The 56,190-nt window shown below is 64.0% G+C and carries 53 protein-coding genes and 1 pseudogene (1 of these 54 cut by a window edge); 35 read left to right on the top strand and 19 right to left on the bottom strand.

Annotated features, from left to right (window positions below; translation table 11 throughout):
• The first annotated feature begins 176 nt into the window (after positions 1-176).
• Complete coding sequence (locus tag NKI25_RS17210; protein WP_352458053.1) at positions 177-857, top strand: hypothetical protein; 681 nt, start codon at positions 177-179, stop codon at positions 855-857.
• Between the two features lie 85 nt (positions 858-942).
• Here the strand turns inward: NKI25_RS17210 and NKI25_RS17205 are convergent, their stop codons facing one another.
• Positions 943-1,395 carry a nucleoside deaminase gene (locus NKI25_RS17205; RefSeq protein ID WP_352636561.1) on the bottom strand — a complete coding sequence of 151 codons (453 nt, stop codon included), beginning with the start codon at positions 1,393-1,395 and terminating at the stop codon, positions 943-945.
• Between the two features lie 76 nt (positions 1,396-1,471).
• On the opposite strand from NKI25_RS17205, the gene NKI25_RS17200 reads away from it, so the two are divergent.
• The 5 genes from NKI25_RS17200 to NKI25_RS17180 all read left to right on the top strand — a co-directional run bounded on the left by NKI25_RS17200 (position 1,472) and on the right by NKI25_RS17180 (position 7,788).
• Entirely contained in the window at positions 1,472-3,376 is a 1,905-nt protein-coding gene (locus NKI25_RS17200; RefSeq protein WP_352636562.1) for a pseudouridine synthase, read from the top strand.
• The gene (gene rsmD, locus NKI25_RS17195) at positions 3,357-3,911 is read left to right on the top strand and encodes a 16S rRNA (guanine(966)-N(2))-methyltransferase RsmD (protein WP_352636563.1); all 555 of its coding nucleotides are present in this window, start codon (positions 3,357-3,359) and stop codon (positions 3,909-3,911) included. The genes NKI25_RS17200 and rsmD overlap by 20 nt, the downstream gene beginning before the upstream one ends.
• A gap of 97 nt (positions 3,912-4,008) precedes the next feature.
• Complete coding sequence (locus tag NKI25_RS17190) at positions 4,009-5,373, top strand: M16 family metallopeptidase (RefSeq protein ID WP_352998825.1); 1,365 nt, start codon at positions 4,009-4,011, stop codon at positions 5,371-5,373.
• 190 nt (positions 5,374-5,563) lie between these two features.
• The gene (locus tag NKI25_RS17185) at positions 5,564-6,922 is read left to right on the top strand and encodes a M16 family metallopeptidase (RefSeq protein WP_352998847.1); all 1,359 of its coding nucleotides are present in this window, start codon (positions 5,564-5,566) and stop codon (positions 6,920-6,922) included.
• A complete protein-coding gene (locus tag NKI25_RS17180) occupies positions 6,919-7,788 on the top strand; it encodes a patatin-like phospholipase family protein (protein ID WP_352998823.1) in 870 nt (289 codons plus the stop codon). The genes NKI25_RS17185 and NKI25_RS17180 overlap by 4 nt, the downstream gene beginning before the upstream one ends.
• 89 nt (positions 7,789-7,877) lie before the next feature.
• Here NKI25_RS17180 and NKI25_RS17175 read toward each other — a convergent pair whose 3' ends face one another.
• Positions 7,878-8,774, bottom strand: coding sequence for an MBL fold metallo-hydrolase (locus NKI25_RS17175; protein WP_352593039.1), 897 nt, complete (start codon positions 8,772-8,774; stop codon positions 7,878-7,880).
• A 139-nt stretch (positions 8,775-8,913) separates the two neighbouring features.
• Here NKI25_RS17175 and NKI25_RS17170 point away from each other — a divergent pair, with 139 nt between their 5' ends.
• Positions 8,914-9,825, top strand: a complete 912-nt coding sequence (locus NKI25_RS17170) for a LysR family transcriptional regulator (RefSeq protein ID WP_352998821.1) — start codon at positions 8,914-8,916, stop codon at positions 9,823-9,825.
• A gap of 94 nt (positions 9,826-9,919) precedes the next feature.
• On the opposite strand, the gene NKI25_RS17165 is transcribed toward NKI25_RS17170, so the two are convergent.
• The 3 genes from NKI25_RS17165 to NKI25_RS17155 form a co-directional block, all read right to left on the bottom strand.
• The gene (locus tag NKI25_RS17165; RefSeq protein WP_352956936.1) at positions 9,920-10,462 is read right to left on the bottom strand and encodes a dihydrofolate reductase family protein; all 543 of its coding nucleotides are present in this window, start codon (positions 10,460-10,462) and stop codon (positions 9,920-9,922) included.
• A 228-nt stretch (positions 10,463-10,690) separates the two neighbouring features.
• Positions 10,691-12,421, bottom strand: coding sequence for an adenylate/guanylate cyclase domain-containing protein (locus NKI25_RS17160; RefSeq protein ID WP_352956935.1), 1,731 nt, complete (start codon positions 12,419-12,421; stop codon positions 10,691-10,693).
• 107 nt (positions 12,422-12,528) lie between these two features.
• Positions 12,529-12,849: a dihydrofolate reductase family protein gene (locus tag NKI25_RS17155; protein WP_352828499.1), complete on the bottom strand. Its 321-nt coding sequence runs from the start codon at positions 12,847-12,849 to the stop codon at positions 12,529-12,531.
• Between the two features lie 405 nt (positions 12,850-13,254).
• On the opposite strand from NKI25_RS17155, the pseudogene NKI25_RS17150 reads away from it, so the two are divergent.
• The 7 genes and pseudogenes from NKI25_RS17150 to NKI25_RS17120 form a co-directional block, all read left to right on the top strand.
• A pseudogene (locus NKI25_RS17150) lies at positions 13,255-13,480 on the top strand (LacI family DNA-binding transcriptional regulator); the annotation flags it as partial.
• Positions 13,481-13,651: 171 nt separating this feature from the next.
• Positions 13,652-15,094 (top strand): DUF6600 domain-containing protein, encoded by a 1,443-nt coding sequence (locus NKI25_RS17145; RefSeq protein ID WP_352998818.1) that lies wholly within the window; start codon positions 13,652-13,654, stop codon positions 15,092-15,094.
• A 249-nt stretch (positions 15,095-15,343) separates the two neighbouring features.
• Positions 15,344-16,399 (top strand): LacI family DNA-binding transcriptional regulator, encoded by a 1,056-nt coding sequence (locus NKI25_RS17140; protein WP_352828494.1) that lies wholly within the window; start codon positions 15,344-15,346, stop codon positions 16,397-16,399.
• Positions 16,400-16,482: 83 nt separating this feature from the next.
• The gene (locus NKI25_RS17135; RefSeq protein ID WP_352685507.1) at positions 16,483-17,736 is read left to right on the top strand and encodes an ABC transporter substrate-binding protein; all 1,254 of its coding nucleotides are present in this window, start codon (positions 16,483-16,485) and stop codon (positions 17,734-17,736) included.
• 292 nt (positions 17,737-18,028) lie between these two features.
• Positions 18,029-18,958, top strand: a complete 930-nt coding sequence (locus tag NKI25_RS17130; RefSeq protein ID WP_352828490.1) for a carbohydrate ABC transporter permease — start codon at positions 18,029-18,031, stop codon at positions 18,956-18,958.
• A complete protein-coding gene (locus NKI25_RS17125) occupies positions 18,958-19,815 on the top strand; it encodes a carbohydrate ABC transporter permease (protein WP_352828488.1) in 858 nt (285 codons plus the stop codon). The genes NKI25_RS17130 and NKI25_RS17125 overlap by 1 nt, the downstream gene beginning before the upstream one ends.
• Positions 19,816-19,842: 27 nt before the next feature.
• A complete protein-coding gene (locus tag NKI25_RS17120; RefSeq protein WP_352998815.1) occupies positions 19,843-21,825 on the top strand; it encodes a glycoside hydrolase family 127 protein in 1,983 nt (660 codons plus the stop codon).
• Here NKI25_RS17120 and NKI25_RS17115 read toward each other — a convergent pair.
• Entirely contained in the window at positions 21,812-22,552 is a 741-nt protein-coding gene (locus NKI25_RS17115) for a gamma-glutamylcyclotransferase (RefSeq protein WP_352998813.1), read from the bottom strand. The two genes, NKI25_RS17120 and NKI25_RS17115, sit on opposite strands and share 14 nt — an antisense overlap.
• A gap of 309 nt (positions 22,553-22,861) precedes the next feature.
• Here NKI25_RS17115 and NKI25_RS17110 point away from each other — a divergent pair, with 309 nt between their 5' ends.
• Positions 22,862-24,019, top strand: coding sequence for a putative hexosyltransferase (locus tag NKI25_RS17110; RefSeq protein ID WP_352998811.1), 1,158 nt, complete (start codon positions 22,862-22,864; stop codon positions 24,017-24,019).
• Positions 24,006-24,638 (top strand): hypothetical protein, encoded by a 633-nt coding sequence (locus NKI25_RS17105; RefSeq protein ID WP_352998809.1) that lies wholly within the window; start codon positions 24,006-24,008, stop codon positions 24,636-24,638. Before NKI25_RS17110 ends, NKI25_RS17105 begins: the two co-directional genes overlap by 14 nt.
• On the opposite strand, the gene NKI25_RS17100 is transcribed toward NKI25_RS17105, so the two are convergent.
• From NKI25_RS17100 to NKI25_RS17085, 4 genes are all read right to left on the bottom strand, one after another.
• Complete coding sequence (locus NKI25_RS17100; protein ID WP_352707211.1) at positions 24,635-25,075, bottom strand: GtrA family protein; 441 nt, start codon at positions 25,073-25,075, stop codon at positions 24,635-24,637. The two genes, NKI25_RS17105 and NKI25_RS17100, sit on opposite strands and share 4 nt — an antisense overlap.
• On the bottom strand, positions 25,068-25,760 hold the full coding sequence (locus NKI25_RS17095) for a class I SAM-dependent methyltransferase (RefSeq protein WP_352458709.1): 693 nt from the start codon (positions 25,758-25,760) through the stop codon (positions 25,068-25,070). The genes NKI25_RS17100 and NKI25_RS17095 overlap by 8 nt, the downstream gene beginning before the upstream one ends.
• A complete protein-coding gene (locus NKI25_RS17090; RefSeq protein WP_352458710.1) occupies positions 25,735-26,775 on the bottom strand; it encodes a glycosyltransferase family 2 protein in 1,041 nt (346 codons plus the stop codon). Before NKI25_RS17090 ends, NKI25_RS17095 begins: the two co-directional genes overlap by 26 nt.
• A 474-nt stretch (positions 26,776-27,249) precedes the next feature.
• Positions 27,250-28,632: an FAD-binding oxidoreductase gene (locus NKI25_RS17085; RefSeq protein ID WP_352998807.1), complete on the bottom strand. Its 1,383-nt coding sequence runs from the start codon at positions 28,630-28,632 to the stop codon at positions 27,250-27,252.
• A 226-nt stretch (positions 28,633-28,858) separates the two neighbouring features.
• Here NKI25_RS17085 and NKI25_RS17080 point away from each other — a divergent pair, with 226 nt between their 5' ends.
• The gene (locus tag NKI25_RS17080; RefSeq protein ID WP_023674373.1) at positions 28,859-29,866 is read left to right on the top strand and encodes an AraC family transcriptional regulator; all 1,008 of its coding nucleotides are present in this window, start codon (positions 28,859-28,861) and stop codon (positions 29,864-29,866) included.
• Between the two features lie 131 nt (positions 29,867-29,997).
• Here the strand turns inward: NKI25_RS17080 and efp are convergent, their stop codons facing one another.
• Positions 29,998-30,564 carry an elongation factor P gene (efp, locus tag NKI25_RS17075; protein ID WP_023674374.1) on the bottom strand — a complete coding sequence of 189 codons (567 nt, stop codon included), beginning with the start codon at positions 30,562-30,564 and terminating at the stop codon, positions 29,998-30,000.
• A 114-nt stretch (positions 30,565-30,678) separates the two neighbouring features.
• On the opposite strand from efp, the gene epmA reads away from it, so the two are divergent.
• The 7 genes from epmA (at position 30,679) to lpxK (ending at position 37,477) form a co-directional block, all read left to right on the top strand.
• Positions 30,679-31,725: an EF-P lysine aminoacylase EpmA gene (epmA, locus tag NKI25_RS17070; RefSeq protein ID WP_352998805.1), complete on the top strand. Its 1,047-nt coding sequence runs from the start codon at positions 30,679-30,681 to the stop codon at positions 31,723-31,725.
• A 167-nt stretch (positions 31,726-31,892) separates the two neighbouring features.
• On the top strand, positions 31,893-33,236 hold the full coding sequence (locus tag NKI25_RS17065) for a TldD/PmbA family protein (protein WP_352998803.1): 1,344 nt from the start codon (positions 31,893-31,895) through the stop codon (positions 33,234-33,236).
• Positions 33,223-34,029 (top strand): 3'(2'),5'-bisphosphate nucleotidase CysQ, encoded by an 807-nt coding sequence (locus tag NKI25_RS17060; protein WP_352998801.1) that lies wholly within the window; start codon positions 33,223-33,225, stop codon positions 34,027-34,029. Before NKI25_RS17065 ends, NKI25_RS17060 begins: the two co-directional genes overlap by 14 nt.
• A gap of 74 nt (positions 34,030-34,103) precedes the next feature.
• A complete protein-coding gene (locus NKI25_RS17055) occupies positions 34,104-34,349 on the top strand; it encodes a DUF4170 domain-containing protein (RefSeq protein ID WP_023674378.1) in 246 nt (81 codons plus the stop codon).
• A gap of 5 nt (positions 34,350-34,354) precedes the next feature.
• Positions 34,355-35,134: a lysophospholipid acyltransferase family protein gene (locus NKI25_RS17050; protein WP_352998799.1), complete on the top strand. Its 780-nt coding sequence runs from the start codon at positions 34,355-34,357 to the stop codon at positions 35,132-35,134.
• On the top strand, positions 35,131-36,447 hold the full coding sequence (waaA, locus tag NKI25_RS17045) for a lipid IV(A) 3-deoxy-D-manno-octulosonic acid transferase (protein WP_352998798.1): 1,317 nt from the start codon (positions 35,131-35,133) through the stop codon (positions 36,445-36,447). The genes NKI25_RS17050 and waaA overlap by 4 nt, the downstream gene beginning before the upstream one ends.
• A 1-nt stretch (position 36,448) precedes the next feature.
• A complete protein-coding gene (lpxK, locus tag NKI25_RS17040) occupies positions 36,449-37,477 on the top strand; it encodes a tetraacyldisaccharide 4'-kinase (protein WP_352593091.1) in 1,029 nt (342 codons plus the stop codon).
• A 244-nt stretch (positions 37,478-37,721) separates the two neighbouring features.
• Here lpxK and NKI25_RS17035 read toward each other — a convergent pair whose 3' ends face one another.
• Positions 37,722-37,955 (bottom strand): DUF2093 domain-containing protein, encoded by a 234-nt coding sequence (locus NKI25_RS17035; RefSeq protein ID WP_031211156.1) that lies wholly within the window; start codon positions 37,953-37,955, stop codon positions 37,722-37,724.
• A gap of 230 nt (positions 37,956-38,185) precedes the next feature.
• Positions 38,186-39,112 carry a LysR family transcriptional regulator gene (locus tag NKI25_RS17030; RefSeq protein ID WP_352593094.1) on the bottom strand — a complete coding sequence of 309 codons (927 nt, stop codon included), beginning with the start codon at positions 39,110-39,112 and terminating at the stop codon, positions 38,186-38,188.
• 90 nt (positions 39,113-39,202) lie between these two features.
• Between NKI25_RS17030 and NKI25_RS17025 the strand changes: the two genes are divergently transcribed.
• A complete protein-coding gene (locus NKI25_RS17025; protein WP_352593097.1) occupies positions 39,203-40,096 on the top strand; it encodes a DMT family transporter in 894 nt (297 codons plus the stop codon).
• Positions 40,097-40,300: 204 nt separating this feature from the next.
• On the opposite strand, the gene mutL is transcribed toward NKI25_RS17025, so the two are convergent.
• Both mutL and NKI25_RS17015 read right to left on the bottom strand, forming a co-directional pair.
• Entirely contained in the window at positions 40,301-42,151 is a 1,851-nt protein-coding gene (mutL, locus tag NKI25_RS17020) for a DNA mismatch repair endonuclease MutL (RefSeq protein ID WP_352593100.1), read from the bottom strand.
• An 80-nt stretch (positions 42,152-42,231) separates the two neighbouring features.
• Complete coding sequence (locus tag NKI25_RS17015; RefSeq protein WP_352593103.1) at positions 42,232-43,134, bottom strand: LysR family transcriptional regulator; 903 nt, start codon at positions 43,132-43,134, stop codon at positions 42,232-42,234.
• Between the two features lie 103 nt (positions 43,135-43,237).
• Here NKI25_RS17015 and NKI25_RS17010 point away from each other — a divergent pair, with 103 nt between their 5' ends.
• The gene (locus NKI25_RS17010; RefSeq protein ID WP_352569796.1) at positions 43,238-44,227 is read left to right on the top strand and encodes a zinc-dependent alcohol dehydrogenase family protein; all 990 of its coding nucleotides are present in this window, start codon (positions 43,238-43,240) and stop codon (positions 44,225-44,227) included.
• A 17-nt stretch (positions 44,228-44,244) separates the two neighbouring features.
• On the opposite strand, the gene NKI25_RS17005 is transcribed toward NKI25_RS17010, so the two are convergent.
• The gene (locus NKI25_RS17005) at positions 44,245-45,147 is read right to left on the bottom strand and encodes a LysR substrate-binding domain-containing protein (protein ID WP_352593106.1); all 903 of its coding nucleotides are present in this window, start codon (positions 45,145-45,147) and stop codon (positions 44,245-44,247) included.
• A gap of 92 nt (positions 45,148-45,239) precedes the next feature.
• Here NKI25_RS17005 and NKI25_RS17000 point away from each other — a divergent pair, with 92 nt between their 5' ends.
• The 6 genes from NKI25_RS17000 (at position 45,240) to NKI25_RS16975 (ending at position 51,720) form a co-directional block, all read left to right on the top strand.
• Positions 45,240-46,790: a trimethylamine methyltransferase family protein gene (locus NKI25_RS17000; protein WP_352452281.1), complete on the top strand. Its 1,551-nt coding sequence runs from the start codon at positions 45,240-45,242 to the stop codon at positions 46,788-46,790.
• A 41-nt stretch (positions 46,791-46,831) separates the two neighbouring features.
• On the top strand, positions 46,832-48,481 hold the full coding sequence (locus NKI25_RS16995) for an ABC transporter substrate-binding protein (RefSeq protein ID WP_352569800.1): 1,650 nt from the start codon (positions 46,832-46,834) through the stop codon (positions 48,479-48,481).
• 105 nt (positions 48,482-48,586) lie between these two features.
• Positions 48,587-49,066, top strand: a complete 480-nt coding sequence (locus NKI25_RS16990; protein WP_352593110.1) for a DUF3828 domain-containing protein — start codon at positions 48,587-48,589, stop codon at positions 49,064-49,066.
• A 4-nt stretch (positions 49,067-49,070) separates the two neighbouring features.
• Positions 49,071-49,628 (top strand): hypothetical protein, encoded by a 558-nt coding sequence (locus NKI25_RS16985; protein WP_051406072.1) that lies wholly within the window; start codon positions 49,071-49,073, stop codon positions 49,626-49,628.
• 11 nt (positions 49,629-49,639) lie between these two features.
• The gene (locus tag NKI25_RS16980) at positions 49,640-50,824 is read left to right on the top strand and encodes a mandelate racemase/muconate lactonizing enzyme family protein (protein WP_023674392.1); all 1,185 of its coding nucleotides are present in this window, start codon (positions 49,640-49,642) and stop codon (positions 50,822-50,824) included.
• On the top strand, positions 50,824-51,720 hold the full coding sequence (locus tag NKI25_RS16975; protein ID WP_352645899.1) for an alpha/beta hydrolase: 897 nt from the start codon (positions 50,824-50,826) through the stop codon (positions 51,718-51,720). The genes NKI25_RS16980 and NKI25_RS16975 overlap by 1 nt, the downstream gene beginning before the upstream one ends.
• A 14-nt stretch (positions 51,721-51,734) precedes the next feature.
• On the opposite strand, the gene queF is transcribed toward NKI25_RS16975, so the two are convergent.
• A complete protein-coding gene (queF, locus tag NKI25_RS16970) occupies positions 51,735-52,196 on the bottom strand; it encodes a preQ(1) synthase (protein ID WP_023674394.1) in 462 nt (153 codons plus the stop codon).
• 113 nt (positions 52,197-52,309) lie between these two features.
• On the opposite strand from queF, the gene NKI25_RS16965 reads away from it, so the two are divergent.
• Positions 52,310-54,355: an oxidoreductase gene (locus NKI25_RS16965; protein WP_352645897.1), complete on the top strand. Its 2,046-nt coding sequence runs from the start codon at positions 52,310-52,312 to the stop codon at positions 54,353-54,355.
• Positions 54,356-54,487: 132 nt separating this feature from the next.
• Here NKI25_RS16965 and NKI25_RS16960 read toward each other — a convergent pair whose 3' ends face one another.
• Complete coding sequence (locus NKI25_RS16960; RefSeq protein ID WP_245274614.1) at positions 54,488-54,856, bottom strand: hypothetical protein; 369 nt, start codon at positions 54,854-54,856, stop codon at positions 54,488-54,490.
• Positions 54,857-55,012: 156 nt separating this feature from the next.
• On the opposite strand from NKI25_RS16960, the gene NKI25_RS16955 reads away from it, so the two are divergent.
• Entirely contained in the window at positions 55,013-55,441 is a 429-nt protein-coding gene (locus NKI25_RS16955) for a MarR family winged helix-turn-helix transcriptional regulator (protein WP_023674397.1), read from the top strand.
• 20 nt (positions 55,442-55,461) lie between these two features.
• Positions 55,462-55,704: a type II toxin-antitoxin system Phd/YefM family antitoxin gene (locus tag NKI25_RS16950; RefSeq protein WP_352593119.1), complete on the top strand. Its 243-nt coding sequence runs from the start codon at positions 55,462-55,464 to the stop codon at positions 55,702-55,704.
• 5 nt (positions 55,705-55,709) lie between these two features.
• On the opposite strand, the gene NKI25_RS16945 is transcribed toward NKI25_RS16950, so the two are convergent.
• A protein-coding gene (locus NKI25_RS16945) for a putative bifunctional diguanylate cyclase/phosphodiesterase (protein ID WP_352593121.1) crosses the window boundary here: on the bottom strand, positions 55,710-56,190 show its final stretch. 1,592 nt of this gene lie beyond the right edge of the window; 481 of the gene's 2,073 nt are visible here — the last part of the coding sequence; its start codon lies off the right edge, out of view — the gene reads right to left on this strand; its stop codon occupies positions 55,710-55,712.

Here is a 56,190-nt window from a genome sequence, read left to right as displayed (position 1 = left end):
GGCGGGCGGCCGATCGGCCCCCGCGCGTTGCCCTTAACGAGTGGTTGAGGTAAACACGCGAAACTCCGGACGACAAATTGTCGCCGGAATTCCGTCGGAAGAGCATAGGCGATGGGGACCGGACCTTTCTTTGGCCGGCGGCAATCGAGAGGCTGTCTACAGTGGGACTTTTTGGCATGACCGAGAGAACTTACGCGCGCGTTGCGCTGCTGGCGCCGCTTGTCGTATCGGGCCTCGCTTTGTCCGGCTGCATGGGCTCGCCCACTTACGGGACCGACAAGACCGCGGGCGCGCAGCTTGCCGGCGACCTCACCGGGGCTTTTTCCTTCGCACCCAAGCGCAAGGATAGTATCGACTACAAGCCGCGTCCCACGCTGGTGAAGCCAGGTCCGGGGCAGAAGGAAGTCTTGCCGCCGCCGCAGGAAAGCATCGAGACGGCAAGCGCCGAATGGCCCGAATCGCCGGAGCAGCGCCGTGCCCGCCTGCGCGCCGATGCCACCCTGCATCAGGACGACCCGGCCTACCAGGCGCAGGTCATCGATGACGTGCAGACGGATCCGGCGTCGGTCAAGGCCGCGCTGAAGCAGTCGGGCTCGAGCCACCCGCCAGCCTGGACTCCGGCCGATTCGGACAAGAGCCGCGCCGCGGAAATCATGCGCCGCCGGGCTGAAGGCAAACAGGGCGACCCGACCACCCGCAGATATCTGAGCGAGCCGCCGGTGCAATACCGCGCTGCCGCCGCCACCGCGCCGCAGGGTGACCTCGGCGAGGACGAGTACAAGAAGGAACGCCGCCTCAAGAGGGAGGCGGCCGCCAAGAGTAAGAGCGGCGGCATGTTCGACTGGCTGCCCTGGTAGGCTGACGGCGCCAGAGACGTTCTTGCCCTGGATTGGCTGGCTGGATTGGCTGACTTGGATTTGGACCGTCTGCCGGACCAGAAAATCAGGGTCCGCGTCGCTCTCGAAAAAAGTCCTTCAGCAATGCTGCTGCTGCGTTCTCGGCCATGCCCGGATAGATGTCGGGCACATGGTGGCAGGTCGGTGACGTGAAGAAGCGAACGCCGTTGACCACTGCGCCGCCCTTCTCGTCGGCAGCGCCGAAATAAAGCCGGCGCAGCCTGGCGAAGGAGATGGCGCCGGCACACATGGCGCACGGCTCCAGCGTCACATAGAGATCGTGGCCGCTGAGCCGCTCGCTGCAAAGCTTGCGGCAGGCCTCGCGGATCGCCAGCATCTCGGCATGGGCGGTGGGATCGGCAAACTCGCGGGTGCGGTTGCCGGCACTCGCAACGACCGTATCGCCGCCGACGACGACCGCGCCAACCGGCACCTCGCCACGCTGGGCGGCGGCTTCGGCTTCTTTCAGCGCCAGGGCCATGAAATCCTGCCGCTTCACGCGGTTTCCATTCCGATTATCTCCTCGCCACTAGAGCGCGATCCTGTTACTACCCGCGCAAACGAGCAAAGGCCACATGGACGACAAAAACAAGAAATTCCCGCGCAAGGCCGGCCCGAAGCCGGCGGGGCCGCGTGGTCGCGATGGCGCTCCCGGCAAGGGCGGCAAGCCACCCTTCGGCGCCAAAAAACCTTACGCTCCGCGCGGCGACCGGCCGGCGGCGGCCGAAGGCGAACGGCCGAAGCGCGACTTCAAAGGCGGCGACAGGCCGTTCAGCAAAGGGCCGCGTCCGGAAGGCAAGCCTTATGAACAGCGCGAGGGTCCACGCAAGCCTTATGCGCCGCGCGGCGACCGGCCGGCAGCTGCCGAAGGCGAGCGGCCGAAGCGCGACTTCAAAGGCGGCGACAGGCCGTTCAGCAAAGGGCCGCGTCCGGAGGGCACGCCTTATGAAAAGCGCGAAGGTCCGCGCAAGCCTTACGCACCGCGCGGCGACCGGCCGGCAGCTGCCGAAGGCGAGCGCGGCGAGAGGCGCTTCGACCGTCCCAAGCGTGATTTTGGCGGCGATCGACCGCAAGGGGCACAAAGGGCACAGGCGGCATCGGAAGGCGGCTTCAAGCCGCGCCCGCGTCGCGTCGAGGCAACGGAAGAAGCCGGCGAACGCATTGCCAAGCGGCTGGCGCGTGCCGGCCTGGCCTCGCGCCGCGACGCCGAGGAACTGATTGCGGCCGGCCGCGTCAAGGTCAATGGCAAGGTGTTGTCCTCGCCGGCCTTCAACGTCATGCCCGGCGACATCATCCATCTCGACGGCATGGAGATCCCGCCGATCGAGCGCACCAGGCTGTTCCTGTTCCACAAGCCGGCCGGCGTGGTCACGACAAACCGCGATCCCGAAGGCCGCAAGACCGTCTTCGACGTGCTGCCGCCCGGGCTGCCGCGGCTGATGACCATCGGCCGGCTCGACATCAACACCGAAGGCCTGCTGCTGCTCACCAATGATGGCGGCCTGTCGCGCGTGCTCGAACTGCCGGCGACCGGCTGGTTGCGACGCTACCGCGTGCGCGTCCACGGCAAGGTCGAGGAAAGCGCGCTTGCCGGCCTGCGCGAAGGCATTGCCGTCGACGGCGTCTTTTACGGCGCCATCGAAGCGACGCTCGACCGCGAGCAGGGCTCGAACGCCTGGCTGACACTCGGCCTGCGCGAAGGCAAGAACCGCGAGGTCAGGAACATCCTGGGCGCGCTCGGTCTCGACGTGACGCGGCTGATCCGTATTTCCTACGGGCCGTTCCAGCTCGACGATTTACCGGAAGGCCATGTGCTGGAGATCAAGGGCCGCGTGCTGCGCGACCAGCTCGGCGAGCGCCTGGTCGAAGAGTCCGGCGCCAATTTCGATGCCGATATCGCCAAGCCGTTTTCCAACAAGCCGGTCAGGCGTGAGCGCGAGGAGGAGCCCGAGCGGCCGAAATTCACCCGCGACGGCGAACGCCGGCCGATCGGCGAGGGCGGCCTGATCAAGAACCGCAAGCGGCGCGAGGGCAGCCGCGACGAAGCGCTCGGCAAGCTGTCGACAAGCCCTGACAGGAGCTTTGGGCCAAAAAAGAGCTTTGGCGAGCGTGGCCCCAGACCTGAACGCAGCGACTTCGGGGACAAACCCCGTGGCGACAAGCCTCGTGGCGGCTTCGGTGGGAAAAAATCCGAACGCGAGCAGCGGCCGATCGAGCCGCCGGGCCAGCGCAAGGCCAATGTCTGGATGGCGCCGGGCGCACGGCCGATCGGCAAGGGCAGAGCGGAGGCAGACGCCGCCAAGGCGGCAGAAAACAAGGCGCGCAAGGCATCGTTCAAGCCGTCTTACGGCAAGCCCGGCGGCAAGCCGCAAGGCGGCGGTGCAAAGCCGTTCGGCAAACCGCGCGGCGAGCGCCCGGATGGCGGTGGCGACCGGCCGCGCGGCGGCCCGAAAGGAAGCAATGCGGATCGTAGGCGGTGAGTTTCGCGGGCGTCCGCTGGCGACGCCCCGCACCTTTGCCATCCGCCCGACCACCGACCGCACGCGTGAGGCGGTCTTCAACGTGCTGGCGCATCGCTTTCCCGAAAGACTGGACGGCGCGCGCGTGCTCGACCTGTTCGCCGGCACCGGCGCGCTCGGCCTCGAAGCGCTGTCGCGCGGCGCCTCCTACGCTGTCTTCATCGAGGAATCCGCCGAAGGGCGCGGCCTGATCCGCACCAATGTCGAGGCCTTCGGCCTCACCGGCCGCACCAAGATTTTCCGCCGCGACGCGACGGGCTTGGGCGAGGCGGGCACCATCGCCGCATTCGGCCTGGTCTTTGCCGATCCGCCCTATGGCAAAGGCCTTGGCGAACGCGCCTTGCGCTCGGCCAAAGCAGGCGGCTGGCTCGCCCCCGGCGCGCTATGCGTCGTCGAGGAAGCGGCGGCGGCGCCGTTCGAGGCAGGGCCGGGCTTTTCGGTTGTCGACGAGCGCAACTATGGCGAGACGGTCATCCGGTTCATCGAGGCCGCCTGAGTTCGGCTTCCACGATGGCGCCTTCAAAATGACGAACAATTCGCTTTGCCTCGACCAGCAACCCCGCCTATCGTCCCACTACAAACCGGAGCCATCTATGACATTTCAGGCTGAATGGCTGCGCGGAACGCTCTTGGGACTGGCTCTGGTGATGGCCGCGCCGGCTCTGGCGGATAACAATCCTGACGATGGCGTCGTCACCGATTTCCTGCTCGACAACGGCATGGAGGTCGTCGTCATCCCCGATCACCGCGCCCCCATCGTCACCCATATGGTCTGGTACAAGATCGGCAGCGCCGACGAGCCGCCGGGCAAGTCCGGCATTGCCCATTTCTTCGAGCATCTGATGTTCAAGGCGACCAGCAACCATGCGGCGGGCGAGCTCGACCGTGCCGTCGCCGCCATCGGCGGCTCGGACAACGCCTTCACCTCCTACGACTACACCGCCTTTCACGAGACGGTGGTGCCTCAGGCGCTCGGTGAGATGATGGGCTTCGAGGCCGACCGCATGCGCAATCTCATCCTCAACGACGACGTCATCAAAACCGAGCGCGACGTCATCCTCGAGGAGCGCCGCTCGCGCATCGATAGCAATCCGCAGGCGGTGCTCGACGAGGAGATCGACGCCACGCTGTGGCAGAACCAGCCGTACCGCATTCCGGTCATCGGCTGGATGCAGGAGATGGAGAAGCTGAACCGCACCGACGCGATGGCCTTCTACAACAAATATTATACACCCAATAACGCCGTGCTGGTGGTGGCCGGCGATGTCGAGCCGGAAACGGTCAAGGCGCTGGCCGAAAAGACCTATAGCAAGGTCGCGCGCGGCCCGGATCTGCCTCCGCGCATCCGCCCGGTCGAGCCGGAGCAGAACACCAGGCGCACGGTGACGCTGACCGACGGGCGCGTCAGCGTGCCGAGCTTTACCACGCAATGGGTGGTTCCGTCCTATCACACGGCAAAGCCCGGCGAAGCCGAAGCGCTCGACGTGCTGTCCGAAATCCTCGGCGGCGGCAACCGCAGCCGGCTCTACCAGGAGCTTGTCGTCAGGCAAGGCATCGCCGCCGAGGCCGGCGCCTTCTTCCAGGGCACCATGCTCGACGACACCAATTTCACCGTCTACGGCGCGCCGCGCGGCGATGCCAAGCTTGCCGACATCGAGGCCGCGGTCGACGCCGAGATCGCCCGCATCGCGAAAGACGGCGTCACCAGCGACGAGCTGGAAAAATCCAAGGACCGTTTCGTACGCTCGATGATCTTTGCCCGCGACAAGCAGGAGGACATGGCCAACATCTACGGCTCGACGCTCGCCACAGGCGGTAACGTCCAGAACGTCCAGCAATGGCCGGACCGCATCCGCAAGGTCACCGCCGACCAGGTCAAGGAAGTCGCTGCCCGCTATCTCAATCTCGACCACGCAACCACCGGCTATCTTCTGCCGCAAACCCAGGCTGGGAATTGATGTGATGATGAGCTTGAGAGTTGGCGCTGCCCCTCATCTGCCTGCCGGCATCCTCTCCCCGTATAGTGACGGGGAGAGGGGCGCCTTCGTCGAAGATTTCGCCAATCTCCAGCGTTTGCAGAACGAGCGCCGGGACAGCGGCCAGCCCCTTCTCCCCGTCACTATACGGGGAGAAGTGCCCGGCAGGGCGATGAGGGGCGGCGCCGACCTCGGGAGTTGGCACGCCGGCCCTGTTCTAGCAACCCTCATCCTCTCTCTCGTCTTCCTCCTCCTGCCGGCGCTTTCCGCTCGCGCCGCCATGAACATCCAGGAGGTGACCTCGTCGAAGGGCATCACCGCCTGGCTGGTGGAGGATTATTCGGTGCCGATCATCGCCATCCGCTTCGTCTTCGATGGCGGCGCGACGCAGGATCCGCCCGGCAAGGAAGGGCTTGCCAATCTGATGAGCGGCCTGTTCGACGAAGGTGCTGGCAACCTCGACAGCGAGGCCTTCCAGATCAAGCTTGATGACGTCGGCGCCGAGATGAGCTTCGATGCGCAACGCGACGGCATCTACGGCTCGATGCGCATGCTGGCCGAGCAGCGCGACGGCGCCTTCGACCTGCTGCGGGTGGCGGTCAACCAGCCGCGCTTCGACCAGGTGCCGATCGACCGCATCCGCGCGCAAATCCTGTCCGGCATCATCGCCAACGAGCGCGATCCCGATACGCTCGCCCAGCGCAAATGGCTGGACGCGATCTACGGCAGGCATCCCTACGCGCGGCCCGACCAGGGCACCAGGCAAAGCATCGCGATGATCACGCCGGCCGATCTCAGCGCCTTCCACAAGGCGAATTTCGCCCGCGACGGCCTGCATGTCGCGGTGGTCGGCGCCATCGACGCCGAGACGCTGAAGCAGAAGCTCGACCTGGTGTTCGGCAGCCTGCCGGAAAAGCAGGCGCTTACGCCCGTTCCCGACATCGACCTGAAGCTCGGCCAGCGGCTCGAGGTCGTCTACGACCAGCCGCAGGCCTCGCTGCAACTCGCCTATCCCGGCGTCAAGCGGAATGCGCCGGACTTTTTCGCCGCGGTGCTGATGAACGATATCCTCGGCGGCGGCGCCTTCACCTCGCGGCTGTTCGACGAGGTGCGTGAAAAGCGCGGCCTGGCCTACAGCGTCAGCTCCGACCTCGTCGACCACCAGCATTCGGAGGCGCTGTCCATCACCACTTCGACCCGCGCCGACAGGGCGGCCGAGACGCTGGCCGTGGTGCGCGACGTGGTCAAGCGCATGGCCGAGGAGGGGCCGACCGAAGCCGAGCTGGCGGCGACCAAGAAATACATCATCGGCGCCTATGCCATCAATAATCTGAATTCTTCCAGCGCGATCGCCTCAACGCTGCTCGAGATCCAGCTCGGCAAGCTCGGCATCGACTACATGCAGCGCCGCGCCGCGCTGATAAACGCGGTGACGCTGGAACAGGTCAAGGCGGTGGCGAAAAAGCTGCTCTCCGCCGAGCCGGCCGTCATGGTGGTCGGGCCGAAGCTCGGCGCGGCCAACAAGGGATGAGCCCTAGCTTCGGCATTGCCTTTGGCGGCGGCGGGGCGCGTGGGCTGGCGCATATCCATGTCATCGAGGCGCTGGACGAGCTGGGCATAAGGCCGGCAGCAATCGCCGGCTCGTCGATCGGCGCCATCATGGGCGCCGGCATGGCCTCGGGCATGACCGGCAAGGACATCCACGACTATACGCGCTCGATCCTCGGCCGCCGCGCCGAAGTGGCGACGCGCATGTGGCGGGCGCGGCCCGGCACTTTTGCCGAGGCGATGCAGGGCGGCCTGCGGGTCAGCCAGTTCAATGTCGAGCGCATCCTCAAGGCGTTCCTGCCCGACGCCATTCCCGAAACCTTCGCCGAATTGAAGATACCGCTGAAGGTGACGGCCACGGACTTTTATGGCCACCAGCTCGCGGTGTTCGAGGAAGGCGAGCTGCATTCGGCGCTGGCTGCCTCGGCGGCGATCCCGGCGGTGTTCCGCCCGGTGATGCGCGACGGCAGGCTGCTGATCGACGGCGGCATCTACAATCCCGTGCCGTTCGACCTGATCGAGCTCGACGCCGACATCATCATCGCCGTCGACGTGGTCGGCGCGCCGACCGAGGCCGGCCGCAAATTCCCGACCTCCGTCGACCTGATGTTCGGCGCCACGCAGCTGATGATGCAGTCGATCATCGCCAGCAAGCTGAACCAGAGCCGGCCCGACATATTGATCCGGCCGGCCGTCTCGAAATACCGGGTGCTCGATTTCATGAAAGTCGAGGCGCTGATGGCAGAGACGGTGGCGATCAAGGACGAGCTGAAGCGCGAGATCGAAAAGGCGGTCGAGGCCCGGGCCAAAGCCGAAGCCAGCAAGCGCACCAACCGTCTCGGCGGATGACCGTAATCAAGCGTCCGGCGTCAGCGCCCGCTGGACCATGAGCGTATCCTTCGTAAGTGGCGCGGATCAGCTCGCGATTGGCGGCCATCTCAGCCCCACTTCATCTCCCCGGTGGCAACCTTGGAGCCGATGTCGAGCGCGACGCCCATGCCGAGGCCGGGGAAGCGGGCTTCCATGGCGCTCTTCAGTGCGGCCGCGTCCTTGGCCTTGGCCAGTTCTTCCTCGAAGGCGATGAGATAGGTCTTGGTGTGCTCGACGCCTGAAAGGTCCGTAGCGGCCTCAGGCGTCATGTGCCCGGGCACGACAATCGCCGGCTTGCGCGCCGCGATCTTTTCGAGATTGGCGAGCCAGGCGGCGCGCAGTTCCCTGGTCGGCGTGTCGGCGGTCCAGACATGCACGCCGGCAAAGATCATCACCCCGCCGAACACCGCATTCAGCGACGGCACGAAGAGATAGCGCCGGTTGGCGAGGCCTTCCGCGGCGACGATCTCGATGGTCTCGCCATCGACGTTGAGCGTCTTGCCGTCGAATGCTTCGGGGATGACGACGTCGGCCAGCGCCTGCGGGCCATTCTCCTTGAGCTGCGGCCCCCAGACGGCGAGCTTCTTTTCGACATTGCCGTTGATGGCGGCCACCGTCTCGGCTGCGGCGATCACTCGTGCCTGCGGGAACGCCTGCTTGATCGGCTTGAGGCCGAAATAATAGTCTGGGTCGGACTGGCTGACATAGATGGTGGTGAGCGTCTTGCCGGTCGCCTTGATCGCCTCGGCCACGGCCCGGCCGTCGGGGTAAGTGAAACCGCCATCGATCAGCACGGCTTCGGCGGCGCCGGAGACCAGCACCGGGGCGCGGAAGAAGCCGTTTTGCCCGGCGGGGAAATGTTTCCAGGAAAGCCCGCCGGCCGCATGGCCAAGCCCGGCGGGAGCAAAGACCGCGGCAGCGCCGGCGGCGAGGGTGGTTTTCATGATGCTTCTCCGTGTGAACATGGATGTCTCCTAGGATCCGGAATTCGGCGGCCTCGATGCCCGCAAGATGGCAAAAGCGGAATGCGTATTGAAGGCCGACAAAATAGACGTAATGTATGCCATTGCCTGACAATGAGACTGCCTCTGCCATGAGCGAAGCATGAACCTGAACCGGCTGGCCTATTTCGCGGCGGTGGTCGATGCCGGCTCGTTCACGCGGGCCGCCGAGCGGCTGGGCGTCACCAAGGCGGTGGTCAGCCAGCAGGTGGCGCGGCTGGAGCGCGATGTCGGAACGACGCTGCTGATCCGCACGACGCGGCGCGTCCATCCGACCGAGGCCGGCCGAACGTTCCATGCCCGCTGCCTGCAGGTCCTGCAGCAGGCCGAGGATGCATTCGACGAGCTCGCGCAGGCCGCCGCCGAGCCGACCGGCACGCTGCGCATCGCCGCGTCCAACGACTACGGCACATCGGCGGTGGTGCCGGTGGTCGCCGCCTTCAGCGCGCGCTATCCCGCCTGCCGGGTGGAGCTGACGCTGGGCGACGAGACGATCGACCTGGTTTCCGGCCACATCGACGTGGCCATCCGCGTCGGCTGGCTGGCCGATTCCAGCCTGCAGGCCCGGCGCATCGGCACCTTCCAACAATTCATGGTATGCGGCGCCGGCTTTGCAGGCCGGTTCATCGCCGGCGAACCGCAAGACCTCGCCGGGCTGCCCTTCGTCGCCAACATGGCGCTGCGCGAACCGCTGCTATGGCAATTTTCGCGCGGCGATGACGAGCAGCAGGCCGTGCGCATGCAGGCAACGATGTCGATCCACGCAACGCCGGCAGTGCTGGCAGCGGTCCGCGCCGGCGCCGGCCTGTCGGTGCTGCCGGGCTTTTTGGTGCGGGACGAACTGGCCGCCGGGCGGCTGGTGCAGATCCTGCCCGAGTGGCGGCTGCCCTCCGGCGGCATCTACACAGTCTACCCCGCCGCCCGCTTCCGCCCGCCCAAGGTGACGAGGTTTGTCGAGATGCTGATCGCGGCCGAGCAGAAGCTGGAGGCAGGCGGGCGGGGGCGGGGACGATAGCTTGGGCGAGGCCGCTGTTGGTCGGACGCTTGCGAGCCTGACGCACCAAGGCCGAAGCTGCGATCTCCCCCTCAAGTGGGGAGATTGGCTGTCATCACCGCTTGCCCATCCCAGCCGCATACTCCAGCGCCACCACGCCGTTGCCGAATTGCCTGGCCGAAATCAGCTCGAGCGGCAATTGTGCGCCGGGCGGGAACAGCAGCTTGCCCTGGCCGACGGCACCGGGATAGCTGAGCAGCCGGATGCGGTCGACCAGGCCATGGCGCAGCAATTCCTGCGCGACGCTGAGGCTGCCATGCACATAGATGTTGCCGCCGCTGCCTTGCTTCAGCCCTCTGACGGCGTCCGGCAACGCGCCCTGCAGCAGCTCGGCCGGCTGCCAGTCGAGCGCCTGCAAGCTGGTCGAGGCGACATATTTCGGCAGCGCATTGAACCGGTCGGCGAAATCTCCGGTCTCCTTGGGCCACGAGCCGGCAAAGATCTCATAGGTCGTGCGCCCCAACAGCATGGCGCCGCTGTCGGCAAGCTCGTCGTCCTTGAACTTTTGCATCTCATCGTTCCAAGCCACGCTCGGCAGCTTCTCGACCTCGGCAATGCCATCGACGCTGATGAATTCGGTGATGATGAGTTTTCTCATGGCGGGTTCCTTCTGTCGGGACGGCCGTGCGGCTCTTGTGCGAACTGCACCGTCAACTAGCGCGGCGCTTTTTCAGGGGGAGGGTTTTCCCTGTTCGCTTCCAAAGACCGATACGGTGGGAAAAGCTTCTCCGACCTGCCCGTCGTTCGGTCATGCCACAAGGTCCGCATCGGGGGCCGGTCTTTTTTGCCTGTCCCAGATTGGATCTGGGTCGTAGTCACGGGCTGCCTACAGGTCGGCAATACCGGCTTTCAGCAGTCCTTCGCGGACGTGCTGCACATCAGAGTCCTGGGCAAAGTGCAGGGTGGCGATGAATGAATCGAGGTCGAATTGGGGATCGAGCGTTCTGATCTTGCCTAGATGCGCCGCGGCCGCGATTTCGTCGCCGAGCCAGCCGTAGCAGGCAGCGGCGAAAGCGTGCTGAGCCGAGTCCATGGTTGACAGATGCATGAAAGCTTCGATCGCCTCGCCATACTGGCGCGCGGCGAAATGCGCCTTTCCCAGATGGCTCCAGAACCTCTCCGGGTGGTGCGGGTTCAACTGCATTGCCTTGCGGATCCATTCAATTCCCTCTTCCGGCCTCCCCAGCCACGTCAATAACTCGCCTTGCTGCACCACCACGAGGTCGTAATTGGGATTGAGGGCCAGCGCCCGCTCTTGATGGTAGCGCGCTGTGGTCAGCTCATTGTTGTTCACGTTCACTGCCGCGAGAATGCGGTGGACATCGGCATCGTTGTTGTCCAGCGCCAGCGCCCTGTCCAGCGCCGCCATAATGTTATTCCAGACGGCATCCCTGTCTTCACACCAGTTATGGACCCAGGCCTGGCCAAGAATGCAGGCCCGCCAGGCATGGGCATGGGCATAATCGGGGTCGAGCGTGACGGCCCTTTCTATCAAGGTTTGCGCGCGTTCATTATCCGCAACCGTGCTTCGGTGATGCAGCACCTTGGCAGCAAGCACACATTCATACGCGGCCATGTTTGCAGGTTTCGCCCGCGCGAGCTGGTCCCGCTGAGCCGCCTCGACACGACCGGGCAGCGTGGCTGCGATCGCCGCGGTCACCTCATCCTGAATCGCGAATATGTCGTCCAGCTTCCGGTCATACTTGTCTGCCCAAATATGAGCGTCGTTCGCCGTGTCGATGAGCTGAACCGTCACGCGCACCCTGTCGCCGATCTTGCGGACGCTTCCTTCCACCAGGTATTGGACGGTGAGTTTCTCGGCCACCTCGCGCACATTCACGGCGCGGTTCTTGTAGACGAAGCTGGAATTGCGCGAGATGACGAACAGCTCATGGTGGCGGGACAGTTCGGTGATGATGTCCTCGGTCAGTCCGTCCGCGAAAAATTCCTGCTCGGGGTCGCCGCTCATGTTGGTGAATGGCAGCACCACAATCGAAGGTTTCGAGATGGATCGCTTTGCCTCGACTTCTGGCAGGGCAGGACTGTCAAACCCAACGCGATAAAGGCGAACCGGGCGGCTGATGTTCTTTAACGTCTTCTCGCCCAGGTCCTCCATGGCAATTTCGAGACGGTCGGCAATTTGGGTCGCCACCGCTGCGGTCACGCAGATACCGCCGACGTCGGCGAGTTGCTCGATGCGCGAGGCAATATTGACGCCGTCGCCGAAAATGTCCTCATCGTCGAAAATGATGTCGCCGAGATTTATGCCGATCCTGAATTCGATGCGCCGTTCTTGCGGCACATCCGAATTGCGCCGTTTCATGCGCTGTTGGATTTCCACGGCGCATTTCACGGCATCGGTCACGCTCTGGAACTCCACGAGCATGCCGTCTCCGGTGGTCTTGATGATCCGGCCCTTGTTCTTCGCGATGGCGGGATCGACCAGTTCTATGCGATGGGTCCGAAGGCGTGCGAGCGTGCCGGATTCGTCGGCCTCCATTAGCCGACTGTAGCCCGCCATATCGGCAGCCAGAATTGCGGCTAGTCTCTGTTCCATCGCTTGAACCAAAAACCAAGCCTATCCTTCCTGGGTTGCCAAATCCAGCAATTTGGGCTTGTGGCTGAATCAAGACGTCTTCTACCGCAGCAGCAAGAAAGGGCGGATCAGAACCTTCCGCCTTCCGCCTGGTGCTGCCAACTCGATCGCATCAGTCGCGGAAGACGCCCCGATGCGCGCGGCGTCAAGCTCGTCGAGGCGATATATTTCGGCAGCGCGTTGAAGCGGTCGGCGAAGTCTCCGGTCTCCTTGGGCCACGAGCCGGCGAAAATCTCATAGGTCGTGCGCCCCAGATGCGTGGCGCCGCTGTCGGCAAGTTCGTCCTCCTTGAATTTTTGCATCTCATCGTTCCAGGTCACGCCCGGCAGCTTCTCGACCTCGGCGATGCCATCGACGCTGATGAATTCGGTGACGATGAGTTTTCGCATGGCGGGCTCCCTTTGGCGGAGGACGGATGGCGCGGGCGTTGTGCGACACGCTGCGTGAAAAATGGCGCGGCGCTTTGCTAGGGCTTTCCCTATCGGTACAACGTGCGTTTCCAAATGACCGATACCTGGAGTGCGCCCCTCGGACCGGACAGGATGAACAAGCAGAATTGACTTGGAAGCCGGGCTTTCGAAGGATGGAAGCCCATGGTGACTTATCGCACGCACAGCATCGAGTAACTCAGTCGTTAAGGCCATCAGCCCTCTTGCCTTCCCCCTACCTTCCCCTAACCTCCCCTTGAGAAAACCTTTTCTCAATCATCCAGCCATCGCTGACCTTTCCCGTTGGCGCCCGGCAGGCCCATAAGAGAAAAGCTTTTCCCAACTCGAAGGGACCCGCCGCGCCAAATGGCTTCCGACACCCCGCCAGCCCCAGCCTTCACTAAGCCCATCACCCTGCGCGAGGTGGCCGCCGCCGCCGGCGTCAGTGTCGCCACGGCCTCGAAAGCGCTGAACGGGCAGGGGCGGATGACGGCCGAGACGCGGACCCGTATTCGCGAGACGGCGTAGCGGCTTGGCTTTCGCCCGAACAGCCTGGCGCAGAGCCTGTTGCGGCGGCTCCTTTACCGTCGGGCCCGCTGACCAACCACTTATCGCCGCGCCTTCGGCGCGCATTTGTGACGGTCACCGCCCTCATTAAGCAACTCTGATCCCAAATATCATCGTGCGATGCCAAGCCGTTGCGGGAGGGGATGCGCGTGACGTCAGCAAAGCGGAACAATCCGGCAGCCGGCGGGTTTGTAGGATGAAGGGCGATCTGTTTCGGAGGAAGATTACGATGAAACGCGTCCTTGCCCAACATGCGATGCGACTGATGCTCGGCGGTGTAACCGCCTGCCTGCTCACGGTCGTCGAGATTCCCAACCCAATTGCGCCATTGTCGCTTGTGTCCGTGGCAAGGGCTGCCACCACCGTTTCGATCAGCACGTTCTACGAAGACCTGTCTTCCTATGGTGATTGGGTCTCGTATCACGGAGCGACCGTTTTCGTGCCGGTTGATGTTCCTGACGGTTGGCGTCCGTATACCGTTGGACACTGGGCCTATACCGAGCAGTATCGCTGGCTGTGGATATCCGACGAGCCATTCGGCTGGGCGACGTACCATTACGGCCGGTGGGGCTATGCCGACGATATCGGCTGGTACTGGGTTCCGGGCACTCGTTGGGCGCCGGCATGGGTGAGTTGGCGTCGTGACAGGGAGCACATGATTTGGGCTCCGCTGCCGCCGCGCCGCGATCCGGATTTGATTTCGATCGAGGTGACCTTCGACACGACGCCGGATTATTACTGGGTTGTGGTCCCCACCCGCGAATTCCTTGCTGCGGACATTTCCACCGTCGTTATCCGTGATGAGCCGGAGTTTGTGCGCATCGTCGAGGCGGCCGAGCCGGCCGGCGACGTGACGATCCAGAACGATGTGGTGATCAACAAAGTCATTGATGTTGATGTGATCGAGAAGGAGACGAAGCAGGAGGTGACTGCCGTCAAGGTCAGCAAGACCGACGCGCCCGAGCAGTCCGGCAAATTGGAAAACGATACGGTCACGGTGTTTGAAGGTGAGGTGAAAGCCGATGCCGATGCCAAACCAGCTAAGCTCAAAGACATCGAGGAGGTGAAGCAGGTTCAGGCGGGCCGCAAATCGAAGCCGACCGAAGGCGCAGCAACGACCGAGCAGGCCAAGCCCGAAGAAACCGCCAAGCCTGAGAAGCCGAAGGTCGGCGAGCAGCCCGCCGCCGAGCCGCAGCAGGCCGAGCCCGAAAAGGCGGCCAAGCCTGAGAAGCCGAAGGCCAAGGAGCAGCCGGCCACCGAGCAGCAGCAGGCCGAGCCCGGCAAGGCGGCCAAGCCTGAGAAGCCGAAGGCCAAGGAGCAGCCCGCCGCCAAGCAGCAGCAGGCCGAGCCGGAACAGGCGGCCAAGCCTGAGAAGCCGAAGGCCAAGAAGCAGCCCGCCGCCGAGCAGCAGCAGGCCGAGCCCGAACAGACGGCCAAGCCTGAGAAGCGGAAGGCCAAGAAGCAGCCCGCTGCCGAGCAGCAGCAGGCTGAGCCGGAGCAGGCTTCCAAGCCTGAGAAGCGGAAGGCCAAGGAGCAGCCAGCGGCCGAGCAGCAGCAGGCCGAGCCCGAGCAGGCGGTCAAGCCCAAGCCACAGAAACAGAAAAACAAGGCGTGCGATCCACAGACTGAGAACTGCTAGCTCTGCGGGTAGACTGCGGCACCGCGATTATTCGATCGCGGTGCCCGTCGTGGACCTAGGGCAGACATTCGCAGTTGCCTGCCCGAACAACCAGGCCATTCCCCCTTGCCATCCCCACGTCCTTCGTCCTAATCTCCCCCTGAGAAAACCTTTTCCCAAATCGCCCCGCAGCCGCTGACCCCACCATTCAGCGCCCGCAGGGGCCATAAGAGAAAAGCTTTTCTCAATGGGAGGATCGAAATCCAAATCATGGCGTCCGATGCGCAGCCAACGCCCGTCAAGCAGCCCGTCACCCTTCGTGAGGTGGCAGCGCTTGCCGGCGTCAGCGTGGCCACGGCCTCAAAGGCGCTGAACGGGCAGGGGCGGATGACGGCTGAGACGCGGACGCGCATTCGCGAGACGGCGCAGCGGCTTGGCTTTCGCCCGAACAGCCTGGCGCAGAGCCTGTTGCGGCGGCGCTCCTTTACCGTCGGCCTTTTGACCAACGACACCTATGGCCGGTTTTCGCTGCCGCTGATGGCCGGCGTTTCCGATGCGCTGGTCGATGCCGGCGTCTCGGTGTTCCTGTGCAATGTCGAGGACGACCCGCGCCTTGCCCAGCTGCATGTCGATGCCATGCTCGACAAGCGCGTCGACGGCATCATCGCCACCGGCAAGCGCATCGACCGCCATCTGCCGGTCGACCTCGCCAATCTCGGCATTCCGGCGATCTACGCTTTTACCCAGCCCGATCCCGGCGCCATCGCTTTTGTGTCTGATGATGCCGGCGGCGCGCGGCTGGCGGTCGAGCATTTCTGCCGGCTCGGGCGGCGGCGCATCGCCCATGTCAGCGGTCCCGCGAGCTTTGCCGTGGTGCATGCCCGCGCCGAGGCCTATCGCGAGGTGCTGGCCGAGAACGGCCTGCCGGTCATGGAGCCGCTGCTCGGCCCGTGGTCGGAGGCCTGGGGCCACGAGGCGGTGAGGAAGCTGTTCGACGGCGAGGGGTTCGACGGCACGCGGGAGCGGCCCGATGCCGTCTTCTGCGGCAACGACCAGATCGCGCGCGGCGTCATCGACGCCTTGCGCGAGCGCGGTATCGGCGTGCCGGACGAGGTCGGCGTCATCGGTTTCGACAACTGGCAGATCGTCGCCGAGGCGACCCGCCCGCCGCTGACCTCCGTCGACATGAACCTGGCCGCGCTCGGGCGCGAGGCCGGCCTTGCCCTGCTTTCGCTCGTCGGCGGTAAACCCGCTTTGCCGGGCATCAGAAAACTGCCGTGCCGGCTGGTGGTGCGTCAGTCATGCGGCCGTCCGCCGGACGGCTGAACGAAACGGGCCGTGTCGATAGTCACCCGCTTGGGAGCGCGGCTAAATTAAAACGCTAAATTAAAACCATGTGGAGGAGAAGCATGAGAACCACCATTACCGGGCTCGCCATCGCCGCGAGCATTTTGGGCACGCTGGCAACGGCCGGCTCGGCCGCCGCCGACACCGCCAACATCTGGGTTCGCGCCGACGGCTCGAACTTCATGCCGCGCATCGTCGATGCCTTCAACAAGGGGCATCAGAACCAGATCAAGCTGGACATCATCCCCAATGCCGAAATCATCCCGAAATACGGCGCCGCGGCCGCCGGAGGCACGGCGCCCGATGCGCTGTCGCTCGACCTGATCTACACGCCGTCCTTCGCCGCTGCCGGCCAGCTGGAAGACATCACCGACTGGGCGAAATCGCTGCCTTATTTCGCCAGCCTGTCGCCGGCGCATGTCAAGACCGGCACCTATAAGGGCCGCATCTACGGGCTGCCATTCTCGGCGGATTCCTCGGTGCTGATCTGGAACAAGAAGCTGTTCAAGCAGGCCGGCCTCGACCCGGAAAAGGGCCCGACGAACTGGGCCGAGATCGAAGCCGACGCCGAAAAGGTCAATGCGCTCGGCGGCGATATCAAGGGCTTCTACTTCTCCGGCAATTGCGGCGGCTGCAACATCTTCACCTTCACGCCGCTGATCTGGGCCTCGGGCGGCGACATCCTGACGGAGGACGGCTCCAAGGCGACGCTGGACACGCCGCAGATGCGCGGCGCCATCGACCTCTACCGGTCGATGGTCAAGAAGGACCTGGTGCCTTCAGGCGCGCAGACCGACACCGGCTCCAACTTCTTTGCCGCCTTCGCCACCGGCAATATCGGCATCTCGCCGTCCGGCGCCTTCGCCATCGGCGCGTTGAACACGCAATATCCCGATATCGACTATGGCATCACCTTCCTGCCCGGCAAGGATGGCGGCTGGTCGTCGTTTGCCGGCGGCGACAATTTCGTCGTCACCAAGGGCACCACCAAGGTCGCGGTGGTGAAGGAGTTCCTCGACTTCGCCTATTCGCTCGAGGGCCAGACCATCCTGGCGAAATACGGCAGCCTGCCGGTGCGCGGCGACATCGCCAATGAGGCGCTGAAAGACCTCGACCCGCGCTACAAGGTCGCCGCCGAAGCCATGGCCAAGGGCCGCACGCCCTATTCGGTGGTGTTCAACGACCTGATCAACTCGGCCAACGGTCCGTGGAACCAGATGATGAACGAGGTCTTCTTCGGCGAAGACGTCGACGGCGCCATCGCCAATGCGCAGGAGACCATGCAGTCGATCATCGATTCGGCGCCGCAGAAGTAAAGCGCCGGCGCCCACCTCCCCCTCGAGGGGAGGTCGGACCGAAGGTCCGGGTGGGGTCGTTGCGGCAGTGCTCGACGTTCCTGTCGGCGCACTTCGCAGAAGACCCCACCCCCGCAGCCCCTTAACCTCCCCCTCGAGGGGAGGTCGGACCGAAGGTCCGGGTGGGGTCGTTGCGGCAGTGCTCGACGCTCTTTTGATGTCGGCGCACTTCGCAGAGGACCCCACCCCCGGCCTTCGGCCGGACCCTCCCCTCAAGGGGGAGGGGGACGTAGCGCTAACGGAAGACCACGGCATGACCACCATCACAGCAACCACCGCCGCGCCAGCGCGCGCATACAAACTGGTCGGCGCCGGCCGCCGGCAGTGGATCGGCCTGCTCTATGTCGCGCCGGCCGTCGCGCTGGTCGTCGTCTTCTTCATCGTGCCGCTTTGCATGACCGCCTGGATGTCGCTGCACAACTGGCCGCTGATGGGCGCGCACAGCTTTATCGGGCTCGACAATTACTGGGCGATCCTGCGCGACACCCGCTTCTGGAACGCGCTGAAGTTCACCGGCTACTATACGGTGGTGGTGACGATCGCGATCTTCGCCGTCGCCTTTCCGCTGGCGCTGTTCATCGAAAGGCCGCGGCAGCTGACCGGCTTCTACCGCACGTCCTTCTTCATGCCGGCGGTCATCGGCTTCGCCTCGGCCAGCCTTTTGTGGTCATGGCTGCTCAATGTCGATTCCGGCCTGTTCAGCCCGGCCGCCTTCGAGCTTGGCCTGACCGAGAAGAAATTCAACCTGCTGGCGACCTTCCAGCCGGCCTTTTGGTCGATCATCGCCATGGTGGTGTGGAAAGTGGCGGGCTTCACCATGATCATCCTGATGACCGGCCTGCAATCGATCCCGCCGGATCTGCAGGAAGCGGCGATGATCGACGGGGCAGGGCCATTCGCGCGGTTCCGGGCGATTACCTTGCCCTTGATGCGCCGCACGCTGGCGCTGGCGCTGATCCTGTCGGTGGCCGGCTCGATCCTCGCCTTCGACCAGTTCTACATCATCCTGCGCGGCGGGCCGCGCAACCAGACGCTGACCGCCGTCTACTGGATCTTCAACCAGTCCTTCGTGTCGTTCAAGCTCGGCTATGGCGCGGCACTGTCGATGGTCCTGCTGGTCATCCTGGTGGCGCTCAGCCTGATCCAGCTGCGGTTGCTGCGCAATCCGGAAGGGATCGACTGATGGCGCAGGCAAGGAGCCGCAAACGCCGCATCGGCATGCAGATCGCCGAGCACTCGACCGGCATCGTCGCGTCCATACTGTTCCTGGCGCCGATCGCCTGGACGGTGCTTTCGGGCTTCAAGCCGGCGCAGGAGGCGCGCCAGCCGCCGCTGCCGCCCTGGCCGACGACCGGCTTTTCGCTCGAGAACTACGCCACGCTCAACACCTTCGGCGACGGCCTGTGGCTGCCGGCGCAAAACAGCATCTACGTCTCGGTGATGACGGTGGTGTTGTCGGTGATCGTCAGCGTGCTCGCCGGCTACGGCTTCTCGCGCTTCCGCTTTCCGCTGAAGAACCTGCTGTTCGTCGTCATCCTGTCGACGATCATGATCCCGTTCCAGTCGATCCTGACGCCGATCTTCCTGGTGCTGACCAAGATCGGCCTGCACAACACGCTGACCGGGCTGGTCTGCGTCTACGTCACGCTGCAGCTGCCGTTCTCGATCTTCATGATGCGCAACGCCTTCGACGCGGTGCCGCGCGAGATCGAGGAGGCCGCGCGCATGGACGGCGCCAACAACGTCACCATGCTGTTGAGAGTGATGCTGCCGCTGGTCTGGCCGGGCATCGTCACCATCGCGCTGTTCGCCTTCCTTGGCGCCTGGAACGAGTTTTTGGCGGCGCTGGTGCTGATGACAGACCAGTCGAAATTCACGCTGCCGATCATGATGACGGCGCTGCAGTCCGGCCGCTTCGGCGCCATCGACTGGGGCGCCGTGCAGGCCGGCGTCACCGTGATGATGGTGCCGTGCCTGGTGCTCTTCCTGCTGCTGCAGCGCTTCTACATCCGCGGCCTGATGGCAGGGGCCGTGAAGTGACCAATCGAACCGAACCGGAGTAAATTGATGACCGCATCGCAATCCGCCAGTCAGGGCGCCAAGCCGAAACTCGCCTTCCGCCCGCTGCCGGTGCCGCAGGTCGACGTGCGCGGCTTCTGGGGCGACCGCGTCGATGCCGTCGCCTCAAAAACCGCCGGCATCCTCTACGAACGCTGCGTCGAGGCGCGCATGCTCGAGCAGATCGACCCGGACCGGCCGTCGCCCGGCGTCGTCATTCCGTTCCACTCACCCTCGCCGGACGAGGCAGCCACCGCCGGCAACGAATTCACCGGATCGACGGTGACGACGCAGATGTTCTGGGACTCCGATTGGGGCAAGACCATCGAGACCGCCGCCTATTCGCTCTACCGCCGCCGCAACGACGAGCTGGAGAAGAAGATCGATGCCGTCATCGACATGTACGGCAAGCTGCAGCAGCCCGACGGCTATCTGTCGAGCTGGTACCAGCGCATCCAGCCCGGCCTGCGCTGGACCAATCTGCGCGATTGCCACGAGCTCTATTGCGCCGGCCACCTGATCGAAGGCGCGGTCGCCTATTACCAGGCCACGGGCAAGCGGAAGCTGCTCGACATCATGTGCCGTTATGTCGACCACATCGCCGAGACGTTCGGTCCCGAGCCCGGCAAGAAGAAGGGCTATTGCGGCCACGAGGAGATCGAGCTGGCGCTGGTCAAGCTGGCGCGGGTGACCGGCGAGCAACGGTATATGGACCTCGCAAAGTACTTCATCGACCAGCGCGGGGTTGAGCCGCATTATTTCGACGAGGAGGCGCGGGCCCGCGGCGCCGACCCCAAGGCCTACCATTTCAAGACTTACGAATACAATCAGTCGCACAAACCGGTGCGCGAGCAGGACAAGGTCGTCGGCCATGCGGTGCGGGCGATGTATCTCTATTCGGGCATGGCCGACATCGCCACCGAGTATGGCGACGACACGCTGCGGGTGGCGCTCGACCGGCTGTGGGACGACCTCATGACCAAGAACCTCTACGTCACCGGCGGCCTCGGGCCATCGTCGCACAATGAGGGCTTCACCGCCGATTACGACCTGCCCAACGACACCGCCTATGCCGAAACCTGCGCTTCGGTCGGCCTGGTGTTCTGGGCAAGCCGCATGCTCGGCATGGGTCCCAATGCGCGCTACGCCGACATCATGGAGCGGGCGCTCTACAACGGCTCGATCTCCGGCCTGTCGCTCGACGGCTCGCTGTTCCTCTACGAAAATCCGCTCGAAAGCCGCGGCGCCCACCACCGCTGGAAATGGCACCGCTGCCCGTGCTGCCCGCCCAATGTCGGGCGCATGGTCGCCTCGATCGGCAGCTATTTCTACGGCCTGTCGGACGACGCACTCGCCGTTCACCTCTATGGAAACGGCACGGCTCGTTTCGATATCGCCGGGACGCAAATAGAGCTCACCCAGACCAGCAATTATCCCTGGGACGGCGCGGTCTCGATCTCCGTCGAACCGGAAGCTCCGACCGAGTTGATTTTGCACCTGCGCCTGCCGGCCTGGTGCCGCAAGGCAGCGCTCAAGGTCAACGGCGCCGATGTCGATCTGGCTGCTGTCAGCAGCGACGGCTATGCCGCGATCCGCCGCGAATGGCGCAAGGGCGACCGCGTCGAGCTCGACCTCGAAATGGCCGTCGACCGCCTCTACGCCAACCCGCAGGTGCGGCAGGATATCGGCCGCGTCGCGCTGGCGCGCGGCCCGCTGATCTATTGCGTCGAGGAGACCGACAATTCCAGCCAGCTGCACCGCATCGCTCTGCCGCGCACGGCCGACATCGAGGCGCATCAGCAGCCGAACCTTCTGGGCGGCGTCGTGACACTTTCGGCGATTGCCAAAAAGGAGGCTTTCGAAAACTGGGAAGAGGGGCTCTACCGCACCGAACCGCCGGCGGTCGAGGACGCGAAGATCACCGCCGTGCCGTATTTCGCCTGGGACAACCGCGACCCCGGCGAGATGCTGGTCTGGCTCAGGGACGAATGAAGCCCGACGGCGGCGCGCGACCGATCTCCTCGGCCACAAGTTCCTGCAGCTGCAAGAGATTGCGGTCGCGGATGCCGCAGGCGTCGAGATGGCGAATGGTCTCGAACAGATATTCGGCGCCCGAACCCCAATGGCCAACGGCCGTGGCCAGGGTCGCCGCTATCGCTCGCTTTTCGAGCTTGCCGGCATAGCGCGGATTGGCGGGATCGACAACGAAACCAAGCGCTTGGCCCGTGCCGTCGCCCGTCCTGACCTGCAGCCAGCGCGGCACGTTGACGGCCGGCAGGATGGTCATCTCACGTCGTAGCAGCGTTTCGAGATTGGCCCCCACTGGCTCGGCGACCTCGAACACCATGCCCTGACATTGGCCGCCGCGGTCGAGCGCCATCATCAGGCCGGGCTGCTCGACGGTGCCCCTGAAGCGCTGCACCGTAAAACAGAACGAACGGTGCCAGCCCGTCGCCACGGCCCGTTCGCCACCCCTGACCTCGCCGGCCGGCTTCCACAGAAGCGAGCCATAGGCGAACAGCTTCACCGGCCCGCCCGGCGCGCCGGCCAGCACCTCGTCGCGAATGCGCGCGTAATCGGCATCGGTCATGTAGACCATGCCCGGCGTCGGCCCGGCATCCTCGACCGCACGCAAGGTGCGGGCGACCAGCGCCTCGGTCAGCGCCATCGGTGTCTTGCGCGGCGAACGCCGTGATGCGGCGGAAATGACCTTGCTCATCCTCATGCTCTCAGCCTTGCCGCCATGTTGCCGAAGGCTGAAGGATTCTCAAGGGCCGAGTACACCAGCGCGGTATCGGGATTCGAACTATCGTGTCCAATAGCTTGACTGCACAAATACCTACGCGACGGGTTAAACGCGTCGACTGAACCCATTTCAACGTGATGCGGCGAGATGCTGGTCTGGCTCAGGGACGCCGGATAGGCGGTATCGCCAATTTTTGAGCCGCGTTGCATGCCTTGAATTCGCCCGGGCGCGCGTCATCTAGCTTTGAGTGGCGCCAGTCACTTGAACGGGTGGAGGCAGATTGTGGCGCTCGAAGCTGTCGCGCGTCCGAACGCCGGTGGCCGCTTTATTGCGGTCGTGGTGGTGCCGCTGCTATTCGTCGTCGGTGGACTGGCCATTCGCTATGCGGCATTTGCCTCGATCTCGGCGGAACCAGGCTTCGCAGCCTATGCCCAGGCGCTCTGCCGGTGGGATTGCGCGTGGTATGTCGACATTTCCGAACACGGTTATGAGCGCTTTCCCATTCCAAACCAGAGCAATGTCGGACGCTGGGGCTTCTTTCCGCTCTATCCGATGCTGGTGGCGGCAATCCGGTCTGTTTTCCCTTTGCCGACGATACTGCTCGCGTCGATCACATCGATTGCGTGCAGCTACGCGGCCTGTCTGGTGGCGTGGCCGCTGCTCGAGAAGAACATGCGCGCTTATGTGCTATATTGCGCCTTTCTGCTCAGCGGCCCGTTCTCCTTTCACTTCACGACTTTCCTGACCGAACCTCTTTTCGTGCTCCTGACGTCGTGCGTTTTTCTGGCACTCAAACGCTCCAGCTATCTGACCGCGGGGCTGTTATCGGCTCTGCTGTCGGCAACCAGGCTCGTCGGAGTGCTTGTTGTATTTGCGACCGTCATTCAGATGTTCAGGGATTACCGCGCAAAGGGCGGATCGGCGCTTTCGTTCCCACGTTGGGTGCTTGGCCGACCGGATCTGCTCGTTGCAATTCTCATCTCGCCTGCCGGCTTGTTCGCCTACATCCTGTTCCTCTATCTGACGGTCGGGGACGGCTTTGCCTTCCTGCACGTCCAGCGCGCGTTTGGACGGGTGGCGGGCAATCCGCTCGCCTTCATATGGGATGGACTCTCGGCCGTTCCGACGACTGGATGGCTGCCCACGGCGCCGCAATGGAGCGCGCTCGCCGCACTCATAGGACTGGCATTATCGGCGGTTCTGGCGGTTCGCAGGCAATATGGCGCCGCGCTGTTCTGCGCCTGCTGCATCATCTCGCCGCTGATCACGAACCTGGCCTCGATGGTCAGATACGTCGTTGGGCTTGCGCCTCTGACAATATTGCTGACCACGTTGTTGTCGGCGTCGAAGCTGACTTTTCTTGCGGCTCTGGGTCTCTTCCTGGGCGCCTGCTATTTCACGACCGTCGCGTGGATCGGGGGCTATCTTGCCCTGGTCTAGCACTCCGGGCCCGCATCGGCGCGCGGCCTCGCTTGGCCGCTACACGCTGGCGGCGGTTCTGGCCGGGGCGGAAATCATCATCCTTGCGCTTGCTCTCAATCCAGACGTCAATGCCGACTATCGCGCCTATTACATCGACCGGACGACGACCTGCCTCAATCGCGATGCGGTCGGCAGCTACACACTTGGCGAGACGGTGTCGTTCCGGTCCGACGGAGCCAAAAAGGCAGCCGGCATGAGGGTCTGCGGCTGGTCGGGACCGGTAGCCGACGGCACCCATTCGCTGGGCGAGACCTCGCGGCTTCGCCTGGACATACGGCCGCTTCGCGACGGCCTGACTGCCACGCTGCAAATGGCCGCCGTCATTCGTCCGCCACAGATCACGCAAAGGGTTGTGATCTCGGTGAACGGCGTTCGGGTGCATGCGGTGACGCTGTCCGGCAAAGAGCCACGCACCGTCTCGTTCGTCATCCCACCGGCGGCTCTCGCCGAGGCCAAGACACTCGACATCCCCTTCGACTACCTCGACGGCATTCCGCAAACTCCTGCCGCCAGCAACATCTATAAGCGCTCCATCAAATTGTTGTCGCTCCGGCTCGATCCCATTGACGCGGATTAGGGCGGGCGATCGCGCTGCTGGCCGCGTCTTCGCTGCGCAAAAACCCAGCGGTCGAGCATGAGGAGATTGACCGCTGGAACAAGCAAGCATGTAACCAGGATGGCAATGATCGGCGGCAGACTGAGTTTCGCCGTCAAAAGCGCCGGCGCCGCGTAAGCCACCGCGAAGCCGGTTGCCGTCAGCAAGAGAAAACGCGGAGCCTCCGATCGATGCGATCCGCTCGACGCGAAGGTCACGAACTTATGCGCGAGATAGGAAAACAGGGCGGCAGCGGTATAAGCTGCGAGCGAGGCACCGACCGGCGAGAGGCCGAACCGTTGCCATTCGACCAAAGCGGTGGCCATCACTGCATATAGGATCGTTGCAGCGATGCCGACCGACCCGAAGCGCGCCAGCAGCCTCAGCCCGGCGTCGCCGGTCGAACGGCGCTCAGACATGCGCACTGCACGCATACTGCGCTCCAAGCGGCAAAGGCGCGAATACGCGCTCGACTCTTCTGGCCAAGGGCCTTGCCGAGGGTAGCAGCAGAAAATGCTCGGAGCGGATGTCGCTGAAGCCTGTTTCCTGAAAGAGGGACCTTGCTCTGGCGGCTTTGAGCAGGACTGCGTCCTGATCGAACGGACACCGGAACACCGCAAGGCGCGTCATCGGATTATAGGGATTGTGCTCGATGATGCAGGCGATGCCGCCTGGCCGCACGACGCGCCGCATTTCCAGGAAGAAATCGAGCCAGGAGGAGGGCGTAACGTGATGGACGACACAACTGGCGAAAGCCAGATCGAACGTGCCGTCCTCATAAGGCAGCCCCTGCGTGCTGCAGGTCCTGTAGGCCACACGCGGATTGTGTTGGCTGGCGCGCAAAATCGAGTCTTGCGAGACGTCGCAGCCATCGAGGCTGTCGAAAGCGCCGTCGAGATAGGGGTGGAGCGAACCGACGCCGCAGCCGACATCCAGCGCCCTTACAGTCGACCCACCCTGCCGAAGCTTTCGCTCGACCAACAGACGCCGCAGCAGGTCCGCCTTGGCGACAAGGAAGAAGTCGTGCCTGAGTCCGGAAAACCGGATGGACCCTTCGACCGCCTCGCCGTAGTTGGAATTATAGCTGTCGAAGAGTTCGCCCATTGGCGGGGACTCCACTCCTGGGCTTGTGAAACGATCGGCGGCGCTCACCAGAGACGGCACGCATCGCCTCGTCGAAACCGGTGAGCCGATCGATCACGTACAGCGGGCGGCGTTTCACCTCGGCGTGGATGCTGCCAACATAGAGCCCGACCACGCCGGTCATGAAAAGATTAATGCCGCACAGGAGCGACACGATCACCACCGTGGATGTCCACCCGGCAATGATGCCGGCTTCAAAAAACCAGGCAAACATGGCGTAGGCACCAAAGACCACCGCAAGCGCGGAAATGGCCAATCCGCCCCAGAGCGCCAGGCGCAACGGCTTCTCGGAGAAACTGACGATGCCGTGAACCGCAAGGTGCATCATCTTCCAGAATGGGTATTTGGTCTGGCCCAGGGTTCGCGCATGGCGCTCAAATGGCACTGCCGTCTGCTTGAAGCCCATCCAGCCGAACATGCCCCTGACGAAGCGGTCATGTTCGGGCATATGCTTGAAGGTTTCCAGCGCCTTGCGGCCGACCAGGCGAAAGTCGCCGACGTCGCGCGGAATATCGACCGACGTCATTTTCTCCAGCAGGCGATAGAAAAGACTTGCCGTAAAGCGCTTGAACCGGGATTCGCCGTCGCGCTTGACTCGGCGGGCATAGACGATCTCGAAGCCTTCCTTCCACTTTGCCACCAGATCGAGAACGACCTCCGGCGGATCCTGCAGGTCGGCATCCATGACGATGACGGCATCGCCCGCAGCGGCATCCATACCGGCGGTAATGGCCATCTGGTGGCCGAAATTGCGAGAAAATTCGATCAGCCGAAAGCGCGGTTCGGCGGCGACCACCTTTTGCAGGTATTCGACGCTTGCATCGAGGCTTCCGTCATCGACGAAGATGGCCTCCGTGTCGCCGTCCAGCCGGCCGATCAGCCAACTGATCCGCTCGATCAGCCGAGGCAGCACCTGTTCTTCATTGTATATGGGCAGGACCAGCGAGTAGCGAGGCGGTGACCTGTTCACCGTCATTCCAGGGTCGTGGACCACAGACTCTCGCATGCGGTTGAAAATGGAACGCAAGCTACAAAGTTCCAAAGGCAATTAAGAAACTGCTAATTTATCTAATTCTGGAGGGAATACCGGTTCTCGATGAGCACAGGAGGGTGTCGTCGTGAGGTCGGACGTCCACATCGAGGCGTAAACTATCGGTGGCTGCTGGCGCGATCGGCCTGGCGAGAAGCAGTCGTTGAGGCATAACGCGTTGACCGCGAGGCCTACTCCCGGACTTGCCGGTTGAAGCGGGGCTACGGGTGAACCCTAAGGGTGCGGGCCGACCGCTTTTGACGCATGCCGGACATCGCTCATGGAACACGGTCGGCGAGCGCGGCCGAGTATCCCGCTTGCCGGCCAGCGAGCGCCCTGACCGGCCGCCTTATCGTACCGGCCGAGGCTTAGCTGGCCCGCAACCGGTACGACACTTGCCGGCCTGGCCGGTCGCCGCCGTCAAGCAGCCGGCCGGATGTTTTGGTTCACCCGGAAGAGGTTGTTTGGGTCGTATTTCTTCTTCAGCGTAGCCAGGCGCTCATAGTTGTCGCCATAAGCCGCCTTGAGCCTTGCATCGCCCTCGTCATCCATCATGAAGTTCAGGTAGGCGCCACCCAGGTCGAACGGATGCACGGCCTCCCAGTAGGCCTTGGTCCAGCGCGTCACCGGCCCCGCTTTCTGTGGGTCCGGATCGATCCCGGCGATGACCATCGACCAGGTCGCATCGCGATAATTCCAGGGTGTCTCGTCTTTGCCGACGCGATGGACCGCACCATCGATCGGATAGAGGTGCATGAGCGATAGCTCGCTCGGCGTCTTCGCCGCCTGCTCGAGATGGGCGTCGATCGCCTCGTCGGACAGCGTCTTGACGAAATCGCCCCGCCAGTACCACTGCATTCCCTTCGGGTAGAGCCCATCGAACATGCTCTGCACCGCGGGATAGGACATCGTTCCCATCCAGTTGAACCAGGGCGCGGGCAGCGCATCGAGCAGCGGGGCCAGCGCCTCTCTGCCCTTTTCCTCCGGGCCGTTGTAGCAGCACATCAGCAGACACATCCGCTTTCCCCAAAACTCTTCCGGGAAGGGTGCGCTCGAGAGGACGGTCTTGAGCCCGAGAAAGATCCCGAGTTCTTCGGGCGCGTTCGGCAGGAACTCGCGATAATGCTGCATGATGGTGCGGGCGTGGCGCTGATCCCATGCGATCGGCCCCGCAAAGACCACGCTGACCTGGTGGAGCTTGAACACAAAGCTGGTGACGATGCCGAAATTGCCGCCGCCGCCGCGAAGCGCCCAGAACAGGTTGGGGTTACGCTCCTTGCTGGCGGTTACGAAGCTTCCATCGGCAAGCACGACATCGGCCTCGATCAGATTGTCGATGGTCAGGCCATATTTGCGCGTCAGATAGCCATGGCCGCCGCTCAGCGTCAGTCCGGCGACCCCGGTGGTCGAGATGATGCCCGCCGGTACGGCCAGGCCAAAGGCATGGGTGGCATGGTCGAGGTCGCCCTGAGTACAGCCCGGGCCTACCCGCGCCGTGCGGGCATCCGGATCGACGCGCACGCCGTTCATCGCCGACAGGTCGATCACCAGACCGTCGTCGCAGCTCCCCAATCCTGGTCCGTTATGGCCGCCGCCACGTACCGCAACCAGCAAATTGTTATCGCGGCCGAAATTTACCGCTGTGATTACGTCGGCGACGTCGACACAGCGGGCGATGATCAGCGGCCGCTTGTCGATCATGCCGTTGTAGAGCTTGCGGGCCCCGTCATAGCGGGCGTCGCCGGCGCGGATGACTTCGCCTCGCAGGCTTGCTGCGAATTTGGTGATGTCTTCATCGTTCATGACATTCCTCCCTGTTATTGGACCTGTCGGCCGGCCGATGAAACGCTAATCCCGTCCGCTGTTCCCGCAAATGTCACGTCGTCCATTTCTGTTGCCCGATCGTTCAGAGTAGGATTAGACCGGATGGATAGTTGCCCGGGCGGTCATATTGCCGGATAGTTCGAGATGTCTGGCGGAAAAACTCGTTGTCAAAGGGAGTAGCCGATCGTTTCCGGAGGTGTAGTGCATGGATGTCCTTTCCGATGTGCTCCGAGCCGTTCGCCTCACCGGTGCGATCTATTTCGACGTCGACGCCAGCTCTCCCTGGGTTGGCGAGTCGCCGGGCACGGCCGACATTGCCGCCGCCGTCATGCCGGAGGCAGAGCACATCATTTCTTTTCATGCCGTGATGTCGGGCTCGTGCTGGGCCGCGCTGGGAGACGATTCGGTGCCGCCGGTGCTCGTCAACGCCGGTGATGTCGTTGTCTTCCCCGGTGGTGTTCCGAACGTGTTGAGCTCGTCGCCGGGGGCGCGGGGCGAACCCAATATGGCGATGTATTATCGGCCGATAGACGAGAGCCTGCCGTTCGCGGTGATCCATGGTGGCGGCGGAGACGAGCGGACCCGGTTCATTTGCGGGTATCTTGGCTGCGATGCACGTCCCTTCAATCCTCTCCTCGCCGCATTGCCGGCCATCCTGTGTGCCCGCAAGCCCGCCGATGGAAGCAGTTGGGTTATCGACCTTTTTCGGCTGGCGCTGGCCGAAGGTGGCAGTGGGCGGGCGGGCTGTGAAACGATACTCGCCAAGCTGAGCGAGCTGATGTTTGTCGAGATCATCCGCCGTCATCTCGAGACCCTCCCCGACGATTCGCGCGGCTGGCTGTCAGGCCTACGGGATCCACATGTCGGCGAGGCGCTCCGGCTCATCCACGCTCGCCCCAGGGAGGAATGGACATTGGACCGGCTCGCCCGCGAAGTAGGGCTCTCGCGCACGGCGTTTGCGAGCCGCTTTACCCACTATGTCGAGGTCTCGCCGATGCACTATCTTGCTCGCTGGCGTCTGCAACTGGCAGGACGTCTGCTCGAACGGCCCGAAATGAGCATCGCGCAAGCGGGTGCCGAGGTCGGCTACGAGTCGGAAGCCGCCTTCAATCGCGCCTTCAAAAAGTTCGTCGGCATTCCACCTGGTACCTGGCGAAAGGGACGGTCGGCGTTGCTCGAGGCTCAAAGATTGCCCGCTGGCGTCGTGCAATAGGAAAGAACTGGCAGGGCGTTGACGCTTCGGTCTGCGTGCAGCGTCCCAATGCTCGAAAGCCCCTGGCACAAAGCGGTAGACGATGACCGGCCGCCGCGACGCGTTCGGCGAGGCGTGTCAGACTTCGCGCCTCAATCCTTCGCGCGCTCGACATAGGCGCCATCGGCCGTCATCACCACCACGCGGGTGCCGGCGCTGATGTGTGGTGGCACCAGGGTACGCACGCCGTTGGACAGCGTCGCCGGCTTGTAGGACGAGGACGCCGTCTGGCCCTTGGTCACCGGCTCGGTCTCGACCACCTCGAAAGTGGCGCGCTGCGGCAGTACCAGCGAGATGGCGATGTTGTTGTATTGCGAGATCTGCACCGGCATGCCTTCCACCAGATAGGGCGCCATGTCGCCGACCACGCTTTCCGGCACCGCGACCTGGTCGTAAGTCTCCGGATTCATGAAGTGAAAGCCTTCGCCGTCACGGTAGAGGAACGTGTGCTCGCGCTCCTCGACATAGGCGCGCTCGACCTGCTCGGTGGTGCGGTAACGCTCGGAAACCTTTACCCCGTCGGAGATACGCCGCATGTCGAGCTGGGTGACCGGCGTACCCTTGCCAGGATGAATGTTTTCGGCAAAGAGGATCACATAAAGCTTGCCGTCCTTTTCGACGACGTTGCCTTTGCGTAAGGAGCTGGCGATGACCTTCACGGGTTTCCATCCTGATAAAATTTGTTGGCGCAAATCGGCTGGAGAGGCCGTTGCGTGCGGCCTAGCGCATCTTGGCCGCAATCGCCAGCCCTCTGTGCAATTCCCCTGAAGCCGATGACCGCCGCCTCGCCGTGGTGGACGCCGCATGTCCACGCCGACCGCCGGCCGCGGCTGATCCTGCGCAATGCCATTGCCGCCGGGATGCGCGACTGGTTCGCCCGCCGCGACTTCGTCGAGGTGGAGACATCGGCCCTGCAGGTCTCGCCCGGCAATGAAGCGCACCTGTCGGCCTTTGCCACCGAGGCGATCGGGCCGGACGGGCAGCGCCAGCCGCTCTACCTCCACACGTCGCCGGAATTCGCCTGCAAGAAGCTGCTTGCCGCCGGCGAGGAGCGCATCTTCAGCCTCGGGGCTGTCTGGCGCAACCGCGAGCGCGGCCCCTTGCACCATCCTGAGTTCACTATGCTCGAATGGTACCGCGTCGGCGAGACCTATGAGAGCCTGATGCGCGATTGCGCCGAGCTCGTAGCGCTGGCGGCCGAACGGGCCGGAGCGAAGCGTTTTAGCTTCCGCGGCCGTGAAGCCGATCCGTTCGCCGAGCCGGAACGGTTGAGCGTCGCCGAAGCTTTCATGCGCCATGCCGGCATCGATCTGCTGGCGACGGTTGCAGCCGATGGCAGCACCGACCGCGCGGGGTTGCATGCCGCCCTGGTCCAGGCCGGATTGCGGACCGCGCCCGACGACAATTGGGCCGACCTGTTCAGCCGGGTGATGGTCGAAAAAATCGAGCCGGCGCTTGGGCAGGGGCGCAACACCATTCTTTTCGGATATCCGATCTCGGAGGCGGCATTGGCCCGGCCGAGCGCCGACGATCCGCGCACCGCCGAGCGCTTCGAGCTCTATTGCTGCGGCGTCGAACTCGCCAACGCCTTTGGCGAGTTGACCGATCCGGCCGAGCAGCGCCTGCGCTTTGCCGCAGAAATGGATGAGAAGCAGCGCGTCTATGGCGAACGCTACCCGATCGACGAGGACTTCCTCGCCGCGCTCGCCATCATGCCGCAGGCGAGCGGCGCCGCGCTCGGCTTCGACCGGCTGGTGATGCTTGCCACCGGCGCGCTCAGGATCGACGACGTGATCTGGACGCCGGTGGCCGCTTCCTGAGGGATTGTCGACCTCGCTCGCCGTTCATCCGCCTGCGGCCTGCGGTCCTGTTTCGGCGCTTGATGCACCCGGTTTGCCCGCTTCGCCATTGCAGAAGGCGCATCGGGACAATAGATGGTGCAGCAGCGGCTGCCCTTCAGCCGGCCGGAAATAACAGGATCATGCGCATGACCGATACGCTCGACGCAGCGAAACTGACCGATCGCGTCGCGGCCCTGGTCGAGGCTGCCAAACGGGCCGGCGCCGATGCCGCCGATGCCGTTGCGGTACGCGGCCGCTCGACCGGCGTGTCGGTGCGGCTTGGCAAGGTCGAAGGCACAGAGGCGTCCGAGAGCGAGGACGTCTCGCTGCGCGTCTTCGTCGGCAAGCGGGTAGCGAGCGTTTCGGCAACGGCGGCATCCGACCCCAATATGCTGGCCGAGCGTGCCGTCGCCATGGCCAAGGTGTCGCCCGAAGATCCCTATCAAGGCCTCGCTGACCCGGCCTTGCTGGTCAAGACGCCGCGCGACCTCGATCTGTTCGACGCCACCGAGGTGTCGGCCGATCAATTGAAGGAAGCAGCGCTTGCCGCCGAAGCGGCGGCGCTTGCCGTCAAGGGCGTCACCAATTCGGCCGGCAGTGGCGCCAGTGCCGGGCTCGGCGGGCTGGTGCTCGCCACCTCGCACGGCTTCGTCGGCCATTACGTCGCCTCGCGCTTTTCACGCTCGACCAGCGTGATCGCCGGCGAGGGCACCGGCATGGAGCGCGACTACGAATTCTCCTCGCGCCAGCATTTTTCCGATCTCGACGCGCCGGAAGACATCGGCCGCAAGGCCGGTGAGCGCGCTGTCCGCCGCATTGGCGCGCGCAAGGCGACGACCGGGCCTGTCGACGTGGTGTTCGATCCGCGTGTGGCGCGCGGCATTGCCGGCCACCTTGCCGGTGCCATCAATGGCGCCGCGGTCGCGCGCAAGACCAGCTTTCTCCGCGACATGATGGGCAAGAAGGTGGCTTCGGCCGCAATCACCGTCACCGACGAGCCGCTCCGGCGCCGTGGACAGGCCTCGCGCCCGTTCGACGGCGAAGGCGTCGAGGGCGAAAAACTGTTCATGGTCGACAAGGGCGTGCTCAACCACTGGTTCCTGTCGACTTCGGCGGCTCGGGAACTCAGCCTCGTCACCAATGGGCGCGGCTCGCGCAGCGGCTCGTCGGTCTCGCCGTCGTCGACCAATCTCGCCATCGAGCCCGGGGAAAATACGCCGGAAGAGCTGATCAAGTCGCTCAAGACCGGCTTCTACGTCACCGAAGTGTTCGGCCAGGGCGTCGACATGGTGACGGGCGAATATAGCCGCGGCGCTTCCGGCTTCTGGATCGAAAATGGCGAACTGGCCTATCCCGTCGCCGAGGTGACCATCGCCTCCAATCTGAAGACGATGTTCCTCAACATGGTTCCGGCGAGCGATCTCGACCGCAATTTCGGCACTGCCGCGCCCACGCTTTTGATCGAAGGAATGACCCTTGCCGGAGCTTGACCCGGCCGTCTCGGCCGGCGCTACTGAAGACCTGCAGCTGTTGCGCGATGCCGCCCGCGAGGCGGGGCTCATCGCCATGCAGTACTTCAACAACAATCCGCAGGTGTGGATGAAGGGCGGCACCTCGCCGGTCAGCGAAGCCGATCACGCCGCTGACGAATATCTGCGCGAGACCTTGCTGGCGGCCCGGCCGGATTATGGCTGGCTGTCGGAGGAAACCGTCGACGACCCGGTAAGGCTCGTCGCGCGCCGCACCTTTGTCGTCGATCCGATCGACGGCACGCGCGGCTTCCTCGAAGGGCTGCCCACATGGTGCGTCAGCGTCGCTGTGGTCGAGAACGGCCGCACGCTTGCCGGCGTGCTCGACTGCCCGGCGAAGGGCGAAATCTATTGGGCGCTGCCGGGCGAGGGCGCGTTCCTGAATGGCAGGCGCATCAGCGTGCGTCCGCCGTCGGAAACGGCCGAAATCGCCGGACCGCAGGCGATGATCGACCTGATGCCGGCGAAATGGCACAAACGGCTGAAGCGCGTGCTCTATATTCCTTCGCTCGCCTACCGGCTGGCGATGATCGCCGGCGGCCAGCTCGATGCCACCTTCGTCAAGGCCAACGCGCATGACTGGGACATCGCCGCGGCCGATCTCATCCTGCGCGAGGCAGGCGGCGCCTTGCTCGATCGGCATGGCCGCGCGCCGCTCTATGCCGGCGAAGTGATCCGTCACGGACCGCTCGCCGCCGGCAGCGGCGAACTCCTCGCCGTGCTCGCCGGCGTCATCGCCGGGCTGGACAATTGACCACTATCAATAGTTCCAAAGTCGGCGGCTTTGGTCTAGACCTGTCCCAAACTCACGATATGTGAAGGATCGACATGGCCGCTGAAGACGGAAAGAAACAGCTTTTGCACCTGGTGTTCGGCGGCGAACTCAAGAAGCTGGGCGGCACCGAATTCCGCGATCTCGACGCGCTCGATATTGTCGGCATCTATCCGGACTATCAATCGGCGCACGCCGTCTGGAAGGCCAAGGCGCAAGCTAGCGTCGACAATGCCCATATGCGCTATTTCGTCGTTCACCTGCACCGCCTGCTCGACCCCGAAAACAAGGCTGTCGGTTGACATCGATGAACCATGAAGCGGTCAAGCGATCAGCCCGGCGGTCGGCGGTCAGACGTCGCAAGCCGAAGACGTTCTGGCGCAAGATCCGCGAACCGCTGGCGCAGTCGCGATTCGTCAAGAATGCGCTTGCCGCGCTGTTTGCGTATTTCGTCCGCCTTGTCCGCTTGACCAACCGCATGGTCGACGGATCGGCCAAGTTTTCCGGCGGCGCCTATGCGCAGCTCGAGCCTGGCATCATCGCGCTCTGGCACGGCCAGCACCTGCTGACCCCGGCCTACTATCCCAAGGGACGGCCGCTGGTTGCCATGGTATCGCGCAGCGCCGATGCCGAGCTCAACGCGCTGATGGTCGAGAGATTCGGCATCGAGGCGGTGCGCGGCTCTGGCGGGCGCGAAAGCGCAAGGCATCTCGACAAGGGCGGGGCCAAGGCGCTCATCGCCCTCAAAAAGTCGCTCGCCACCGGCAAGAATGTCGCCATGATTGCTGATATTCCCCACGGCACGCCGCGCGATGCGGGGCTCGGCGTCGTCCTTCTGGCGCGGCTGTCCGGCCGGCCGATCCTGCCTGCCGCGATAGCCACCAGTCGCCGCAAGGTGATCGAGGGCAGCTGGGACAAGACGACGATCAACTTGCCCTTCGGCCGCTCCTCGATTGTCGTCGGCACGCCTGTCTTCGTGCCGGCCAACGCCGACGCCGCGGAAATGGAACGCAAGCGCCAGGAGGTCACGGCCTCGCTCAATGCCGCGACCGCCGAGGCCTATCGCCTTGTGGACGGTTCGAAATGAGTATGCGCTGGGCCCGCGCCTTCCTGACGGCCTACCGCTTCGCCGGGGCCGCCGCTTACCCGCTGGTCGGACCTTACGTCGCCTGGCGCACTTCCAGAGGCAAGGAGGACCGCATTCGCCGGCGTGAACGCTACGGCGTCGCCGGACGCGAGCGTCCCGAAGGCCCGGTGATCTGGATCCATGCAGCCAGCGTCGGCGAGACCATCGCCGTCGTGCCGCTGGTCGAGAGCATTCTCGATTACGGCGTCAACATCGTGCTGACGACGGGCACGGTCACCTCGGCGCAGGTCGCCGAAGAACGGCTGGGCGACCGCATCATCCACCAATATGTGCCGCTCGACCTCAAGCCGGCGGTCAGCCGCTTCCTCGACCATTGGCAGCCGGACCTGGCGATCATCGCCGAATCGGAGATCTGGCCGATGACCATCCTGGAACTCGGCGCCCGCCGCGTGCCGCAGGTTCTGGTCAACGGCAGGCTGTCCGACCGCTCCTTCAAGTCCTGGAAGAAGCGCGCCAACATTGCCGAAGCATTGTTTGAAAATCTTGCCCATGTCGTCGCCCAGTCGGATCTCGATGGCGAGCGCTTCCTGTCGCTCGGCGCCCGGCCGGTCACCATCTCCGGCAATCTCAAGGTCGACACCGCGCCGCCGCCGGCCGACGAGCGGGTGTTGGCGGCGCTGAAACGCCAGATCGGCGGCCGCCCGACCTGGGCGGCGACCTCGACCCATGACGGCGAAGAGGCGGTCGCCGCCGAAGTTCACGCCATGCTGCACAAGCGCCACCACGGGCTTTTGACGATCATCGTGCCGCGCCATCCCGATCGCGCCGGGCAGCTGGCCGCCCAGATTTCCGGCATGGGCCTGAAGCTGGCGCAGCGCAGCAAGGGCGACAGGATCACCGCCGACACCGATATTCTGCTCGGCGACACGATCGGCGAGATGGGGCTTTATCTGAGGCTGACGGAAATCGCCTTTGTCGGCCGTTCGCTGACTTCCGAGGGCGGCCAGAACCCGCTGGAACCAGCCATGCTGGAGACAGCGGTGCTTGCCGGCCGCAACGTCCAGAATTTTCGCGAGGCCTATCAGCGCCTGCTCGATAGCGGCGGCGCCAAGCTGGTGCGCGACCGCGATATGCTGGCCGGCGCCGTTAATTTCCTTTTGACCAACGAGGCGGCCCGCCATGAGATGATGGCGGCGGGTGCGGCGACGGTCGACGAGATGCGCGGTGCGCTGGCGCATACGCTCAGGTCGCTCGAGCCCTATATCCAGCCGCTGGTCGTCAAGTCGCGCCTGAAGGGCGCGAACGGGCGCTGACGTGACCTCGGAAGCGCCACCCTTCTGGTGGGAAGAGCCGGACTGGCGGGTCACGGCGCTGTCGCCGCTTTCCGCCATCTATGCGCTTGTCGCCGGTCGCCGCATGCGGCACGCGCCGCGCGAAAAGGTCGAGGCGCCGGTGCTCTGCGTCGGCAACTTCACCGTCGGCGGCACCGGCAAGACGCCGGTGGCGATCGCGCTGGCCGAGCAGGCCCGGCGCATGCAGCTCAATCCGGGTTTCCTGTCGCGCGGCCATGGCGGCTCCTTCGCGCAGCCGCATATCGTCGATCCGCACCACGACGCCGCCAAGCATGTCGGCGACGAGCCGCTGCTTCTGGCCGAACACGCGCCGGTCGCGGTGACGCCGAACCGGGCCGCGGGCGCCAGGCTTCTGCTGGAGAAGCTCGGCTGCGATTTCTTGATCATGGATGACGGTTTTCAGAGCGCGCGCATCCACATCGACTATGCGCTGGTCGTTGTCGATGCGCGCCATGGCATCGGCAATGGCCGCGTCATCCCCGGCGGGCCTCTGCGGGCAAACATCGTCGACCAACTGATCTTCACCAGCGCCTTGCTGAAGATGGGCGAGGGCACCGCGGCCGACACGGTCGTGCGCCAGGCAGCGCGCGCCGGCAGGCCGATCTTCGAGGCGCACACTGCCCCGAGCAGCAAGGTGACGCTGGCCGGCAGGCGGTTCCTGGCGTTCGCCGGCATCGGTCATCCCGATAAGTTTTTCGACACTGTCCGCGAGGCCGGCGGCGAGCTTGCGCTGACCAAATCGTTTCCTGACCATCATTTCTATGGCGAGGACGAACTTGCCGAATTGGCGGCGACGGCGCGTAAAGCCGGGGTTGGCCTCATTACCACCGCCAAGGACGCTGCCCGCCTGCGTCACGGCGCGGCGCCGCCGGAATTCCTCGACGGGCTCGATGTGCTGGAGATCGACACCGTCTTCGAGCTCGACCATGTGCCGCAACGCATCATGGACGAGACGCTGGATGCCTGGCGGCAGCGCCGGCTTAAAGGCTGACCAGAAGCTTGAGCACCGAGGCAATGCGGGACTGGATTTGCAGCTTTCCGCCGGTCGAACGTATTTTGTTCTTGCTTTGTGCCGGCAGCTATGCTAGTAATTTAGCTAGGTGATGATTCGCCGGTGACCCGCCTTCGAGCCCGAGGCGGGCTTCAAGATAGCCTCTAAAGGTTTCGGTGTTGCCGGCCTGACGCCGCGGCAGAGGGCGCAGGATCGCAACGGGGCGGCTTCCATTTGCGCTGGACTAGCGTCGGCGGCGCAGTTCCGGATGCGCTTCGATCTCGCGGCGCAGCGAGGCGGCGGCGTTCACATAGGGTTCCTGCCTGGCGACACTCCAGTATTTAAGCTCGTCGAGCGGGATGCTCTCGCCGGTCACCGCGCAGCGCACGAAGGCGCCGGGGCTGGTCACCTGGAAGTCGCCGTCGAGATAGCGGATGCGGGCTTCCTTGCCGCCGGGTCCTTCGAAACGGTTCATCATGGGGTGGTGCCGAAATTCATGACGATGTCATCGCCACAAATTGCGGCGAGGTCAAGCTCGGTTGGCCTTGCCTGGTTCTGTTTCTGGTGGCACTTGCTCGAACAAGCCGGCAAACCGGATGCCAATGCATGTCGCGCAAAAGTGTGCAGCGGTTTTGCGCGACATGCATAAACACAAGAACCTGAAGCGCGTCGCATGAGGCCGGTCGAACGCAACGCGCCTTAGGCATCTCATTCTTCGGCGATGATAAACTCTTCGATCTTCTCCGCTGGCAGCCCGGCCTGGACGGCGATGCGCCGGGCGAGTTCGGCGGCGGCGGCGCGCGGGCGCCCCAGCGGCCGGTCGAGCCAGTAAGATATCGGGCTTAGCGCACTGCGCTCGTCTACGGCGACGATGCGGCCCGATTTCAATTGGTCCACCGTCAACGGCGGACGTGCCAGCGCAATACCGAGCCCGTGCGCGGCGGCGTCGAGCACGAGGTTGTAGTCCTCGAAACGGCGGTCGTGCGGCCGCGGCCGATAGTCCGTCTCCTGCGCCGCAAACCAGGCGCGCCAGGCCGAAGCGTCGGAATCATTGATCACCGGAAATTCGAGCAGTCGGGCGGGATCTCCGCGACCGATCTGCCTGGCCAATTCCGGCGAGGCGACAGGGAACACATATTCTTCGAAAAGCTGTACCGAGATCCGGCCCGGAATGCGGCCGCGCCCGCAGCGGATCGACAGGTCGATGCCCTCGTCGGCAAGATCGCCCTGGCGGATGTCGACGTCGAGCACTATACGCAGCTTGGACGGGTGGTTCTCCAGCGCCGCCATGCGCGGCATCAGCCACAGCCCGCTGACCGAAGGGATCGAGGTCAGCCGCACCACCGCCGTGCCGCGCGGCTCGACCCAACGGTCCGAATTGCTGGCGATCAGGGCAAAGGCTTCGGTGGTGCGCAGATGCAGGCGATTGCCTTCGACGGTCAGCGAGACGCCGCGCGCGCCGCGATCGAAGACTTTCAGCCCAAGCCAGCCCTCGAGCTTGGCGATCTGCCGGCTGACGGCGCCGTGGGTGATGTTGAGCTTCTCGGCCGCCGCCGAAAAGCTGCCGGTCCGAGCCGCGGCGTCGAAGGCGCGCAGCGTTTCGAGCGGCAGCATCGGGTCTAAGCTGTGATCCATAGTCACAGGTGATCCTCGATTTGTTCGTTTGTCAACCGACCCGCAATAGCGTTTCTCTACTTCATGGCATTGGATCGCGAGGACACCCAGATGAGCGCTTACACCGGCACGTTGAATACGACACAGCGCATGGATGCCACGGCTGCCATCGCGGTGGCGCTGACGGTGGTCGGCTGGGCCTCCGCCTTTCCGGCGATCCGCGCCGGCCTTGCCGCTTTCGGGCCGCTGGAACTTGGCGCGCTGCGCTTTGCCATCGCCGCGGTTCCGGCGGCGATCTTCCTCGCGGTCAAGCGGCCGGCGCTGCCCAGGCTCGATGAACTCTGGCGCTTTGTCTTCGGTGGTGCCGTCTTCGTCGCACTCTACACGGTGATGCTCAATTTCGGCGAGCTGACCGTTTCGGCCGGTGCGGCCGGCTTCATCATCAATGTCAGCCCGATCTTCACCGCCATCATGGCCATGGCGCTGCTCGGCGAACGCTTCTCGGGCCTGGCCTGGGCCGGCACATTCCTGTCCTTCGCCGGTATCGGGATCATCGCCATGGGCGAGGGGCAAGGGCTGCATTTCAACAGCGGTGCGCTGCTTGTCCTCGGCTCGGCGCTGTGCTCGGCCGTCAACACCATCGTCCAGAAGCCGCTGTTTGGTCGCCACCACCCGCTGACGATCTCGGCCTCGAACATGGTGCTTGGCGCGCTCTGCCTGTCGCCGTTCCTGCCGAGCGGTCTGGCGCAAGCGGCGGTCGCCGACACCGCCGGGCTCGGCGCCGTCATCTTTCTCGGCATCGTGCCCAGCCTCATCGCCTACGCTGCCTGGGCAACAGCACTTTCCCGACTGCCCGCGGCGCGTGCCTCGAACTTCCTCTATCTGGTGTCGCCGATGGCGACGCTGATCGGCTTCTTTTGGCTGGGCGAGGTGCCGACGCTGCTTGGCATCTTCGGCGGCGCGCTGGCGCTAGGCGGCGTCATCGTGGTGAATTTGAAGAGATGAGCAAAGGGTTTGGGGCTGTGCCTGACTCGAAAAGAGCCGCTGTACAGCGGCTCTTTTCGTACCCCCACCCCGCTGCTTCGCAGCGACCCTCCCCACAAGGGGGAGGTAAGCTCCTCGCGAGGCGCCCGCGGCTAATCTCCCTACCTCCCCCTTGTGGGGAGGTCGGACCGAAGGTCCGGGTGGGGGCTGCGCCCTGCGAGTTTCTTATCGCCTGCCAAACAGCCTCTCGATATCCGCGAGCTTGAGCTCGATATAGGTCGGGCGGCCATGGTTGCAGGTGCCGGAGCCCGGCGTCGCCTCCATCTGGCGCAGCAGCGCGTTCATCTCTTCCGGTTTGAGCAGGCGGCCGGAACGCACCGAGCCGTGGCAGGCCATGGTCGCGGCTATTTTGTCCAGCCGCTCCTTCAGCGTGTCGACCGTATCGTTGTCGGCGATCTCGTCGGCGAGATCGCGCACCAGCTGCTGGACGTTGGTCTCGCCGAGCATCGACGGCGTCTCGCGCACCGCGACGGCGCCGGGGCCGAAGCGCTCGATGCCGAGGCCGAAGCGGGCCAGCGTCTCGGAGTGGATGGCAAGCCGTTCGGCGTCTTCTTCCGGCAGATCGACGATCTCGGGCAGAAGCAGCATCTGCGACGGCACCGCGCGTGAGTGGAGGGCGTTCTTCAAGGCCTCGTAGACCAGCCGCTCATGCGCCGCATGCTGGTCGACGATGACAAGCGAATCCCTGGTCTGGGCGACGATATAATTCTCGTGCACTTGCGCGCGCGCCGCGCCCAGCGCCGTGCCGAGCAGCGTTTCCGCGGCTTCGTTTTGCCCGGCGCGCGCGTCGGCACTTTGGAGTGGCCCGGCGTCGAAGGCCGTCTGCTCGTCCTCGCCGAACCCGTCGCCCATATCGAGCGGCCGCTGTGGCGACCGGGCAGCATCGAACCCGGCAAAGCCCAATGCCCGATAGGCGGCCTCGTAGCTGCGGTGACCGTTGGCCGGCCCGCCATGCGCATAGGATGCGGCGCCTGGCCGGAACGCCGCCATCATGCCGGCGGCCCCTGTGGTGGCGGCGCGGATGCCGGCATTGGCCAGCGCTTCGCGGATAGCGCCGACGATCAGCCCGCGCACCAGCCCCGGGTCGCGGAAGCGCACGTCTGCCTTGGCCGGATGGACGTTGACGTCGACGATCGCCGGATCGAGCGTCAGGAACAGCACGGTGACGGCATGGCGGTCGCGCGGCAGCACGTCGGCGAAGGCGCCGCGAATGGCGCCGGCGATCAGTTTGTCACGCACCGGGCGGCCGTTGACATAAGCGTATTGCTGCAGCGCGTTGGCGCGGGTGAAGGAGGGGACCGAGACATGGCCGGCGAGATGCACGCCGTCCCGCATCGCGTCGATGGCGATCGCATTGTCCGGAAAGTCGGCGCCCATCACCTGTGCCACCCGGCGCAGCCGGCCTTCCGGGCTGTCGTCGGTCGCCGGCAGTTCCAGCGTCGAGCGGTCCGGGCCGGCCAGGGTGAAGCGCACGGCGGGAAAGGCGATGGCGATGCGCTTGACCACGTCGCCGATGGCCGAGCTTTCGGCGCGCTCGCCCTTCATGAATTTGAGCCTTGCGGGCGTGGCGAAGAACAGGTCGCGCACCTCAACCGTGGTTCCGCGATTGGCCGCCGCCGGCCTGACCGCGGAGACGCGGCCGCCGTCGATGCCGATCTCGGCGGCGTTTTCACTGGACGCGGTGCGCGAGCGGATCGACAGCCGCGCCACCGAGCCGATCGAAGGCAAGGCCTCGCCGCGGAAGCCGAGCGAGCGGATGTCGTGAATGTCGTCGGCGAGCTTGGAGGTGCAATGGCGCGCAATCGCCAGCGCCAGTTCGTTTTCCGGAATGCCCAAGCCGTCGTCGCTGACCAGGATAAGATTCAGCCCGCCGCCGGCGGTGACGATCTCGACTCTGGCAGCACCGGCATCGAGCGCGTTCTCGACCAGTTCCTTGACCACGCTTGCCGGACGCTCGATGACTTCGCCGGCGGCGATCTGGTTGATCATCGTTTCGGAAAGCTGGCGGATCGGCATGGGGCACTATAGGCGGATTCGTGGTCGATGCGGGAGGGCGGAATTGAGGAAATCCACGCAGCCGACCGCGGCCGTGCACTTCAACTCATGAGCTTGGGCAGCGCTGCCGACAGTGCATCGACGGCAAGGCGGACTTTCATCGGCAGATGAGGCGTCTGCAACCACAGGGCATGAACGTCGTAGAGAAACCGGGATTGTTCCGGCAACAGCGGGACAAGTGCGCCGGCCTGGATGCGCTGGCGAACCATCCAGTATGGCAGCCACGCGAGCCCCATGCCGGCGGCCGCGGCATCGGCGATGGCATCGAGATCGTCGAGCCGCAATCTGCTGACGGGCCGGATCTCCATCGCGGGGTGGCCATTGCGCGGAAACAGCCACGGCTGAACGGCACGCCCGGAACGGCGGTAGATGATCGCGTGATGGCTGCCGAAGTCATCTATTTCATGTGGCTCGCCGTGCCGGTCGAGATAGGACGGCGACGCGCAGACGACCATGTGCTGGCGCGCGATGCGACGCGCCATTACCCCGGCCTGGTCCTCCAGGTCGCCCGTTCTAATGGCAAGATCGCAGCCGTCTTCGGCGAGGTCGGCGAGGGTGTCGCTGAACGACAGGTCAAGTTCCAGCGCCGGATATTGCTGCGCAAGCCCGAACAGGATCGGGGCAACGCAGCGCCGGCCGAAATGCACCGGCATGAGGACACGCAGTTTTCCGCGCGGTTCGGCAAGCTGGTCGGCGGCGAGTGCATCCGCGGCCTCCGCTTCGGCAAGCACCAGCCGGCAGCGTTCATAATAGGCGCGCCCGAAATCGGTCAGGCTTTGGCGACGCGTGGTCCGATTGATGAGGCGCACGCTCAGGCGCTCCTCGAGAAACCGGACATGCTTGCCGACCATCGGCCCGGACAGATCGAGAGCCGCCGCCGCGGCTGCGAACGAGCCCAGGTCGACGGCTTTGACGAACACGGCCATGCTCGTAAGGCGATCCATATTCAAAACCTATAGTTTCTGCTGATCTACTCAAGCGACTATTTATCCGCCTGATGAGCGCTGGCATAGCTGATTCAGTTCAAATATTTTGGAGTTGTGACCGATGGCACGTGTCGTTCGCTTTCATGAGCTCGGTGGTCCCGAGGTCCTGCGCATCGAGAATGTTGACACGCCTGCGCCCGCGAGCGGTGAGATTCAGATACGCGTCAAGGCGTTGGGCATAAACCGCGCCGAGGCGCTGCTGCGTTCGGGGACCTACATCCAGACCGCGCCGTTGCCTTCCGGTCTTGGGCTCGAGGCGGCGGGTATCGTCGAGATGGTCGGCGAAGGCGTGGACGGGTTTGCGCCGGGCGATGCCGTCAGCATCGTGCCGCCATTGTCGATGGTCCGCTGGCCTGCCTATGGTGAGATTGCCACATATCCCGCCGAGCTCGTCGTCAAGCACCCGCCATCGCTGAGCTGGGAAGAGGCCGCCGCCGCGTGGATGCAATATCTCACGGCCTACGGTGCGCTGATCGACATTGCCAACCTCCAAAGCGAGGACTTTGTTGTCATTACCGCGGCCTCGAGCAGCGTCGGACTTGCCGCGATCCAGATCGCCAACATGATTGGCGCGACCCCGATCGCGGTCACACGGACATCTGCCAAGAAGCGGGCTTTGCTTGAGTTCGGCGCGGCCCACGTCATCGCCTCGGCAGAGGAGGACCTGGAAGCCAGGCTGAAGCGAATCGCCGGCCCGGACGGCGTGCGCGTGGTGTTCGACGCGGTTGGCGGGCCGATCTTCGAGCCTCTGACGGCAGCGATGGCACGGGATGGCATTCTCATCGAATATGGCGGCTTGAGCCCCGACCCGACCCCCTTTCCGCTACCTGCAGTGCTGGCCAAGACGCTGACGCTGCGCGGCTATCTCGTCCATGAGATCGTGCGCGATCGGGTCCGGCTGCAGGCCGCCAAGGCGTTCATCCTTGACGGACTGAGCTCGGGTTCGCTGAAGCCGGCAATCGCCAGAACCTTTCCGTTCGACCAGATCGTCGAGGCGCACCGTTATCTCGAATCGAACGAACAGTTCGGCAAGATCGTCGTGACCGTTTGACCGGGCATTTATCGGCCTCACGCCTGCGCCGCCAGCCAGTCCCGCACCTTGCGGGCGTTGTCGCTGAGTTCGCGGTTCTTCGACCAGATGACATGAAAGCCCTTGCCGGTCGTCATCGTGTGGCCGGTGACGCGCACCAGCAGCCCTGATGCCAGCAGCCGCTCGGCGAGGTGACCCCAGCCGAGCGCGATGCCTTGCCCTTCCATGACTGCCTGGATCACCAGCGCATAGTCGTTGATGCGCAAGCCGCGTCCAGCATCGGCGATGTCGACACCGGCCGAGGCGAACCATTCGTCCCAGCTCGCGGCCTCGCGAAACGGCTCTTCAAGATGGATAAGGCGGTGCGATTGAAGGTCCGCGACACGCTCCGGCAGCCCGAACCGGGCCACATAACTAACGCCGGCAACGGGGAATATCACTTCATCGGCCAGCGGCAGCGAATGATAATCCGGCCATTCCCTGGGCTCGCCGCCGCGGACGCCGAGCGGGATGTCTTCGGCGATGATGTCGAGATCGCGGTCGGCGGTCTGGATGCGCAGGTCGATGCCCGGCAATGCGTCGCGAAACTGCTGCAGGCGCGGCATCATCCAGAACGAGGCGAAGGCGGTCGAGGCCGCGAGCGTCACATGCGCGCCGACGGCGATCTGGCGCAGATCCTCCGCCGACTTGCGAATGTGCGACAGGCCGAGCGAGACGTCGGCATGGAAGCGGTCGCCGGCCTCGGTCAGGCTGACTTGCCGGTGGCGGCGCTGGAATAGTTTGGCGCCGAGCTGCTCTTCGAGCCCACGGATCGCATAGGAGACGGCAGCCTGCGTCATGCCGAGCTCGCGCCCGGCGGCGGTAAAGCTCGACAGCCGCCCGGCGGCCTCGAAAACGATCAGGCTGCCGGCCGACGGCAGCAGGTGGCGCAAGCTTCGCATAAGCTGAGCTTATACAAGAGATCAGGATTTTCCAGCGTCACAGCCGCATTTTGTCTGGCTAGATTGGTCACCAACAGGAATATGGAGCCTTCATGAACGCACCGGCCGTTGAAGTGAGCGAACACACCAACCGCCGCAGCGGCGGCCGCCTGGGGCGCAAGGCGCTGCGGGGCGCACCCATAGCGTCGTTTCCAACCCTGGTCCGCCAGATTCCCGTCTATCAGATGGTTCCGGACGAAGCGGTTGAGCTGATCCACCAGGAGTCGCTCTCCATCCTCGAAGAAGTCGGATGCGAGTTCCGCGACGACGAGGCGATCGCAATGTGGAAGGCGGCGGGCGCCGATGTCTCGGAGACAAGGGTCCGGATCGACCGCGCCCTGCTGATGGAGCTCATCTCAAAGGTCCCGTCGGAGTTCACGCTCAATGCGAGGAATCCCCAGCGTTCCGTACGTGTGGGTGGCAACAACTCCATCTTCGTGCCGATGTACGGGGCGCCTTACGTGCGCGACCTCGACAACAACAGGCGCTACGGCACACTCGCCGACCTCAACAATTTCCACAAGCTCGCCTACATGGCGCCGGCGCTGCATTCGTCGAGCTCGATCATCTGCGAGCCGATGGAAATCGCGGTGCCGAAACGTCACCTCCACATCATCCATTCGGCGCTGAAGCACTCCGACAAGCCGTTCATGGGCATCGTGACCTCCAAGGATCGAGCCGAAGACACGATGGCGATGGCAGGCATCGTGTTCGGCGAGGACTATGTCCGCGACAACCCGGTCCTGGTGTCGATCACCAACTGCAATTCGCCGCTGGTGTGGGACGCCACCATGCTGGACGCGATGAAAGTCTATGCGCGCCACAACCAGCCGCTGATCCTCGCCCCCTTCGCCCTTTGCGGCGCCTCGACTTCGGCCTCTGCCGTCGGTGCGGTCGCGCAGGTCAATGCCGAAGCGCTGGCGGGCGTCGCGTTCACACAGCTCCTGCGTCCGGGTTCGCCGCAGATCTACGGACAGTTCATGGTGACGGTCGACATGAAGACCGGCGCTCCCATGGGCGGCACGCCGGAGGCGGCCCAGATGATGTATCTCATGGGCGCGCTGGCGCGGAAGTATCGTCTGCCGTGGCGCACGTCCGGTTTCCATGTCGGCTCGAAGCTGAACGACGCCCAGGCGGGCTACGAGGCGAACATGCTGATGCATGCCGCCATCCTTGCCGGCGCCAACTACATCTGGCACTCCGCCGGTTGGCTCGAGGCCGGCCTGACCTGCGGCTATTCGAAATTTGCCACCGACTGCGAGCAGCTTGTCGGCTGGTACAAATATGCTGGCGGGCTGCCATTCGACGATTTCAAGGAGGCTATGGCGGCTATCCGCGAGGTCGGACCGCAGGGCCATTTCCTCGGCACCCAGCACACGCTTGAACATTTCGAGTCCGCCTTCTTCATACCGAGCATCATGGACTTCAATTCGTTCGAACAGTGGAAGGCGGAAGGAGCAAAGGACCACGACACCCGCGGCCGCGAGAAAGCGCGCAACATGCTCGCCGATTATGAGGAGCCGAAGCTCGATGAGGGCATCGCCGATGGTCTCAAAGATTTGATTGCGCGGCGCGAGGAGAAACTGCCGGACAGCGTTAGTTGATCACGGGCGAAGACCCGATGCGAACCATAAGGGAGGAAAAAATGACACTCTTCAGAAGCAACGGCGATCGCGTACCGAGCGCCATCGAAGCAATGGCCAGCGAGGCGCGCGCCGGTCGCGTCGACCGGCGGGAGTTTCTGGCCCTGGCAAGCGCTTTCGGCGCATCGGCGGCCCTTGCCTACGGCATGATTGGACTTGCCGTGCCGGAGCGGGCTTTGGCTGAAGAGCCGAAGAAAGGCGGAACGCTGCACGTTTCGATGTCGGTGAAGGCGCAAAAGGACACGCGCACCTACGACTGGGTGGAACTTGCGAACATTTCACGCTGCTGGCTCGAGCCGCTTGTCCGCTACACCCGCCAGTTCACATTCGAGCCGGTTCTGCTCGAAAGCTGGGAGGTCAACGACGACGCCACCGAATACGTGCTGCATGTGCGCAAGGGCATCGCCTGGAACAACGGCGATGCTTTCAACGCCGATGACGTGGCCTACAATCTGACGCGCTGGTGCGAGAAGGCTGCCGCCGGCAATTCGATGGCCGCGCGCGTCGGTGCGCTGATCGATGCAAAGACCGGCAAGGCCAGGGAAGGGGCGATCACCAAGGTCGACGACAACACGGTGAAGCTGAAGCTGAACGAGCCGGACATCTCGCTGATCCCGAACTTCACCGACTATCCGGCGCTGGTGGTCCATCGCAACTTCGACGCCGACGGCGCCAATCCGATCGAGAAGCCGATTGGCACCGGGCCGTTCGAACTGGTGTCTTATGCGGTCGGCCAGAAAGCGGTCGTCAAGCGTCGTGAAAATGGCAAATGGTGGGGCGGTGAAGCGCTTCTCGACGGCGTCGAATTCATCGACTACGGAACCGATTTCAACGCCTCGATAAATGCATTCGACTCCGGCGAAATCGACCTCAACTTCGAGACGCCGGCCGACTTCATAGACATTCTCGACAAGATGGGGCTGGTCAAATCGGAGGTCGCGACAGCGACCACGCTCGTCGCCCGGACCAACATCACGAACAAGCCCTATGACGACAAGCGGGTTCGCAACGCCCTCCAGATGGCCGTCGACAACAAAGCGGTGCTCGAACTTGGCTACGCCGGGCGAGGCACTGTTGGTGAAAACCACCACGTCAGCCCGATTCATCCGGAATACTACGCGCTGCCCAAGAAGACACGCGACGCCGCGGGCGCCAAGAAGCTTATGGCCGATGCCGGGCAAGACGACTTCGAGCATGAACTGATCACCGTCGAGGACGATTGGCAAAAGAACACCGGCGACGCTATTGCCGGCCAGTTGCGCGATGCCGGGATCAAGGTGAAGCGCACCGTGCTGCCGGGGTCGACCTTCTGGAACGACTGGACGAAATACCCCTATTCGATGACCATCTGGTACATGCGCCCGCTTGGCGTACAGGTGTTGGCGCTCGGCTATCGCACCGGCGAGGCCTGGAACGAAACCGGCTACTCGAACCCTGATTTCGACGCCAAGCTCAAGCAGGCTCTTTCGCTCATCGACGTGGAAAAGCGCCGCGAGGTCATGAAGGACATCGAGCAGATCCTGCAGGATTCGGGCGTCATCATTCAACCGTTTTGGCAGAAGCTGTTCAGCCACATGAACGAGAAGGTGAAGAACTACGGTGTCCACCAAACCTTCGAGATGGATCTCCAGAATGTCTGGCTGAACGCCTGAGTTGCCAGCAGAGGACGCGTTGCAGGATTTCATGGACCGCAAGAAAGCCGACGGGCAAGATGCGTGGTACTGATAGCTTCCGTCAGTGAACAATCGGGGACACCCATGAAACTGCCACTTTTTGTTGCCGCGCTTTCGATGGCCGTGCCGGCGGCCGCGTTTGCCGGCCCTGCTGCCAACGCCGTGAAGTTCTTTTATGTCCCGTCGGTCAAATTCGAGGCCGATGCGCAATATCGCGACCGCTTCACCGCGCCGGTGACGAAACTGTTCGAACTGAACGACAATGCGGCAAAGAACCATCCGGATGAAGTTCCCTGCATCGACTTCGCCCCTGGTCTCGATGCGCAGGACTATGACGAGAAGACCGTGGCCAAGACGCTGACGCTGGCCGAAACGCTGGATGGCGACAGCGCCGAGGTGACGGCGACGTTCAACCTTTTCCCGGAAGGCGATGATTCCAAACGCGAAATGGTCTGGTCGTTGAAGAAGATCGACGGCCAGTGGAAGGTCGCCGACATTACCTCGAAGACCAGCGGCTGGACGCTGAGTGTGCTCGAATGCCTGGCCGGGCAGCCTCCGGAGTGACGCCGTGCTTCGCTGCCATCCCTGGATTTTGGCGACTGCGTGCCTGCTGGCCGGATTGAGCAGCGCCGCCGCTCAGGGCCTGTTCGGCGCGCCGCCCGCAAACGCGCCGGCCGACAGTGCGGCACCTCCGCCGGCAGTGTTGCCGCCGGCAGAAAACGCGCCGGCCGCACCCGTGCAGCCGGGCTCGCCGACTGCGGTGGTGAAGCCGTTCTACGAGCATGCCGGGCTCGAGGTCGATCCGGCTCAGCGGGGCCATTTCACCGACCCGGCAAAGTCGGTGCTCGACAAGAGCGACGCGCTGCGGAAGTCGGGGCAGGGCGAGTGCCTCGATCCCAACATGGCGCTCGACAATTCCGAATACGACAAGGCGGAGATCGACAAGAGCCTGAAGACCATCGAAGCGGTCAAGGGCGACGAGGCCAAGGTCGTCGTCGCCTTCGTCGCCGCCGGCAACCCGCATCGGCTGGAATGGAAGTTCAAAAAAATCGACGGCGACTGGAAGATATCGGACCTGCTCTCGGTGACCGGCGAATGGGCGCTAAGCCAATACCAGTGCGAGTGAGAACGGAATCGATGAAGATCACCAACATCCGCGTCACCCACGTCAACGTCCCGCTCGATGCTCCGTTCTGGTGGACGGCTGGTCTCTACGGCGGCGCGTCGAAATCGATCATCGAGGTCGAGACGGACGAAGGCGTGGTCGGACTGGGCGAGGCGCCATGGTGGCATTTCGGCGAGGTGATCAAGGCCGAGATCGCGCCGGCGCTGATTGGCGCCGATCCGCTCGACATCGCCGACTGCGAGGCGCGCTGCGTGCCGCCCTGGCAGATTACCGCCAACACCGGCGAGAATGCAGCCACGGTGGCGTTCGGCGCCGTCGAACTGGCGCTGTGGGATATAAGAGGCAAGGTCTTCGGCATGCCGCTCTACAAGCTGCTCGGCGGCGCGGTGCGCAAGGACATTCCGTTTTCGGAATATTTCGCCTTTCGCCCCGCTCAAGGCGGAGCCGGCGGCGAGATGACCGCCGAAGCGATCGTCGACTACTGTCTCGGCATGCGAGAACAGCACGGCTCGACGATCTTCGAGGGCAAGCTGATCATGGGCGATCCCGAGCTCGAGATCAGGACAGTGCGCATGCTGCGCGAGGCGCTTGGCGATAAAGCGCAGATCAAACTCGATTCCAACATGCAGTGGTCGCTGACCACAGCGCGCTGGGTGCTGCGCGAGATCGAGCCGTTCAACATCCGCAACTACGAGGATCCGGTCGCGACCTTCGAGGAGATGGCTGCGCTGCGCCAGCATTCGCGCATTCCGTTCTCGACGCACATCCCGGATCTCAGACGGGCAGTCGCGCTCGGTGCGCCGGATTACTTCGTCTGCAATTTCGCAGCACTCGGCGGATTGTCGAAAACTCTGAAATTCATTGCCGCCTGTGAGGCGATGGGCAAGGGGTTCTGGTGCTATTCGAACGATCTCGGCATCATGACATCGGCTTATCTGCACGTCGTGGCGGCAACGCCATGGATCACCGAGGCGTCGCAATCCCTGTTTCGCTGGCAGATCGGCGACGTGATCAAGGACGGCCCGTTCAAACAGATCGCCAACACGGTGCGCGTGCCGGAAGGTGACGGGCTGGGTGTCGAGCTCGCCCCGGCGGCAATGAAACGCTGGTCAGCACACTTCGCCGAACACGGGCCGATGCACCATTTCAGCGATCCGAACAGTCCCGGCCGTTACCGGCGGCTGCCGCTCAACTGATGCGAAGTGCACGTGACCGATCGATGAGAAGAGGTCCTGTCGTGGTTGCTTTATTCGCGGCGGTTTGCGTCCTGGCCTGCGCTGTCACCTGGGAGGCAGGAAGCCGCGCGGTGGCCCGCGTGCCTCAGCAAAGCTTCACGCTGCCTGTGGGGTTAGAGGTGGAGCGCATCGTTCTGAAGCAAGAGGGCGCGCCCGATCTTGCCGGTTGGGTGGCGGATCGGCAGGACAGTTGCGGAACAATCGTGCTGTTACACGGACGCGGTTCAAACAAGCTGGCCATGGTTCCAAGAGCGAAGCTGCTTTTCGAAAGCGGCTACTCGATCGTGCTGTTCGATCTGTCGGGACATGGCGAAAGCGGCGGCGATATCAGAGGCTTTGGTTACATCGAACGGCAGGACGCCAGCCGCATCCTCGCCTTTGCGCGGCAACGCTTCGCCGGTCGCAAGGTGGCGGCCATCGGCTCGTCGCTCGGTGCGGCTGCTTTTGTATTTGGCGCTCAGCAGGAGCATGCCGATGCCTATGTCCTGGAGCAGCTCTACGCGACTTTGCTGGAAACCACGGCGTTGCGAGCGCCCTTGCCTATGTTGCGCGACGTACAGGCGACCATCCTCTTGGCGCAGATGCAGCTCCGCCTTGACTTCGGGGTAGATGATGTCAGGCCGGTCGATCGCATCGGCGCGATTGATCGGCCGATATTGCTGCTAGGTGGCAATTCGGATCCGTTTGTCGCTCGCAGCCAGACACTGGCGTTGAAAGATGCGGCAGGCGCTGACGCAAAGCTGGTCTGGTTCGACGGCGCGCGGCATGTTGATCTCTATCGCTATGACCAACAGCGGTACCGCGACGCGGTGATGCCTTTCCTGGAGACTAACCTGTGCCGGACCGGGATCAGGTGAGCCGCTTCGTCCGATTAGCCGCGTCCGCGATAGGGTGCAACCCCTGTGTCGGGCAGCCACACACCTTCCGGCGGTGCGCCGGTCTGCCAGAACACGTCGATCGGAATGCCGCCGCGCGGATACCAGTAGCCGCCGATGCGCAACCACAATGGCTTGGTCGCGGCGATGATGCGGCGGCCGATCATCACCGTGCATTCTTCGTGGAAGGCGCCATGGTTGCGAAACGAGGTCATGAACAGCTTGAGCGACTTCGATTCCACCAGCAGCGCATCGGGTGCGTAGTCGATGACGATATGGGCGAAGTCCGGCTGGCCGGTGACCGGGCAGAGCGAAGTGAATTCCGGGCAGGTGAAGCGAACGATGGCCGGCGGGCCGTCGCCGCGCGAAAACGGCACGGTTTCCAGGACTGCCGCTTCAGGGCTCTGTGGCGCCTCGACGTTGGTGCCGAGCTGGGTGAGGTTTTTCGTATCGGTCATGAGCAGGTTCCTTGCTGCATGTCGCCCAAAACTGTGCAGCGGATTTGGGACGGCGACATGCGTAAAAACAAAATTTGCCGCTCATTAGCACAATTTGAAACAGCAGGAAGACGATGACCAGCAACGATCCGCTTCTCCAGCCCTATCAGCTCAAGCATCTGACGCTGAAGAACCGGGTGATGTCGACCAGCCATGAGCCGGCCTATTCCGAGGACGGCATGCCGAAAGAGCGCTACCGGCTCTATCATGCCGAAAAGGCCAAGGGCGGCATGGCGCTGACCATGACCGCCGGTTCGGCGATCGTCTCGCGCGACAGCCCGGCCGCTTTTGGCAATCTGCATGTCTATGACGACCGCATCGTGCCATGGCTCGCCGAGCTTACCGATGCCTGCCACGAGCACGATTGCAAGGTGATGATACAGATCACCCATCTCGGCCGCCGCACCGGTTGGAACAAGGCCGACTGGCTGCCCGTCCTGTCGGCTTCGCCGGTGCGCGAACCGGCCCATCGTGCCTTTCCCAAGACTATCGAGGACTGGGATATCGAGCGCATCGTCGCCGACTATGCGGCGGCGGCGCAGCGCTGCCAGGCTGCCGGCCTCGACGGCATCGAGTTCGAAGCCTACGGCCATCTGATGGACGGTTTCTGGTCGCCGGCCACCAACCAGCGCGACGACGATTTCGGCGGCTCGCTCGACAACCGGCTGCGCTTCACCGGAATGGTGCTCGACGCAGTGCGTGCCGCGGTCGGCGAAAAGTTCGTCGTCGGCATCCGCATGGTCGCCGACGAGGATTTCGAGAAAGGTCTGTCGAAACAGGAGGGCGTCGAAATCGCCAGGCGGCTGGCCGGCTCCGGCAAGGTCGATTTCCTGAACATCATCCGTGGCTCGATCGAGACCGATGCGGCGCTGACAAAAGTCATCCCGGTGACCGGCATGCGCTCGTCGCCGCATCTCGACTTTGCCGGCGAGATCAGGGCGGCGACGAAATTCCCGACCTTCCATGCGGCGCGGATTTCCGACGTCGCCACCGCGCGTCACGCCATCGCCACCGGCAAGCTCGACATGGTCGGCATGACGCGCGCCCACATCGCCGACCCACACATCGTCAGGAAGGTCATGGAAGGCCGCGAGCACGAGATCCGGCCTTGCGTCGGCGCCACCTATTGCCTCGACCGCATCTATGAGGGCGGCGAGGCGCTGTGCATCCACAATGCGGCGACGGGCCGCGAGGCTGATATCCCGCATATTATTCCGAAAACCGAGGGACCGAAGCGGAAGGTGGTCGTCGTCGGCGCCGGCGCCGGCGGGCTGGAGGCGGCGCGCGTCGCCGCCGAGCGCGGGCACCAGGTGACGGTGCTGGAAGCATCGAGCCAGGCCGGCGGCCAGGTGCGGCTGGCAACGCAGAACCCGCGCCGCAAGGAATTGATCGGCATCATCGATTGGCGTCTGGCCGAGCTCGACCGGCTCGGCGTCGAGATCCGTTACGACAAATGGGCGGAAAAGGACGATGTGCTGGCGCTGTCGCCCGACGTGGTGGTGATCGCCACCGGCGGGCTGCCGCAGAACCCGCCTCTGACGGCGGGCGACGATCTCGTCACCTCGAGCTGGGATATCATGGCCGGCAGCATCAAGCCGGCCGAGAATGTACTGCTCTATGACGACAATGGCGGCCATCAGGGCATGGGTGCCGCCGAACTGATCGCCAATAGCGGCGCCAGGCTGGAGCTGGTCTCACCAGAGCGCTTCTTCGCCCCGGAAATGGGCGGCATGAACCATGTGCCCTACATGCGCGCCTTCCAGGAAAAGGGGGTCACGGTGACCATCAACACACGGCTGCGCTCGGTGCGGCGCGAAGGCAACCAGCTGATCGCCGAGCTCGCCTCCGACTTCGCCGATGGCTGGCGCGGCGAGCGGCGGGTCGACCAGGTGGTGGTCGAGCACGGCACGCTGCCGCTCGACGATCTCTACCTGGCGCTGAAGCCGCTGTCGAAGAACGCCGGCGCGATCGATTACGAAAAACTGGTCAATGGCGGCGACATCTTTCCGGTGCGCAATCCGCAGAGTGGTTTCGTGCTCTTCCGCATCGGCGATGCAGTAGCCTCGCGCAACATCCACGCCGCCATCTATGACGGCATCAGGTTCGGCTTGCGGATCTGAGGAATATTGATTGGTGGCGCGCAGCCGAACCTCCGTACGGAGAGCCACCAGGCACGTCGGTCCGATCTGCGCGCCGCGCACGCCGCCGGCTATCGCCGGGCACCGTACGATCTTGCGATTGCGGCAGGACGCTCAAAACATCCTGGCGGTGGCCATGCAGAACACGGTGATGACCAGCAGGCCGCCAGCGATGCGTTCGCCTTTTGTCATCTTGGCGCGCAATTGGGTTTGCTTCGCCGCATCAGCGCCGGCCAACTGCCTGCTGGCGGAACCCACCAGCGCGCCCTGAACCCCGGCGGCGATTAACGCCGTCAAGATGCCCAGCGCCAAGACCTTCTCCATCGAGCCGAAAGAGCCGTTGTGGAAGAAATACCACAGCAGCAAGCCCGTGAGGAAAACCACGCCGGCTGCGCCCATTTGCGGCCGGAAGAAACGTTCCGCTCTGATCTCCGGTTCGCGGGCGACCGCGATGGTGGTGCCGGCCCAGAACACGCCCGCCATGACGTGAAGGCCGAGGACGATGATGTAGACATATTGCATGACCGCATTTCCTCTCTTGCCCACCGCTAGTCATATTGATAGATATCAAATGATTAGATGTCAACGCATAAGCTCGAGCCGGTTCCATAGGCTTTGCCCTTGTTCTAGTGTCGGATCATGACGCCCTTTGACCGCCCGCCGATCGGGATGAATCTCGCGCGCACCGCCAAGCTGGTTGCGCAGGCTTTCGACGCTGCCTTGGTCGAGGCAGGCGGCACGCTGCCGGTCTGGGTCACGTTGCTGTCGGTCAAGTCGCGGGAGCTGGCCAACCAACGCGAGCTCGCCGGCATGATCGGCATCCGGGGCGCAACGCTGACCCACCACCTCAACGCCATGGAGACGCAAGGCCTGCTGATGCGCCGCCGCGATCCCGAGAACCGCCGGGTTCACCAGGTGGAGCTGACCCAAGCCGGAGAAGCGCTGTTCCTGAAATTGCGCACCGCCGCGTTAGCCTTCGACAAGCGGCTGCGGAAAGGACTGTCCGACGACAGGCTGGCAGAGTTTGCACAGGTGCTGGCCGCGCTACGGGCCAATGTCGAGGGTTAGAAATTAGGATAGGAAACGCCATGCGCGAAATTTCGCTGAAGGATGCCGGGGCTACACTCTCGGCGCTGCTCGATCCGGTCGTCGCGGGAGAACCGGCCATCATCACCCGGCACGGCCGCAAGCAGGCGGTCATTTTGTCGTTTCAGGACTACGAAAGACTGGCGCGTGTGCCCAGCTTTGGACAATTGCTGGCAGGATTTCCCGGTGATGAGGATGACCTTCCGCCTCGGCAGATCAGGTCGGTTCGCAAGGCCGAACCATGACGGATCTACGCCCGGCAGCCCTGCAGCACCGTCAGCCTGGCCTTCTTGGGCGTTCGCGCCACCAGCCATTCGCGCACGCTGTCCGGCGGCATCGGGAAAGCGATGGAATAGCCCTGCACCTGGTCGCAGCCGATCGCCATCAGCGAGTCGAGCTCGGCTTCGGTTTCAGCGCCCTCGGCAACGATCGAGATGCCGAGACCGCGGGCGAGTTCTGTGAGGGCACGCACGATCTTGGTGTTGCCGCTGTTCTCGTTGATGTTCTGGACGAAACGGCGGTCGATCTTCAGCCGATCGATCTCGTTTGGATTGACATGGCTGAGCGATGCGTAGCCGGTGCCGAAATCATCGAGCTCAAGATGGATGCCGGCGGCGCGAATGTGCCGCAGCTTTGCCGCGATACCGGTCTTCTCGTCGTCGAGGATGACGGATTCGACGATCTCCAGCGATAGTTTGTGCGCTGGCAGGCCAGCCCTCTCCAGCATGTCG

The organism is Mesorhizobium sp. M0808 (genome assembly GCF_040320025.1).
GTDB lineage: Bacteria > Pseudomonadota > Alphaproteobacteria > Rhizobiales > Rhizobiaceae > Mesorhizobium.
The sequence above is the reverse complement of the archived record's forward strand: the minus strand, read 5'-3'. Positions and strand labels throughout refer to the sequence as shown.

Excerpts from the sequence above, each read along its gene's own strand:
- NKI25_RS17155 (WP_352828499.1), bottom strand. The coding sequence starts at position 12,849 with ATGCGAAAACTCATCGTCACCGAATTCATCAGCGTCGATGGCATCGCC.
- NKI25_RS17185 (WP_352998847.1), top strand. The coding sequence starts at position 5,564 with ATGAGGGGCGGCGCCGACCTCGGGAGTTGGCACGCCGGCCCTGTTCTA.
- NKI25_RS17050 (WP_352998799.1), top strand. The coding sequence starts at position 34,355 with ATGAACCATGAAGCGGTCAAGCGATCAGCCCGGCGGTCGGCGGTCAGA.
- NKI25_RS16995 (WP_352569800.1), top strand. The coding sequence starts at position 46,832 with ATGACACTCTTCAGAAGCAACGGCGATCGCGTACCGAGCGCCATCGAA.
- NKI25_RS17120 (WP_352998815.1), top strand. The coding sequence starts at position 19,843 with ATGACCGCATCGCAATCCGCCAGTCAGGGCGCCAAGCCGAAACTCGCC.
- NKI25_RS17030 (WP_352593094.1), bottom strand. The coding sequence starts at position 39,112 with ATGGATCACAGCTTAGACCCGATGCTGCCGCTCGAAACGCTGCGCGCC.
- NKI25_RS17080 (WP_023674373.1), top strand. The coding sequence starts at position 28,859 with ATGGATGTCCTTTCCGATGTGCTCCGAGCCGTTCGCCTCACCGGTGCG.
- NKI25_RS16960 (WP_245274614.1), bottom strand. The coding sequence starts at position 54,856 with ATGGCGGGCGTGTTCTGGGCCGGCACCACCATCGCGGTCGCCCGCGAA.
- NKI25_RS17115 (WP_352998813.1), bottom strand. The coding sequence starts at position 22,552 with ATGAGCAAGGTCATTTCCGCCGCATCACGGCGTTCGCCGCGCAAGACA.
- NKI25_RS17180 (WP_352998823.1), top strand. The coding sequence starts at position 6,919 with ATGAGCCCTAGCTTCGGCATTGCCTTTGGCGGCGGCGGGGCGCGTGGG.
- queF (WP_023674394.1), bottom strand. The coding sequence starts at position 52,196 with ATGACCGATACGAAAAACCTCACCCAGCTCGGCACCAACGTCGAGGCG.
- NKI25_RS17125 (WP_352828488.1), top strand. The coding sequence starts at position 18,958 with ATGGCGCAGGCAAGGAGCCGCAAACGCCGCATCGGCATGCAGATCGCC.
- NKI25_RS16975 (WP_352645899.1), top strand. The coding sequence starts at position 50,824 with ATGCGAAGTGCACGTGACCGATCGATGAGAAGAGGTCCTGTCGTGGTT.
- NKI25_RS17010 (WP_352569796.1), top strand. The coding sequence starts at position 43,238 with ATGGCACGTGTCGTTCGCTTTCATGAGCTCGGTGGTCCCGAGGTCCTG.
- NKI25_RS17095 (WP_352458709.1), bottom strand. The coding sequence starts at position 25,760 with ATGGGCGAACTCTTCGACAGCTATAATTCCAACTACGGCGAGGCGGTC.
- NKI25_RS16955 (WP_023674397.1), top strand. The coding sequence starts at position 55,013 with ATGACGCCCTTTGACCGCCCGCCGATCGGGATGAATCTCGCGCGCACC.
- NKI25_RS17005 (WP_352593106.1), bottom strand. The coding sequence starts at position 45,147 with ATGCGAAGCTTGCGCCACCTGCTGCCGTCGGCCGGCAGCCTGATCGTT.
- epmA (WP_352998805.1), top strand. The coding sequence starts at position 30,679 with ATGACCGCCGCCTCGCCGTGGTGGACGCCGCATGTCCACGCCGACCGC.
- NKI25_RS17035 (WP_031211156.1), bottom strand. The coding sequence starts at position 37,955 with ATGATGAACCGTTTCGAAGGACCCGGCGGCAAGGAAGCCCGCATCCGC.
- NKI25_RS17200 (WP_352636562.1), top strand. The coding sequence starts at position 1,472 with ATGGACGACAAAAACAAGAAATTCCCGCGCAAGGCCGGCCCGAAGCCG.
- mutL (WP_352593100.1), bottom strand. The coding sequence starts at position 42,151 with ATGCCGATCCGCCAGCTTTCCGAAACGATGATCAACCAGATCGCCGCC.
- NKI25_RS17210 (WP_352458053.1), top strand. The coding sequence starts at position 177 with ATGACCGAGAGAACTTACGCGCGCGTTGCGCTGCTGGCGCCGCTTGTC.
- NKI25_RS17055 (WP_023674378.1), top strand. The coding sequence starts at position 34,104 with ATGGCCGCTGAAGACGGAAAGAAACAGCTTTTGCACCTGGTGTTCGGC.
- NKI25_RS17130 (WP_352828490.1), top strand. The coding sequence starts at position 18,029 with ATGACCACCATCACAGCAACCACCGCCGCGCCAGCGCGCGCATACAAA.
- NKI25_RS17170 (WP_352998821.1), top strand. The coding sequence starts at position 8,914 with ATGAACCTGAACCGGCTGGCCTATTTCGCGGCGGTGGTCGATGCCGGC.
- NKI25_RS17145 (WP_352998818.1), top strand. The coding sequence starts at position 13,652 with ATGAAGGGCGATCTGTTTCGGAGGAAGATTACGATGAAACGCGTCCTT.
- NKI25_RS17165 (WP_352956936.1), bottom strand. The coding sequence starts at position 10,462 with ATGAGAAAACTCATCATCACCGAATTCATCAGCGTCGATGGCATTGCC.
- waaA (WP_352998798.1), top strand. The coding sequence starts at position 35,131 with ATGAGTATGCGCTGGGCCCGCGCCTTCCTGACGGCCTACCGCTTCGCC.
- NKI25_RS17175 (WP_352593039.1), bottom strand. The coding sequence starts at position 8,774 with ATGTTCACACGGAGAAGCATCATGAAAACCACCCTCGCCGCCGGCGCT.
- NKI25_RS17000 (WP_352452281.1), top strand. The coding sequence starts at position 45,240 with ATGAACGCACCGGCCGTTGAAGTGAGCGAACACACCAACCGCCGCAGC.
- NKI25_RS17135 (WP_352685507.1), top strand. The coding sequence starts at position 16,483 with ATGAGAACCACCATTACCGGGCTCGCCATCGCCGCGAGCATTTTGGGC.
- NKI25_RS16990 (WP_352593110.1), top strand. The coding sequence starts at position 48,587 with ATGAAACTGCCACTTTTTGTTGCCGCGCTTTCGATGGCCGTGCCGGCG.
- NKI25_RS17190 (WP_352998825.1), top strand. The coding sequence starts at position 4,009 with ATGACATTTCAGGCTGAATGGCTGCGCGGAACGCTCTTGGGACTGGCT.
- NKI25_RS16950 (WP_352593119.1), top strand. The coding sequence starts at position 55,462 with ATGCGCGAAATTTCGCTGAAGGATGCCGGGGCTACACTCTCGGCGCTG.
- NKI25_RS17090 (WP_352458710.1), bottom strand. The coding sequence starts at position 26,775 with ATGACGGTGAACAGGTCACCGCCTCGCTACTCGCTGGTCCTGCCCATA.
- NKI25_RS17140 (WP_352828494.1), top strand. The coding sequence starts at position 15,344 with ATGGCGTCCGATGCGCAGCCAACGCCCGTCAAGCAGCCCGTCACCCTT.
- NKI25_RS17085 (WP_352998807.1), bottom strand. The coding sequence starts at position 28,632 with ATGAACGATGAAGACATCACCAAATTCGCAGCAAGCCTGCGAGGCGAA.
- NKI25_RS17025 (WP_352593097.1), top strand. The coding sequence starts at position 39,203 with ATGAGCGCTTACACCGGCACGTTGAATACGACACAGCGCATGGATGCC.
- NKI25_RS17015 (WP_352593103.1), bottom strand. The coding sequence starts at position 43,134 with ATGGATCGCCTTACGAGCATGGCCGTGTTCGTCAAAGCCGTCGACCTG.
- NKI25_RS17065 (WP_352998803.1), top strand. The coding sequence starts at position 31,893 with ATGACCGATACGCTCGACGCAGCGAAACTGACCGATCGCGTCGCGGCC.
- NKI25_RS17160 (WP_352956935.1), bottom strand. The coding sequence starts at position 12,421 with ATGGAACAGAGACTAGCCGCAATTCTGGCTGCCGATATGGCGGGCTAC.
- NKI25_RS17100 (WP_352707211.1), bottom strand. The coding sequence starts at position 25,075 with ATGTCTGAGCGCCGTTCGACCGGCGACGCCGGGCTGAGGCTGCTGGCG.
- NKI25_RS16980 (WP_023674392.1), top strand. The coding sequence starts at position 49,640 with ATGAAGATCACCAACATCCGCGTCACCCACGTCAACGTCCCGCTCGAT.
- NKI25_RS16965 (WP_352645897.1), top strand. The coding sequence starts at position 52,310 with ATGACCAGCAACGATCCGCTTCTCCAGCCCTATCAGCTCAAGCATCTG.
- rsmD (WP_352636563.1), top strand. The coding sequence starts at position 3,357 with ATGCGGATCGTAGGCGGTGAGTTTCGCGGGCGTCCGCTGGCGACGCCC.